This window comes from Micromonospora sp. NPDC049529 (assembly GCF_055586685.1).
This window is the reverse complement of the sequence record NZ_JBVJHT010000004.1, coordinates 433,545-474,187: the sequence shown is the minus strand read 5'-3', so window position 1 is coordinate 474,187 and position 40,643 is coordinate 433,545. Positions and strand designations below refer to the sequence as shown.

The following is a 40,643-nucleotide window of genomic DNA, read 5'->3' as shown; positions in this document are numbered from 1 at the left end:
CCATTTGCTGCTGCCCTCCCCCCTCCCCCCCCCCCCCCCCCCCCCCCCCCCCCCCCCCCCCCCCCCCCCCCCCCCCCCCCCCCCCCCCCCGGTGGCGGCGGGGGGTCCCGCACCCGCCGGGTTCTAGGTGGTGGTGACGGCCTGTTCCAGGAGGTCCAGGGCTCGGGTGAGGGTGGGCTGGTCGATGACCAGTGGGGGGAGGAAGCGCAGGACGTTGCCGTAGGTGCCGCAGGTGAGGGTGAGCAGGCCTTGGCGGTGGCAGGCGGCGGAGATGGCGGCGGTGGTGGCGGGGTCGGGGGTGAGGGTGTGCGGGTGGACCAGTTCCACGGCGAGCATGGCGCCTCGGCCGCGTACCTCGGCTATGCGGGGGTCCTGGGCGGCCAGTGCCTGGAGGCGGGGGCGCATGGTGGCTTCGATGTGGCGGGCGGCGGCGGGAAGGTCCAGTTCGTGCATGGTTTCGATGGCGGCAAGGGCGGCGGCGCAGGCGATCGGGTTGCCGCCGTAGGTGCCGCCGAGACCGCCGACGTGGACCGCGTCCATCAGTTCGGCGCGGCCGGTGACGGCGGCGAGCGGGAGCCCACCGGCGATGCCCTTGGCGAGGGTGATCAGGTCCGGCTCGACCTGTTCGTGGTCGAGGGCGAACCAGTCGCCGGTACGGCAGAAGCCGGTCTGGATCTCGTCGGCGACGAAGACCACCCCGGCGGCCGTCGCCCACTCGCGCAGCGCGGGCAGGAAACCCGGAGCGGGTACGACGAAGCCGCCCTCGCCCTGGATCGGCTCGATCAGCAGGGCGGCGACGTTCTCCGCGCCGACCTGTTTCTCGATCAGGTCGATGGCGTTCGCGGCGGCCGCCGGACCGGTCAGGCCCCCGTCGCGCAGCGGGTACGACATCGGCACCCGGTAGATCTCCCCGGCGAACGGCCCGAACCGGTGCTTGTACGGCATGTTCTTCGCGGTCAACGCCATGGTCAGGTTGGTCCGCCCGTGGTACGCGTGGTCGAAGACCACCACCGCCGGTCGACCGGTGGCGTGGCGGGCGATCTTGACGGCGTTCTCCACCGCCTCGGCACCGGAGTTGAACAGCGCCGACCGCTTGTCGTACGCGCCGGGGGTGAGGGTGTTGAGCTGCTCGCAGACGGCCACGTACGACTCGTACGGCGCGACCATGAAGCAGGTGTGGGTGAAGCGTTCGGCCTGCTCCCGGATGGCGGCGACGACGCGTGGGGCGGAGTTGCCGACGTTGGTGACCGCGATGCCGGCGGCGAAGTCGATCCACTCCCGGCCGTCGACGTCGACGACGATGCCGCCGCCGGCCCGGTCGACGTAGGACCCGATGACGCTGCCGACGCCACGGGCGACCGCGCCGGTACGCCGTTTGTGCAGGTCCTCGGAGTTCGACCGGGGGCGCGCTGCGCTGGTCATCGCCGGTCAGCTCTCGATGTTGTGCATGACGTGCTTGATCCGGGTGTAGTCCTCCAGGCCGTAGATGGAGAGGTCCTTGCCGTGGCCGGAGTGCTTGAACCCGCCGTGCGGCATCTCCGAGACGAACGGGATGTGGGTGTTCACCCAGACGCAGCCGAAGTCGAGCCGGCGGGTCATCCGCATCGCCCGGCCGTGGTCGCGGGTCCAGACCGAGGCGGAGAGGCCGTACTCGACGCCGTTGGCCCAGCGGACCGCCTCGTCCTCGTCGGTGAAGCGCTGCACGGTGATCACCGGGCCGAACACCTCGTCCTGGATGATCTCGTCGGACTGGCGCAGCCCGGAGACGACGGTGGGGGCGTAGAAGAAACCGCGTTCGCCGACCCGGTTGCCGCCGGAGTGCAGCTCCGCGTGGTCGGGTAGCCGGTCCACGAAGCCGCTGACCCTGGTCAGCTGGTTGGCGTTGTTGAGTGGGCCGTAGAGCACGTCGGGGTCGTCCGGCGCCCCGGTCCTGGTGTTGCGCGCCTGCTCGGTCAGGGCGGCGACGAAGTCCTCGTACACGCCGGGGCCGGCGAGGACGCGGGTCGCGGCGGTGCAGTCCTGGCCGGCGTTGAAGTAGCCGCCGACCGCGATCGCCTCGGCCGCCGCCGCGATGTCGGCGTCGTCGAAGACCACCACCGGTGCCTTGCCGCCCAGTTCCAGGTGGGTCCGCTTCAGGTCGGTGGCGGCGGTGGCGGCGACCTCGATGCCGGCGCGGGTCGAGCCGGTGATCGACACCATCCGCGGGGTGGGGTGGGAGACCAGGGCCCGGCCGGTGTCCCGGTCGCCGCAGAGGACGTTGAACACCCCCGGCGGGAAGAACTCGGCGGCGATCTCGGCCAGCAGCAGGGTGGAGACCGGGGTGGTGTCCGACGGTTTGAGCACCACCGTGTTGCCGGCGGCCAGCGCCGGGGCGATCTTCCAGACGGCCATCATCAGCGGGTAGTTCCAGGGTGTGACCTGGGCGCAGACGCCGATCGGCTCGCGGCGTACGTAGGAGGTGTGGCCGGCCATGTACTCACCGGCGGAGCGTCCCTCCAGCAGCCGGGCGGCCCCGGCGAAGAACCGGAACTCGTCCACCGAGGGCGGCAACTCCTCGTCGGCGGTGAGCTGCCGGGGCTTGCCGGTGTTGCGTACCTCGGCGTCGACCAGGTCGCCCGCCCGTGCCTCCACCGCGTCGGCCAGCTTCAGCAGCGCCCGCTGCCGTTCGGCCGGAGTGGTGTCCCGCCAGCTCTCGAAGGCGGTCGCGGCGGCGGTCATCGCCGCGTCGACGTCACCGGGCCCGGAGACCGGCGACTGGGCGAACACCTCGCCGGTGCAGGGGTCGACCAGGTCGACGGTGTGGCCGTCGATCGGGTCGACGTACTCGCCGTTGACGAAGTTGCGCAGCACGTGCTTGTCGGTCATTCGGGGTCTCCCTGCGGTGGCCTGCGCGCTGTCGTGGAGCGGGCGGTGTCGCGGCGGTAATCGCAACCCATCTGCCATCCTGGCTACTGAATTCGCGGCAGACAAGGCCTTGAGCGACTGTTTTAGTGCAGGGGTGTGGTCGTTTACGCTGCACTGCATGAAGGCAGCCCCGTTCTACGTCGCCGGTGCGCCGGCCAGTGGCGACGACACCGTCGTCGTCTCGCACCCGTACGACGGGCGGGAGGTCGGCCGTACCAGTCATGCCACCGCCGACCAGGTCGAGCGGGCGGTGGCCGCCGCCCACGACGTGGCCGCGACCGCGGCGGCACTGCCGGCGCACGTCCGGGCCGCCGCGCTGGACCACGTCTCCCGGCGCCTCGGCGAACGGGCCGAGGAGTTCGCCCGGCTGATCACGGCGGAGAGCGGCAAGCCGGTGAAGTGGGCCCGGATCGAGGTGACCCGGGCGATCTCCACCTTCCGCTGGGCCGCCGAGGAGGCCCGGCGGTTCTCCGGCGAGTTGCAACGGCTGGACACCGACCCGGCCGCGACCGGCCGGATGGCCCTGGTCCGCCGGGTGCCGCGCGGCCCGGTGCTGGGCATCACGCCGTTCAACTTCCCGCTGAACCTGGTCGCCCACAAGGTCGCCCCGGCGCTCGCCGTCGGCGCCCCGATCGTGCTGAAGCCGGCCCCGGCGACCCCGTTGACCGCGCTGCTGCTGGGCGAGTTGCTGGCCGAGGTGACCGAGCCGCACGGTGGGCTGCCGGTGGGTCTGTTCTCGGTGCTGCCGCTGCCGAACGAGCGGGCCGCCGAGCTGACCGGGGACCCGCGCCTGCCGGTGGTGTCGTTCACCGGCTCCGGGCCGGTCGGCGACGCGATCCGGCGGGCCGTACCGGACAAGCACGTCACCCTGGAACTGGGTGGCAACGCCGCCGCGGTGATCTGCGCCGACTGGGCGAGCGACGACGACCTCGACTGGGCGGCGCAGCGGATCGCCACCTTCGGCAACTACCAGGCCGGGCAGAGCTGCATCGCGGTGCAGCGGGTGTTCGTGCACGAGGCGCTGCACGACCGTTTCCTGCCCCGGTTGGTCGGCGCGGTCGAGGGGCTGCGGGTCGGTGATCCGGCCGACGACGGGACCGACGTCGGGCCGCTGATCAGCGAGAGCGCGGCGGTGCGGGTCGAGCAGTGGGTCGGCGAGGCGGTCGCCGCCGGTGGGGTGGCGGTGCTGGGTGGGCCGCGCTCGGGCAGTTCCCTCCCGCCGACGGTGCTGACCGGGGTGCCGGGCGGGGCCAGGGTGTGGACCGAGGAGGTGTTCGGGCCGGTGCTGGTGGTCGCCCCGGTCGCCGACGACCGGGCCGCGTTCGACGCGGTCAACGATTCGGCGTACGGCTTGCAGGCGGGCGTGTTCACGCACAGTCTCCAGACCGCGTTCGCCGCTCACCGTACGCTGCGGGTCGGTGGTGTGATCGTGGGCGACGTGCCGTCGTACCGGGCCGACCAGATGCCGTACGGCGGGGTGAAGGGCAGCGGCGTCGGCCGGGAGGGCGTACGCAGCGCGATGGACGACTACACCGAACCCCGGGTCCTGGTGCTCACCGGCATCGACCTGTAGGGATCGGGCCGGCAGCGGTCCGAAGTGGAGCAGTGCCGGTAGGGTCGCCACGGCGGATATGGGTGACCCAACGCGGGGTCGATCGTTGTGGGTGTTATGCCGAGCCTGGACCAGTCGCACGCCGAGTGCTGCCCCGACCGGTCCGACCCACCGTCGAGCCCCCGCGCCCGGCCGGGGTCGTGAGCCTCTTCCGTACGACGGGCCGGCTCGGCGACCACACGAGTACGCCCCGGGTCACCGTCCTGGAACTCCTCTTCGACGTGGTGTTCGTGTTCGCCATCACCCGGGTCGCCCAGCGGGTCACCGACGACCTCACCATCGCCCGCTCGAAGCTGTACTCCGAAGCCGGCCAGACCCTGTTGCTGCTGCTCGCGCTCTGGATGGTCTGGTACCTCAACGCCTGGATGACCAGCCGGTTCGACCCGCAGCGGGCCGACATCCAGCTCGTCGTGGTGGTGACCATGTTCGGCAGTCTGCTGATCGCGGTCTGCCTGCCGCAGGCGTTCGGGGACCGTGGTCTGATCTTCGCCTGCACGTACGTCGCGATCCAGGTGGGTCGCCCGTTGTACCTGGTCTGGGCGTTGCGCGGACACCACCGACAGCCGGCCTCGGTACGGATACTGGTCTGGTCGCTGGCCGCCGGCGTGCTCTGGATCTCCGGCGGGATCAGCGGCGGTGCGGGCCGGGCCACCTTCTGGGTGGTGGCGGTGGTGCTGGAACTGCTGGGTCCGGCGCTGCGGTGGCCGACGCCGCGACTCGGCCGCCCCGAGGATGCCGAGTGGACACTGGTCGAGGACCATCTCGCCGAACGTTACGTACAGTTCCTGCTCATCGCGCTCGGTGAGTCGGTCATCGCCACCGGAATCGCCATCAGCGTACGCCCGTTCGAGACCGATCGGATGATCGTCTTCGTCTCCTCGTTCGCCACCACGCTCCTGTTCTGGCGGATCTTCTTCTACCATGCCGGATTCGCCCTGGCACCGGCGCTGCACCGGGCCCGCAGCGCGATCAGGCTCAGCCAGTCGGTCAGCTACACCCTGCTCATCATGGTGGCCGGAATCATCCTCGCCGGGGTCGGGTTCCGGCTCGTCATCGACAATCCCGAGCCGCCGATCGACCCGGCCTGGGTGGCCACCATCTTCGGCGGGCCGGCCCTCTTCCTGGCCGGTCGGATCCGTCTCGAACGACAGCTGTTCGGCCGGATCCGCCGGTCGCTGTGGGGCGGACTCGTCGTGATGGTCGCCGCCGCGCCGGGAATGGTCTTCCTGACGCCGCTGGCGGCACCGCTCGGTGCCACCCTCGTACTGGCCGCGATGGTGGTGTACGAGACTCTCTCCGGGCGGCAGGAGATGGTCTCGAACCCGCCGCTGTAGATCGTCGTGACCGGGGCGGCCGGCGGGGGAGAGGTGCGCTCGGATGACCTGCGAGGACTGGCCACGAACGGTTGCCGAGGCGGAGGCGGTGCAGGACCGGTTGCGGCCGTTGGTCGACCTGGTCGGGCCGGGGCCGGCGCAGCCGCGTACGGTCGCCGGCCTCGACGTCGCGTACGCGCAGGACGGTGACCGGCTCGCGGCGGCGGTGACCGTGTTGGACGCGCGGACACTGACCGTGGTGGAGACGGCGGTGACCGTGGGTAGGGCCGCCTTCCCCTATGTTCCCGGACTGTTCGCCTTCCGTGAGCTGCCCGCGTTGCTGGACGCGCTCGGGCGCCTCGCCACCACCCCCGACCTGTTGGTCTGTGACGGGCACGGGCTGGCCCACCCGAGACGGTTCGGGCTCGCCTGCCACCTGGGCGTGCTCACCGGGCTGCCGGCGATCGGGGTGGGCAAGACCCCGCTGGTCGGCGACTGGGACCCGCCCGCCGCGCACCGGGGCGCCTGGTCGGACCTGCGCGACGGCGGCGAGGTCGTCGGCCGGGTGCTGCGGACCCGCGACGGGATCAAGCCGGTCTTCGTGTCGGTGGGACACCGGATGGACCTGGCCAACACCGGTGCCCGGGTGCTGGCCCTGACTCCGCGTTACCGGCTGCCGGAGACCACCCGCCAGGCGGATCGGTTGTGTCGGGTGGCGTTGGGTCGGGCACGGGCGGCGGACCTGGACTGATCCGGGTCGGGGCGGGAGATCCGGGACGGTCCGACCGATCGCCACACACGGTGACGTCAGTCGATACTTTCCGGAAAGACAACGATCTGTTGCTGACAAAGCACGTGCTGTGCGGGAGACTGCCTCGGGGAATCGGACAGGGAGGCACCGAATGGTCGTCGGATCACCACCCACCGTGCGACGCCGGCAACTCGGCCGTGAGCTGCGCAAGCTGCGCGAGGCCGCAGGCTTCAAGGCGGAGCAGGTCGCCCTGGAGGTGCGTTGCTCACCCTCGCGGGTGAGCCGGATCGAGACGGCCCGGGTACGGATCACGCCCGGCACGGTGCACGAGCTGCTCGACGTCTACCGGGTCGAGGGGGCCGAGCGGCAGCGCCTGGTCGCGCTCGCCCGCCAGGCCCAGGAGGCGGGCTGGTGGCAGGCCCACAGTGATGCCCTGACCTGGGAATACTCGACGCTCATCGCGTTGGAGCACGACGCCACCGAGCTGCGTACGTTCGAGTCGTCGGTGCTGCCGGGCCTGCTCCAGACCGAGGAGTACGCCCGTACCGTGCTGCGTAAGACGTTGCTGGAACAGGCCGGGGACGCCGCCGAGGAGAAGCTGGTGGTCCGGTTGGCCCGGCAGCGGATCCTCACCCGCGCCCAGGATCCGGTCCGGCTCTGGGCGATCCTGGACGAGGCGGTGTTGCGCCGGCAGGTCGGTGGGCCGGACGTGATGGGGCCGCAGCTTCGTCACCTGGTGGAGATGTCCGGGCGGCCCAACGTGCAGCTCCAGGTGCTCCCGTTCGACCGGGGCGCGTACGCCTGCAACACGGGACCGTTCCTGCTGCTCGGCTTCTCGCTGCCGGACGGCGGGGACGACGGGGGCGAGCCGGCCGACGGTGACGTGGTCTACGTGGAGAACGAGGCGGGTGACATCTACGTGGAGAAGGAGCCCGGCCTGGCCCGTTACCGGATGGTCTTCGACAACCTCCGCGCCGATGCCCTGACCTGCGACGAGTCGAGGGAATGGCTGGTTCGGATGGCCGCCGAACTGCCGTGACCCGCACGCGCGGTGACGGCGCCGTGGCAGCCGGGGCCGGGGTGGACGTGGCGGGACACGGTAGCCTGTCCGCCGTACCCCAACCGGAAGCGGCGAGGTGATCATCGTGGTACGGCGCGGCGCGGTTCGGTTCGCGACTGTCTGCACGCTGCTGGTCGGCCTGGTCACGATCGGCGCGGCACCGGCGTTCGCCGACGACGAGGACTCGGTCCGGCTCGGCTCGCCCGGCAGTTTCACCGCCGGTGGTTCGCCGGGCTCGGTCACCGTGTCGGTGACCAAGCGGTCCCGGGGCTGCGTATCGGCCCGGACCACGTTGCTGATCCAGGCGCCGGGGCTCTCCGCCGACGACGTGGTCGTGCTGGCCGCACGCGATGGCCGCTGGGCGGCGGTGCCGGTCTCCGGTGACGGCGACGGGCTCCGTACCGGCCGGGTGGCACCGGAGAAGCCCGAGCTGTGCGAGCGCAAGAGCGTCTCGGTCCGTTACCGGGTGGGCTTCGCCGCGGGTGTGCCGGCGGGCCGGGTGAACATCGTGGCCGAGGCGTACACGGCCGGCGGCGACCTGATCGCCCGCGACGCCGAGCAGCGGAGGCTGAACGGGGCCAGGGGCACGCCCACCCCGACCGGCCGGTCGTCGAAGTCGGCCAGTCCGAGCCCGACGCCGGAGGAGACGACGTACGCCCCCGAGCCGGACCCGACCGAGGTCGTGGCCGTCGTGCCGACCGGGCAGCCCGGTCTGGGGGCCGGTGCCGGCGCGGGTGACGGTGGCGGGATCGGTTCCACCGTGATGGTGGTCGGGATCGGCATGGTGGCGATCGGGATCGCCCTGCTGGTGCTGTTGCTGCGCCGGGCCAGGGGTGGTCGGGACGAGCCGGGTTCCGGCGGTACGCCGTACGCCGGTCCGCGTCCGCCGTTCCCGCCGCCGGCCGGTGCGGGAGGCGACGCCACCGTGGTGATGCCCCGGATCCGCCCCTGAGCCCGATTCCGGCTCGGCTACTCCGTCCCCGCCGTCCGAAATCCGAGCTTCACCCCGCCGCCCGACCACGCTGAGCATTGCCCGGCAACCGGCCTTGCGCCCGGCTCGGGGCGTTGGCTCCGATACGCTCAGGCCGTTGGTGGCGCATGACTGAGGAGCGAGACCGTTGTCTGATCTGTCCCAAATCGTCAAGGCGTACGACGTCCGCGGTACCGTCCCCGACCAGTGGGACGAGCGGGTCGCCGAGGCGTTGGGCGCGGCCTTCGCACAGGTGGTGCGCGAGGACCCGGGCGACGGCCCGACCGGCGACCGGGACACGGTGGTGATCGCCCACGACATGCGGGCCAGCGGCCCCGGTCTCGCCGCCGCGTTCGCCGCCGGGGTCCGATCCGAGGGGATGTCGGTCATCGACACCGGCCTCGGCTCCACCGACCTGCTCTACTACGCCTCCGGCAGCCTCGACCTGCCCGGTGCCATGTTCACCGCCAGCCACAACCCGGCGCAGTACAACGGGATCAAGATGTGCCGGGCCGGTGCCCGGCCGATCGGCCAGGACAGCGGCCTGGCCGAGATCCGCGAACGGGCCCAGGCCCTGCTCGACAAGGACGAGTCGCACCCCGCCGGCGAGCCGAGCGAGCCGCTGGAGCGTCGAGACCTGCTCCCCGAGTACGCCGCCCACCTGCGCAACCTGGTCGACCTGAGCGCCATCCGCCCGCTGAGGGTGGTGGTCGACGCCGGCAACGGGATGGGCGGCTACACCGTGCCGGTGGTGCTCGGCGACGCCGTGCTGCCGGCCCTGCCACTGACCATCGTGCCGCTCTACTTCGAGTTGGACGGCACCTTCCCCAACCACGACGCCAACCCGCTCGACCCGGCGAACCTGGTCGACCTCCAGGCGGCGGTCCTGGAACACGGCGCCGACCTCGGGCTCGCCTTCGACGGCGACGCCGACCGCTGCTTCGTCATCGACGAGCGCGGAGAGCCGGTCTCGCCGTCCGCGATCACCGCCCTGGTGGCCGTACGCGAGCTGGTCAAGCACCCCGGTTCCACGGTCATCCACAACCTGATCACCTCCAGTGCGGTGCCGGAGATCATCCGGGAGCACGGCGGGAAGCCGCTGTGCAGCCGGGTCGGGCACTCGTTCATCAAGGCCGACATGGCCCGTACGAACGCGGTCTTCGGCGGGGAGCACTCGGCGCACTACTACTTCCGCGACTTCTGGTTCGCCGACACCGGCATGCTCGCCGCGATGCACCTGCTCGCCGCGCTCGGCGAGCAGGACCGTCCGCTGTCGGAGTTCGCCGCCGAGTACGAGCGGTACGTCTGCTCCGGCGAGATCAACTCCACGGTCACCGACCAGGCGGCGAAGCTGGCCGAGGTCAAGCGGGTCTACCAGGGCGCCGAGACCGAGGAGTTGGACGGGTTGACCGTTCGCTTCCCGGACGGGGCCTGGATCAACCTGCGCCCCTCCAACACCGAACCGCTGCTGCGGCTGAACGTGGAGGGACCGAACCGGGAGCGGATGACCGCGCTCCGTGACGAGGTGCTCGACCTGGTACGCCGATAAGATCCCGTGCGCCGGCCGGAACGCCGATCCGGCCGCCCGGATGACGTGGAAGGAGCCGCATCGTGGCCCTTGATCCGCAGTTACTCGAGATTCTCGCCTGCCCGGACACGCACCACGCCCCGCTCGACTATGACCCGGTGGGCCAGACCCTGACCTGCACCGAATGCCAGCGGATCTTCGAGGTCCGCGACGACGTACCGGTGCTCCTGCTCGACGAGGCCCGCGGCGGTACCGCCCAGGAGGAGAAGTGATGGACGCCCACGCCGGCGTGAGCGGGCGACGGGTCCCCGACGAGGGGCTGCTCGACGACGTGGCGGCGCTGGCCGAGGCCGATCCGGGCGGCATGCTGCGGTTCACCGCGTCGGCCGGCGCCCAGGTACGCGAGTCGGCGGCGCTGGCCGCCGAGGCGAACCTGGGTGTGCTGGCCGACGAGGGTCGTCCGCGCGCCGTCGTGATCGCCGGCATCGGCACCGCCGGACGTACCGGTGACATCCTGGCCACGGTCGCCGGTCCGCGTTGCCCGGTGCCGGTGATCGCGCACCGCAGCGCCGGGGTTCCGGGCTGGGTGGGTGCCGCCGACGTGGTGATCGCGGTGAGTGCGTCGGGGCGCAGCCCGGAGGCGCTCGGCGCGGCCGAGGCGGCGGCCCGGCGCGGGGCCAGGCTGGTCGCCGTCGGTGCCCCGGACTCGCAGCTCCAGTCGGTGGCCGAGGGGGTCCGGGCGCCGTTCATCCCGGTGCCCCGGCGGGCGCCCGCGCGGGCCAGCCTCTGGGGTCTGACGGTGCCGGTGCTGCTCGCCGCCCGTGCGCTCGGGCTGGTGAAGGTCAACGAGGCGGACCTGGCCGAGACTGCCGCCCGGCTGGACGCGGACGCCGACCGCAGCCGGCCCACCGCCGAGTCGTTCGTCAACCCGGCCAAGTCGCTGGCGCTCGGGCTGGCCGGCTCGGTGCCGGTGGTCTGGGGTTCGTCCCCGCTGGCCACGGTGGCCGCCCGACGGTTCGGCGACACGCTGTCGGCGAACGCGCGCTACCCGGTGGTCGCCGGTGCGCTGGGCGAGGCCGGTCGGGGTCGGGTGGGGCTGCTCGACGGGGTGTTCGGAGGGCTCGCCGAGTCGACCCGGGACATCTTCGCCGACCCGGAGGAGGAGTCCGACGGTACCCGGTTGCGGGTCGTGCTGCTGCGCGATGGCGGTTTGAACGCCGAGGATGACAGTGACGAGCCGCTGGCCGTCGAGGAGCGGCGGGCGGACGCGTTGCAGACCCTGGCCGAGCGGCGCGGGGTGCGCTGCGACGTGGTCACCGCCGAGGGTGGTTCGGCGTTGGAGCGGTTGGCGTCGCTGATCGCCGTACCCGATTTCGCGTCCGTGTACCTGGCACTGGCCCATGGGCTCGATCCGATGGCCGTTCCGGCGGTCAGCGAGATGAAGGAGCTGTCGAACCCGTGAACGCGCAGATTGGCCGGCAGGGGGTGCCCGCATGAGCGCCGGTGGAGGAACGCGGGCGATCATCGCTGCCCTGCTGGCCAATCTGGGCATCGCGATCACCAAGTTCGTGGCCTGGCTGTTGACCGGGTCGTCGTCGATGCTGGCCGAGGCGATCCACTCGGTCGCGGACTCCGGCAACCAGGCGTTGCTGCTGGTCGGCGGCCGTCGGGCGCAGCGCGGCGCGACCCCGCAACACCCCTTCGGGTACGGGCGTGAGCGTTACATCTACGCCTTCATCGTCTCGATCGTGCTGTTCAGCGTCGGTGGCCTGTTCGCGCTCTACGAGGGCTACCACAAGTGGCAGCACCCGGAGGGGATCGACAACCACCAGTGGGTGCCGATAACCGTGCTGATCGTCGCGATCGGCCTGGAGTCGTTCTCGTTCCGGACCGCGATCGTCGAGTCGAACCACGTACGCGGCAAGGCGAGCTGGGTGCAGTTCGTTCGCCGGGCCAAGGCGCCGGAGCTGCCGGTGGTGCTGCTGGAGGACCTCGGCGCGCTGCTCGGCCTGATCTTCGCCATGGTCGGCGTCTCGATGACGTTGGTCACCGGCAACGGCAGGTGGGACGCGGCCGGCACGTTCGCGATCGGCATCCTGCTGGTGACCATCGCGGTGATCCTGGCGGTGGAGACGAAGAGTCTGCTGCTCGGTGAGGGGGCCACCCCGGAGGACGTGAGCGCGATCGAGCGGGCGGTCAACGAGGGGTCCGAGGTCGAGCGGATCATCCACATGCGCACCCTCCACCTGGGGCCGGAGGAGCTGCTGGTCGCCGCGAAGATCGCGGTCTCGCCGGCCGCCTCGGCGGAGGAACTGGCCCGCGACATCGACACGGTCGAGGCGCGGATCCGTACGGCGGTGCCGATCGCTCGGGTGATCTACCTGGAGCCGGACATCTACAGCGCACGGGCGGCGAACCCGCGCAGCGCCCCGGGGCCGGCCGCCGGTGAAACGGGTGGGAAAGGCTAAGGCGTGGAACCGTTGCACGGCCCGATCCGTGACTATGCCTGGGGATCGCGTTCGGTGATCGCCGGTTTGCAGGGGCGGCCCGTGCCGAGCGCCGGGCCGGAGGCCGAACTCTGGCTCGGCGCTCATCCCGGTGCACCGGCGATGGTGTGCCAGCAGGACGCCCGGGTCAGCCTGATCGAGCTGCTGGCCGCCGAGCCGGGGCGCTGGTTGGGCGAGGAGGTGCTGGTCCGGTTCGAGGGGCGGCTGCCGTTCCTGATGAAGCTCCTGGCGCCGGAGGCTCCGCTGTCGTTGCAGGCCCATCCGGATGCCGAGCAGGCCCGGCTCGGGTACGCGGCCGACCAGGCCCTGCCACCGACCGCGCACCGCAACTATGTCGACCCGTACCACAAGCCGGAGATGTTGGTGGCGATCGCGCCGTTCGAGGCGCTCTGCGGGTTCCGGGATCCCCGGCGGTCGGCGGCGGTGCTGGAGGCGTTCGACATTCCGGCGCTGAAGCCGCTGGTGGCGTGCCTGCGTACCGGGGTCGCGGGGCTGCGGGATGCCGTACAGCGGTTGTTGACCTGGCCGGCGGTGGATCGGGCCGGGCTGGTCGAGACGGTCCGGACCGCCGATCTCGGGCCGGGGTACGCCAACGAGCAGGAGCTGGTCCGGCGGTTGGCGGGCTGGTATCCGGGTGATCCCGGCGTGCTGGTGGCGCTGCTGCTCAACCACGTGTGGCTGGAGCCGGGCGAGGCGATCTGGATGCCGGCCGGCAACCTGCACGCGTACCTGCGCGGAGCGGGTGTGGAGATCATGGCGGCCAGCGACAACGTGCTGCGCGGTGGGCTGACGCCGAAGCACGTGGACATCGCCGAGTTGCTCCGGGTGCTGCGGTTCGAGGTGCTGGAGGATCCGTTGCTCGTGCCGGAGCCGGTGGTGCCGGGGGTGGTCACCTGGCGGGTTCCGGTCGACGATTTCGCGCTCTACCGGGTGCGGTTGGACGAGGGGTTGGCGCAGGCCCGGCTCGGGGTGACCGGGCCGCGGGTGGTGCTCGGCGGTTCCGGCGCGGTCGTGGTCCGGGACGCGGCCGGTGCGGTGACGGTCGAGCCCGGCCGGGCGGCGATCGGTGCCGCCGACGGCGGTCTGCTGGTCTTTTCCGGCCGGGGCGAGGTTTTTGTCGGTACGGCCGGGATCGTCCCGGCGAGCTGAGCGGTTCGGCTCGCTGCGCGTCCGTCGGGTACTTCTCCCGTGCCACTTTCCGGCCAGTGGATTGGATATTTCCGGATCGGCTTGACAGGCCATGTGCGGAGTGTGAATCTATAACCACGCAGCGTCATCATGATGGGGGTCGTGAGACGCGCGGGGTACCAAACCGGGGGGATGCGCGGGGCGGAGGGACGCTGGGCGGGAAGCCGTCCACGACCCGCCGCCCCGCGTGCTGTGCGCCCGTCGACTGCCCCGCCGGCCGCGCGCTGTGCGACCATCGCTGGCGTCAAGGCCGGCCACCATGACTTCCGCCGTGCCGTCGTCGTCGCCAAATGTCGTGCTTGTCCGGGAGCGGACGGCACCGCCTGTGCCGGCGCGGGTGCGGTCGGGCGTAATGTGGAGGGTCGCCCGCCAGACCCGTACGACAGGAGCTTTCATGACCAGCACTCTCCCGGCGCCCTCCGGTGGCGCGTCGACCGAGGCCCGACCCACGACCCTCGCCGGTGGCGACTTCAAGGTGGCGGATCTGTCGCTCGCCGAGTTCGGACGCAAGGAGATCCAGCTGGCTGAGCACGAGATGCCCGGCCTGATGTCGCTGCGTCGGGAGTTCGCCGCCGCGCAACCGCTGCGCGGCGCCCGGATCACCGGCTCGCTGCACATGACCATCCAGACCGCGGTGCTGATCGAGACCCTGACGTCCCTCGGGGCGCAGGTCCGGTGGGCGTCGTGCAACATCTTCTCCACCCAGGACCACGCCGCCGCCGCGATCGTGGTCGGACCGGAGGGCACCGTCGACGCCCCCGCCGGTGTCCCGGTGTACGCCTGGAAGGGCGAGTCGCTGGAGGAGTACTGGTGGTGCACCGAGCAGGTGCTGCTCTGGCCGGACGGGCAGGGCCCGAACATGATCCTCGACGACGGCGGTGACGCCACCCTGCTGGTGCACCGGGGCGCCCAGTTCGAGGCGGCCGGCGCGGTGCCGCCGGTCGAGTCCGCCGACTCCGAGGAGTACGCGGTCATCCTCGGCCTGCTGCACCGCTCGCTGGCCGAGGACAACACCCGCTGGACCCGGGTCGCCGCTGACATCAAGGGCGTCACCGAGGAGACCACCACCGGCGTACACCGGCTCTACGAAATGCAGCAGGCCGGAACGCTGCTGTTCCCGGCGATCAACGTCAACGACTCGGTGACGAAGAGCAAGTTCGACAACAAGTACGGCTGCCGGCACTCGCTGATCGACGGCATCAACCGGGCCACCGACGTGCTCATCGGCGGCAAGGTCGCGGTCGTGCTCGGCTACGGCGACGTCGGCAAGGGCTGCGCGGAGTCGCTGCGCGGCCAGGGCGCGCGGGTCATCGTCACCGAGATCGACCCGATCTGCGCGCTCCAGGCCGCGATGGACGGTTACCAGGTCGCGACGCTGGACGACGTGGTCGAGACCGCCGACATCTTCGTCACCGCCACCGGTTGCTTCGACGTCATCACCAACCAGCACATGGCCCGGATGAAGCACCAGGCGATCGTCGGCAACATCGGCCACTTCGACAACGAGATCGACATGGCCGGCCTACAGAAGCGTTCGGACGTCCAGCGGACGAACATCAAGCCGCAGGTCGACGTCTGGAAGTTCGACGACGGGCACTCGATCATCGTGCTCTCCGAGGGCCGGCTGCTGAACCTGGGCAACGCCACCGGGCACCCGAGCTTCGTGATGTCGAACTCGTTCGCCAACCAGACGATCGCGCAGATCGAGCTGTTCACCAAGACTGAGGAGTACCCGGTCGGCGTCTACGTGCTGCCGAAGCACCTGGACGAGAAGGTCGCCCGGCTGCACCTGGACGCGCTCGGCGTACGGCTCACCGAACTGACCAAGGAGCAGGCTGCCTACCTGGGCATTCCGGTCGAGGGACCGTACAAGTCCGACCACTACCGGTACTGAGTCCCGCCGTACGTGACGGCCGGGTCGGCTGGCGCTCCGCGCGTCGGTCGATCCGGCCGTTGCCGTCAGCGGGTACGGGCGGCGCGTACCCAGGTCCAGACGCAGTAGCCGAGCCAACCGAGTGCCACCGCGGTGGCGAGCGGGCGCAGCTTCAGCGCGCTCAGCGCGAAGATGACCGCGAGCACGACGAACCACGGTACGAAGGCCTTCATCCGGTCATTGGATCAGAGATCCGGTGTGCGGCGCCACGTTGACAAGCAGTAGAAGAAGGGCGCAAGGTAGGCTGTCCTAACTTAGGGACGCCTAATCGAGTGACCCGGAGTCCTGATGTTCGCCACCTACCTGATCGGCCTGCGCGAGGGCCTGGAAGCCACGCTGGTGGTCAGCATTCTGGTCGCGTTCCTGGTCAAGTCCGAGCGCCGGGACCGGTTGCCGCAGGTGTGGGGCGGCGTGGCGCTCGCGGTGGTGCTCTCCGTGATCTTCGGCTGGCTGCTCGAATACACCAGCACCACCCTGCTGGCCCGGTCGTCGGACCGGGAGCTGTTCGAGGCGATCACCTCGGTGGCCGCGGTCGCCTTCGTCACCGCGATGATCTTCTGGATGCGTCGGGCGGCCCGCTCGCTCAGCGGCGAACTGCGCGGCAAGCTCACCGACGCGCTCGCCGTCGGCTCCCTCGCCGTCGCCCTGATGGCCTTCCTCGCGGTGGTCCGCGAGGGCCTGGAGACCGCCCTCATCTTCTACTCGGCCGTGCAGGGTGCCGACGTCAACGGCGGCCCGCTGTACGCCCTGATCGGCGGGATCGCCACCGCGATCGCGATCGGCTACCTGCTCTACGCCACCGCCGTCCGGATCAACCTGACCCGCTTCTTCACCTGGACCGGCGCGCTGCTCATCCTGGTCGCCGCCGGCATCTTCAAGTACGGCACCCACGACTTCCAGGAGGCCGGCGTCCTGCCCGGCATCAGGAACCTGGCGTACTCCGGCCTGTTCGACCCGTCGACCTGGTACGGCACCCTGCTCAGCGGCATGTTCAACGTCACCGCCGAGTCGACCGTACTGGAGGTCGTCGCCTGGGTGGCGTACGCGATTCCGGTCCTGCTCCTCTTCCTGCTCCCCGGACGCCGCGCGTCCGGGACCACCGCGCCCGCCGCACCGGCGACCGTGGCCCCGTCGGCCTGACCCGATCGGCCACCCCGACCGATCGACCCTGCCCGTAGCCGCGCCCGCCGACCCGGCACCCGGCTGACCGCGCCGGAACACCCGAACCGCAAGGAGAACCCGAATGCGTACCACCCGCTTCCTGGCGCTGGCGGCCGCCGGCGCGCTCGCCGGTGCCGGCCTGGCCGGCTGTGGCGCCACGGACGACAGCGCCGGGGACGCCGCCGCCGGCGGTCCGATCGCGGTCAAGGCCACCGACACCGCGTGCGAGGTCGGCTCGACCGAGGTCGGCGCCGGTACGGTCGTGTTCGAGGTGACGAACTCCGGTGCCAAGGTCACCGAGTTCTACGTCTACGCCGCCGGTGACCGGGTGATGGGCGAGGTCGAGAACGTCGTCCCCGGCCTCAGCCGCGAACTGCACGTCGAACTGCCCGCCGGCACGTACGAGACGGCCTGCAAGCCGGGCATGATCGGCAAGGGCATCCGGGGCGCGCTGACCGTCAGCGGCTCCGCCGCGCCGCTCACCGAGGACGCCGCCCTGGCCGGCGCGACCGAGAGCTACCAGCGGTACGTGCAGAGCCAGACCGGTGCGCTGCTGGACAAGACCACGGAGTTCGTCAACGCGGTCAAGGCCGGCGACGTGGCGGGCGCCAAGGCGCTCTTCCCGGTGGCCCGCACCTACTGGGAGCGGATCGAACCGGTCGCGGAGATCTTCGGTGACCTCGACCCGAAGATCGACGGCCGGGAGGAGGTGCTGGAGGAGGGCATGGAGTTCACCGGCTTCCACCGCCTGGAGAAGGACCTCTGGACCACCGGTGACATCAGCCGGGACGGCCCGATCGCGGATCGGCTGCTGGCCGACGTCAAGGAGATCGTGGCCAAGGCGAACGCCGAGAAGCTCTCCCCGCTGAACCTGGCCAACGGTGCCAAGGAACTGCTCGACGAGGTCGCCACCGGCAAGATCACCGGTGAGGAGGACCGCTACTCGCACACCGACCTGTGGGACTTCAACGCCAACGTCGAGGGTTCGAAGGCGGCCATCGCCGCGCTCCGCCCGGTGCTCACCGAGCGCGCCCCCGACCTGGTCACGTCGCTGGACGCCGGGTTCGCCACTGTCGACAGCACGCTGGCGAAGCACCGCTCCGGCGACGGCTGGAAACTGCACACCGAGCTGGGCAAGGCCGACCTGAAGGAGCTCTCGGACGCCATCAACGCGCTCGCCGAGCCGATCAGCAAGGTCGCGGCGGTCGTCGCGAAGTAACGGCCGAACCGCCGGGTTGGCCGGTCCGGGGCCCTCGTCGGGTGGTCCGGTCGTAGACGGGTTGGGGGATGGGGCGTGACGGAGAATCGGGTGTCGCGGCGGCGGGCGATCGGGCTCGCCGGTGTGGCCGGTGCGGCGGGTGTCGGGGTCGCCGCCGGGGCGGGTGCGCTGTTTCGGGGCGTACTCGACCCGCAGCCGACGGCCGCCGCCACCGCCGCCGGGGCGGTGCCGTTCCGGGGCGAGCACCAGGCGGGCATCACCACCGAGGTGCCGGACCGGCTGCACTTCGTCGCCTTCGACGTGATCACCAAGGACCGGGCCCGGCTGGTCGAACTACTCAAGGACTGGACCGTGGCCGCCGCCCGGATGACCGCCGGCCAGGACGCCGGGGTGGTCGGCGCGGTGAACGGGGCACCGCAGGCCCCGCCGGACGACACCGGCGAGGCGCTCGGCCTGCCGCCGTCCGGGCTGACCCTGACCGTCGGGTTCGGTCCGACGCTGTTCCGCGACGCCGACGGCCGGGACCGGTTCGGCATCGCCGACCGCCGCCCGGCCGCCCTGGCCGAGCTGCCCCGCTTTCCCGGTGACGCCCTGCAACCGGAGATCTCAGGCGGTGACCTCTGCGTGCAGGCGTGCGCCAACGATCCGCAGGTGGCGGTGCACGCGATCCGGAACCTGGCCCGGATCGGCATGGGGGCGGTGAGCGTGCGCTGGTCGCAGCTCGGCTTCGGGCGTACGTCGTCGACGTCGCGGGAGCAGGCCACCCCCCGGAACCTGTTCGGGTTCAAGGACGGTACGGCCAACCTGAAGGCCGAGGAGACCGACCTGCTCCGGGAGCACCTCTGGGTCCAGCCGGGCGACGGACCGGACTGGATGACCGGTGGCTCGTACCTGGTCACCCGCAAGATCCGCATGATCATCGAGACCTGGGACCGGACCTCCCTGGCCGAGCAGGAGGAACTGGTCGGCCGTACCAAGGGCAGCGGGGCGCCGATCGGGCAGCGCGACGAGTTCGACGAGATCGACTTCCGGGCGACGGGTCCGGACGGCAAGCCGGCGATCGCCGAGACGGCCCACGTCCGGCTGGCCCACCCCGACCTGAACAACGGGGCTCGGCTGCTGCGGCGCGGCTACAACTTCGTCGACGGCTCCGACGGGCTCGGCCGGCTCGACGCCGGACTGTTCTTCATCGCGTACCAGCGGGACCCGCGCAAGCAGTTCGTGCCGATCCAGACCCAGCTTGCCCGTCGCGATGCGTTGAACGAGTATCTACGCCACGTATCCAGTGGGCTCTTTGCCTGCCCGCCCGGCGTACGCGACGAGGGCGATTTCTGGGGGCGCGCACTCTTTGACTGATCGTCGGGGTGGTGCCGGTCCCATGAATATGAACGGGGATGGAATATTGGTGCCATGAGAGCCCGGGTACTGGTGGTCGACGACGACCCCGCGCTGGCCGAGATGCTCGGCATCGTCCTGCGCAGCGAGGGATTCCTGCCCTCCTTTGTCGCCGACGGGGAGCGGGCGCTGGCCGCGTTCCGCGACAGCCGGCCCGACATCGTCCTGCTCGACCTGATGCTGCCGGGTATGAGCGGCATCGACGTGGCCCGGTCGATCCGGGCCGAGTCGGGCGTGCCGATCGTCATGCTGACCGCGAAGAGCGACACCGTCGACGTCGTGCTCGGCCTGGAGTCGGGGGCCGACGACTACGTGGTCAAGCCGTTCAAGCCGAAGGAGCTGGTGGCCCGGATGCGGGCCCGGCTGCGTCGGGGCGAGGACGCCGCGCCGGAGATGCTGACCATCGGACCGCCCGGCAACCAGATCACCATCGACGTGCCGGCGCACACGGTCAGCCGGGACGACGAAGAGGTCAAGCTGACCCCGCTGGAGTTCGACCTGCTGGTCGCGCTGGCCCGCAAGCCCCGCCAGGTGTTCACCCGGGAGGTCCTGCTCGAACAGGTCTGGGGCTACCGGCACGCGGCCGACACCCGGCTGGTCAACGTGCACGTACAGCGACTGCGAGCCAAGATCGAACCGGATCCGGAGCGACCCGAAATCATCCTGACCGTGCGCGGCGTGGGTTACAAGGCGGGCACCGGATAGCCTGGGGCACACTGTGGCTGACCCGGTGTTTCCCCCCGCTCTGACCCGTGCCCGTACCCTGGCCCGGGTGTTCCGGCGTGCGACGTTCGCCCGGTCCCGGGCGATCGCCGCCGGCCTGCACCAGACCTGGCGCCGGTCGTTGCAGCTGCGCGTCGTCAGCATCACCCTGGTCGCGTCGAGCCTGCTGGTCGGTGGCTTCGCCGTGCTCGTCGCCGAGCGGATCACCAACATCCTGCTCGACAACGCCACCGCCGACGTCAAGCAGCGGCTGGAGAACGGCCGGGACTACGCCGAGGGCCAGATCAACGTCTACACCGTGTCGTACGCGCCGAAGCTCAGCGCCACCTTCGAGACCACCGTCCGCTACCTCGCCGGCAACGATCCGGAGCAGGTCGCCGGGGTGGTGGTGGCGCTCCAGGCGGACGGCTACCGGACGATCGAGCCGGCCACCTCACCCGTCGGGGTGAACGTGAGCCCGATGATCAGCGACGAGTTGCGCGAGCGGGTGGCCGGCGGCGAGGTCGCACACCAGTTCCGGACCGGCAACCTCGACGGCGGTACGGCGAAGTACCTGGTCTACGGCTCCCCGGTGCCGACCGAGTTCGGCCAGGTGGAGCTCTACTACTTCGTACCGCTGACCCGGTGGGACAAGATCGCCGACGAGGCGCGGTCGACCGTGGTGGCCACCGGCATCACCCTGGTGCTGCTGCTCGGGCTCCTCTCCGCCCTGGTGACCCGACTCGTGGTCAACCCGGTACGGGTCGCCGCCCGGACCGCCCAGCGGCTCTCCGCCGGCCTGCTCGACCAGCGCATGGTGGTCAACGGCGAGGACGACCTGGCCCTGCTCGCCGCCTCGTTCAACCAGATGGCGACCAACCTCCAGCGCCAGATCGTCCGGCTGGAGGAGATGTCCCGGTTGCAGCGGCGGTTCACCTCCGACGTCTCGCACGAACTGCGTACACCGCTCACCACCGTACGGATGGCCGCCGACCTGATCTTCGCCGAGCGCGACGAGTTCGACCCGGCGGTGGCCCGCAGCGCCGAGCTGCTCCAGGCCGAGCTCGACCGATTCGAGGGGCTGCTCACCGACCTGCTGGAGATCAGCCGGTTCGACGCCGGCTTCGCCATGCTCGACGCCGAGCCGACCGACCTGGTGCCGGTCGTGCACCGGGTGGTGGACCGGCTCGACGGGCTGGCCGCCCGGTTGGGGGTGGAGCTGCGACTGACCGCGCCCGAGCTGCCGGTGATCGCCGAGGTGGACCCGCGCCGGGTGGAGCGGATCCTGCGCAACCTGGTCGGCAACGCCGTCGAGCACGGCGAGGGGCGTCCGGTCGAGGTGGTGCTCGGCGTGGACGAGCAGGCGGTGGCGATCACCGTGCGGGACCACGGGGTGGGGCTCAAGCCCGGCGAGGAGAAGCTCGTCTTCAACCGGTTCTGGCGGGCCGACCCGTCCCGGGCCCGGCAGACCGGCGGCACCGGCCTGGGCCTGTCGATCAGCCTGGAGGACGCCCGGCTGCACGGCGGCTGGCTGGAGGCGTGGGGGGCACCCGGCCAGGGCGCCCAGTTCCGGCTCACCCTGCCGGTACGGGCCGGTGACCGGCTCACCTCCGCGCCGCTGCGGCTGGTGCCGGGCGACGCCGAGGTCGGGGGGCTGGTGCCGGTGCCGGCCGGGGCGCGGTTGGCGATCGGCCCGGGGGCGGGGCCGGTGGTGCAGGTGACTGCCGGGGACCGGTCGGCGGACCCGGCCGGGACGCAGCGTACGGAGGCGACCACGTGAGTCGGAGGATCCTGCCCACCGCGACGGTGGCCCTGCTGCTCTGTGCCGGGCTGTTCGGCTGCGGCATTCCCGGCGAGAGCGAGGTACGGGTCGACGGCAAGGGACCCCAGTCCGGGCAGGACTCGGGTGCCGGCCTCACCCAGCGGCTGCCGCAGCGGCAGGACAGCGACCTCCCCGAGCAGGTCGCCGCGAACTACCTGACGGCCGCCGCCGGGGGCGAGACGAACGAGATCTACGACCGGGTCAACAGTTACATCCCGGAGGGTGGCGGCAGGCTCAAGCTGAAGGTCGGCAGCGAACCGGCGATCAACCTGGTCCGGCTGGTCGGACAGACGCAGGCGAATGGCCTGGAGGACCGTCCCGGCAGCTTCCTGGTCACGATCCAGGTGCAGCAGGTCGGCGTACTGCGGATGGACGGCTCGGTCGCCGAGCCGGAGCTGACCGACCGCAGCTACACCTTCGAGGTCGGTCCCGCGCCCGCCACCGCCGCCAGCCAGTCACCGGCGACCGGCGGGATGTGGGTGATCAACCCGCCGCCGGTGCTGCTGATGAGCACCACCGCCCTGTTCAACTACTACAGCCAGCGGACGATCTACTTCTGGAACGCCGGCCGGACCACGCTGGTGCCGGATCTGCGCTACCTGCCCCGGTCGGTGCCGAGGGAGTCGCAGGCCACCGAGTTGCTCGGCTGGTTGATCGGCGGCCCGGCGCCGTGGCTGTCGCCGGCCGCCGTGCCGCTGCCGGAGGGGACCAGCCGGATCGGCAACGCGCCGATGTCCGGCGGCCGGCTGGAGGTCAACCTCTCCATGCCGGCCAGCGAGGTGAACAACGACGTCGACCTGGACCGCCTCTTCACCCAGCTCGCCTGGTCCCTGCTCCCGCCGAACCCGGAGGGCGTCGGCGGTGACGACGGGGAACTGGAGCTGAAGATCCAGAGTCAGCGGCGGAAGGTGGCCGACGTCGACGAGCACCGACGCCTCAATCCGCCGTACCTGGTGACCGGCAGCCCGACCCGGTTCTGTGTCTTCGAGGGGGCGGTGCACGAGCTTCGCGACGGTGAGGAGGCGGCCGAGTCGGTCCCGATCGAGTCGGAGGAGAACCGCAACGTCCGGTCGGCCGCGTTGTCGCGCAACGGGAACCAGGTCGGTGCGGCGCTGGTCAGCCCGGACGGGGACCGGTGGCGACTGCGGGTGGCCAGCGGCGCCGACCCGCTGCGGGTCTTCGCCGCCAGTGAGTCGTACGCGAGCATGGAGCGGCCCGTCTGGCTGAAGGGCACCGACCCGAGGGCGCCGATCGGGCTGGTGGTCGCGGACGGGAACCTGTACCGGTTCGACTCCAACGCCCAACTGGTCAGGATCGGCCTGTCGGGTGTGTCGGGCCGGGTGACCGGGGTCGGCGCCGCACCGGACGGGCACCGGATCGCGGTCATCGCCGACGGCGCGCTCTACGTCGCCGCGCTCGGGACCGACGGCGGTACGGTCACCGTCGGCCGGGCCCGCCGGCTGGTCACCTCGCTGGCCACGGTGACCGCGGTGGACTGGAGCGGCGAGACCGGGCTCGCACTGGCCGGGGCGCAACCGGACCGGCGCTCGGTGATCGAGAACATCGGGGTGGACGGGGCGCTGGAGAGCCTGCTGGTGGACAACACCCGGGGCGACGTCCTGCACCTGGCCGCGTACCCGGACAACCCGATGAGCCGCACCCAGCTCGGGGTGATGTACGAGACCAACGGCGCCGTCTCGTCGACGGACCGGCTGATCGGCCGCGACCAGGTCGTGTTGAATCCGGGGCCGTCGCCGTCGCCGTCGGTGAACGCGTCGAGCAAGCCCAGCGCGCCGTTCTTCCGCTACTGAGCAGGGGCGGCGCGGGTGACCGGGGTCTGGGCGGAGCTGGCCGACCTGGTGCTGCCGGCCGGGTGTGCCGGTTGCCGGCTCACCGGGACCGCGCTGCGGCACGGTGTCTGCGCCCGCTGCGCCGACGCGCTCCAGGCGTTGCGTCCCGCCCCGGTACGGCCCACCCCGGCACCGCCGGGCCTGCCCGCCTGCGTGGCGCTGGGGGCGTACCAGGGGGAGCTGCGGGAGGTGCTGCTGGCGTACAAGGAACGGGGCCGGCACTCGTTGGCCCGGCCGCTGGGCCGGTTGCTCGCCGAGGTGGTCGCGGAGGCGGCCGGCGCACCGAGGCCGGTGCTGCTGATTCCGGTGCCGACCACCGCGCGGGCGGTCCGCGAGCGCCACGGTGACCACCTGCGCCGGCTGGCCCGGCAGGCCGCGCACCGGTTGCGGGCGGCGGGTTGGCCGGTGGCGCTGGGGGCGCCGTTGCGCGCCCTGCCCCGGCCCGATTCCGCCACTCTGGACAGCGCCGGCCGGGCCGAGGCGGCCGAACACGCCTTCGCCGTACGGGCGGGGCGGTTGCCGGCGGTGCGTCGTGCCGGTGCCGGCCGGTTCGTGGTGGTGCTCGACGACATCGTCACGACCGGGGTGACCCTGGCCTCGGTGACCACCTCGCTACGCGCCGTCGGTGTACGGGTGGACGCGGCGGCGATTCTCGCGGCAACGACCCGACGCGGTCGACGGTAACGGTCCGTGCAGGCGATTTCACACGATCGTGCCACAAGTGACTGTTTCCAAAGGTTCTTGGTTGCCGGGGGTGACTATGGACGAGACAGGAGTTAGCGTTTTGTTCACCAGGGGTATGAGGGACACCACCCGCTCCGGGTAAGGGAAGGAGGCGGCGTCATTCTCGACCGGTCGGTGCCGAAGGACGATTCCTGGGGGCAGGCTGACCGGGTTTTTTGGTTTCCGGACCGTCCGATCACAGGAGGTCACGCATGGATGTCGTGGTCAAGGGTCGTAACGTCGAAGTCCCGGAGCACTACCGGGTACATGTAGCCGACAAGCTCGCGAAGATCGAGCGCTACGACCACAAACTCATTCGAGTCGACGTCGAGTTGTCCCACGAACGCAATCCGCGACAGGCTGACAACTGTCAGCGAGTAGAGATCACTTGCGTCTCTCGTGGGCCAGTCGTGCGCGCCGAGGCGTGCGCCAAAGACTTCTACAGCGCCCTGGATGTGGCGATAGCCAAGCTCGACACCCGGCTGCGCCGGGCCGCCGACCGCCGCCGGGTGCACCGGGGCCGGCACGCGCCGATATCGGTCGCCGCCGCGACGGCGGGCCTGCCGGTGGCCCCCTTCGGCGATTCCGCCGTGGCCACCCTGACCGCCGAGCCCGACACGCGGGACGAGCCGGAGTCCGCCGAGGACCCGTACGACTACGAGGTGCACGAGCCGGGCCACATCGCCCGGGCGAAGCTGCACCCGGCCGAGCCGATGACCGTTGACGACGCACTGTTCCAGATGGAACTCGTCGGGCACGACTTCTACCTGTTCCTGGACAAGGAAACCGGGCGCTCCAGCGTCGTCTACCGGCGCAAGGGCTACGACTACGGGATCATCGCGCTCACCGAGTAGGCGCGCCGGTCGGTCGCGCGGGGCGCAGCGTCAGCTCGCCCCGCCGGCCGGGCCGGATCCGTTCGTGCGCCGGGCCCGGGAACGCAGACGGGGACGGGTCAGCGGAACAGATCCTGCGGCAGCAGTCCGTAGAGCACGTCGTCGAGGCGCCGCCCGTCCGGACCGGGCAGTCGGCCGCGCACCTCGCCCTCCCGCCGGAAACCGGCCTTCTCCAGCACCCGCTGCGAGCCCCGGTTGTCCGGCAGCGCACCGGCGGTCAGCCGCTCGATGCCGGCGTCGGCGAACGCCCAGCGGGCCAGCAGTCGGGCGGCCCGGCCCGGGTAGCCGCGACCCCGCCAGGCCGGGTCCATCGCGTACCCGATCATCGCTTGGCCGGTCTGCGGCTCCTGGTAGTAGAGCCCGATCTCACCGGCCGGCGTACCGCTCGCGGTGTCCAGGATGACCAGGTCGGCGCGTTCGCCGGCCAGCCAGCGGCCCGGTGCCAGCGCGCATCGCGCCGCCACCCGCGCCCGGTCCGGGGCGACCGGCGGGACGCTGGCGGCGACCACGTCCGGCAGGCTCTGCAACCGGTGCATGAACCCGGTGTCGGCGGCGGTCAGCGGGCGCAGCGTCACCACCCCGTCGGTCAGTGTGCCGCCGGGCAGGTCCGGCAGCAGCCGGGCCGCCGGACCCGGCGGGTCGGTCGCCAACCGGGCCCAGGCGACCAGGTCGTGCCGGCTGCCGTCCGGGGCGTTCCCGGCGCCGCGTCGGATCCCCTCCCGGCTGAACCCGCTGCCCAGGGCCACCCGTTGGCTGGCCTCGTTCTCCGGCTCGGTGAGCAGTTCCAGCCGGGCGAAGCCGTGGGTCAGCGCCCGTCCGGCGAGCAGGGTGGTGGCGGCGGTCGCCACCCCGCGACCACGGGCCCACGGCGCGACCCAGTAGCCGATCTCGCCCTGGTGACGCGGGGCCGAGACGTGGTCGAGGCCGATTCCGCCGAGCAGGCGGTCGGTGGTCGGGGCGGCGATCGCGTACGCCGCACCGCCTCGGGCCCAGACCGCCGCCGTACCCTCGCTGATCCACCAGTGGGCGTCGGCGGCGGTGTACGGAACGGGCAGGTGCGGCAGGAAGCGCCTGGTCAGCGGGTCTGCACAGCCCGCTACCAGGTCGTCGAGGTCGCCGTCGCGGAACAGTCGCAGCCGTACGGCCGTGTTCTCGATGCTCTCCCGGTTCACGCCGGACCCGTGCCGGTCGGGGCGGTCGGGCCGTCCTGTGCCAGTAGCGCGCCGACCCAGACGTCCACCCGGCCGGTCCGGTGGACGATGCCCTGCCGGTTGATGCCCTCGACCACGAAGCCGGCCTTCTCGGCGGCCCGTCGGGAGGCGTCGTTGCCGACGTGCGCCCGCCACTCGATCCGGGCCAGGCCGAGGCTGCTGTACCCCCAGGCGCAGACGGCGGCGAGCGCGGCCGGGCAGTAGCCCCGACCACGGGCGTGCGGTGCGACCAGGTACCCGACGTCGGCGACCGCCGGATCGTCGCGGTGGATCCGGAGTTCGATGGTGCCGGCGAAGGTGTCCTGCGGGTCGGCGATGACGAAGACCGCCCCGTCGCCGCGCCCCCATCGCCCCGGCGTGTGCCGGTGGACGAAGAACTCCGCGTCCGATCGCCGGTACGGATCCGGCAGCCCGAGCCAGCGCTGCGCCTCCGGGTCGCGGCAGGCGGTCACGATCGCCTCCAGGTCGTGCTCCTCCGGCCGGCGCAGCCGGATCTCCCCGTCGGCGGCGGTGGCGAAGAGCACCGGCTGCGGGCGGCCGAAGACCGCGGCCCGACGGGCGACGAGCGATCCCGGTCCGGCGGGCCCGCCGGCCCCGGTCGGGTCGGTGTCGGTGTCGGGCAGGTCGTCCGGCAGCAGCGAGCCGATCCAGCCGTCGGGACCGCCTTGGTGGTGCGGCTGGGCCAGCCGGAGCTGGCCCTCGACCCGGAATCCGGCCCGGAGCGCGACCAGCCGGGAGGCGTGGTTGCCCACCTCGGCCTGCCAGATGATCCGGCGCAGGCCGAGGTCCCGGAACGCCCAGCGGGCGACGGCGCGGGTGGCCCGGACGGCGACGGCGCGACCGCGCGCCCAGGGCGCGGTCCAGTAGCCGACCTCGCCCGAGCGCAGGCTCTGCTCGATCGTCACCAGGCCGCACGAGCCGAGCAGTTCGCCGGTGGCGGCGTCGCAGACCGCGAAAGGGGCTCCGGTGCCGGCGGCCCAGGCGGCCGGTGCGCTGCCGGTGACGAACCCTTCCGCGTGTTCTGGCAGGTAGGGGGCGGGAACGGTGGTCCATCGCCGGATGTCCGGATCCTGGCAGGCCCGGAGTACGGCGCTCGCGTCCGCCGCGTTCCAGGGGCGGAGCAGCAGGCCGCCCTCGACGATCTCCACGGGCTTCACGTCGGCCATCTTGCCGGAGAGTTCGCCCTGGGCGTAACTGGATTCGGCGCGTCTGCTCGGACCTATAGGGTGAATTGTCTGGTTCGGTGGGACGGGTCGCCAGCGCGGCTGCCGATTGCCCCGACGGAGCGCCTACGATGGTTCGGCAGACCGTCTAGGGGAGCGTTGATCCGTGTCGATTCTCGAAAAGTTCCTCCGCGCCGGCGAAGGCCGCATGGTGCGGCGGCTGAAGGCCGTCGCGAATGCCATCAACTCGATCGAGGACGACTATGTCGATCTCTCCGACGAGGAGCTGCGAGGCCTGACCGACCAGTACCGGCAGCGCATCGCCGATGGCGAGTCCCTCGACGACCTGCTGCCGGAGGCCTTCGCCACCGCCCGCGAGGCCGCCGCCCGGGTGCTCGGCCAGCGTCACTACGACGTCCAGGTGATGGGCGGCGCCGCGCTTCACTTCGGCAACATCGCCGAGATGAAGACCGGTGAGGGCAAAACCCTCACCTCGGTGCTGCCGGCGTACCTGAACGCGCTGTCCGGCAAGGGCGTGCACATCGTCACGGTGAACGACTACCTTGCCGAACGTGACGCCGCCTGGATGGGCCGGGTGCACGAGTTCCTCGGCCTGACCGTGGGCGTGATCCTGCCGAACCGGCCGGCCAGCGAGCACCGGGCGGCGTACGCGGCCGACATCACGTACGGCACCAACAACGAGTTCGGCTTCGACTACCTGCGGGACAACATGTCCTGGTCGCACGAGGAGCTGGTCCAGCGCGGGCACAACTTCGCGATCGTCGACGAGGTCGACTCGATCCTGATCGACGAGGCCCGTACGCCGTTGATCATCTCCGGCCCGGCCGAGCACTCCGCCCGCTGGTACGGCGAGTTCGCCGGCGTGGTGGCCCGGCTCCAGCCCGGCAAGGACGGCGAGGGCGACTACGAGGTCGACTACGCCAAGCGGACCATCGCGGTCACCGAGAAGGGTGTCGGCAAGGTCGAGGACCGGCTGGGCATCGACAACCTGTACGAGTCGGTCAACACCCCGCTGGTCGGTTACCTGAACAACGCGATCAAGGCCAAGGAACTCTTCAAGAAGGACAAGGACTACATCGTCAGCGACGGTGAGGTCCTGATCGTCGACGAGTTCACCGGCCGCATCCTGCACGGTCGCCGGTACAACGAGGGCATGCACCAGGCCATCGAGGCGAAGGAAGGCGTGGAGATCAAGCAGGAGAACCAGACTCTTGCCACGGTCACCCTGCAGAACTACTTCCGCCTCTACACCAAGTTGTCCGGTATGACCGGTACGGCCCAGACCGAGGCCGGCGAGTTCCAGAAGGTCTACAACGTCGGCGTCGTGTCCATCCCGACCCACCGCGCGATGGTCCGGATGGACAAGCCGGACGTCATCTACAAGACCGAGAAGGCCAAGTTCAACGCCGTCGTCGAGGACATCGCCGAGCGGCACGCGGGTGGCCAGCCGGTGCTGGTCGGCACCGTCTCGGTGGAGAACTCCGAGATCCTGTCGCAGCTGCTGCGCCGCCGGGGCATCCCGCACGCGGTCCTGAACGCCAAGTTCCACGCCCGGGAAGCCGAGATCATCGCGCAGGCCGGTCGCAAGGGCGGGGTCACCGTCGCGACCAACATGGCCGGCCGTGGTACGGACATCCTGCTCGGCGGCAACCCGGAGTACCTCGCCGCGAACGAGCTGCGCCAGCGTGGTCTCGACCCGGTGGAGCACGAGGAGGAGTACAACAAGGCGCTGGAGGAGATCCTCCCCCGCTGGAAGCAGGCCTGCGACGAGGAGGCCGAGGAGGTCACCGACGCCGGTGGGCTCTACGTGCTCGGCACCGAGCGGCACGAGTCGCGCCGGATCGACAACCAGCTGCGTGGTCGGGCCGGCCGGCAGGGTGACCCCGGTGAGTCGCGGTTCTACCTCTCGCTCCAGGACGAGTTGATGCGGCGGTTCCGGGCCGGGGCGGTCGAGGCGGTGATGGAGCGCTTCAACATCCCCGAGGACGTGCCGATCGAGTCGAAGATGGTGACCCGGCAGATCAAGAGCGCGCAGGCCCAGATCGAGGGCCAGAACGCCGAGGTCCGCAAGGACGTCCTGAAGTACGACGACGTGATGAACAAGCAGCGCCAGGTGGTCTACGCCGAGCGGCTGCGGGTGCTCAACGGCGAGGACCTGAGCGACCAGGTCCAGAACATGATCCAGGACACCGTCACCGCGTACGTGACCGGCGCGACCGCCGACGGCTACGCCGAGGACTGGGACCTCGACCAGCTCTGGTCCAGCCTCAAGCAGCTCTACCCGGTCGGTGTGACCGTCGACGACCTGATCGACGAGGCCGGTGGCGAGCGCAACAACCTCGACGCCGACTTCCTGCTCGCCAAGATCCGGGACGACGCGCAGGCCGCGTACGCCCGACGCGAGGAGGAACTGGGCGGCGAGGCGATGCGCCAGCTGGAGCGGATGGTGCTGCTCCAGGTCATCGACCGCAAGTGGCGCGAGCACCTCTACGAGATGGACTACCTGCGGGAGGGCATCAACCTGCGGGCCTACGCCCAGCGCGACCCGGTGGTCGAGTACCAGCGCGAGGGCTTCGACATGTTCGCCACCATGATGGACGGCATCAAGGAGGAGACGGTCGGCTTCCTGTTCAACCTGGAGGTCCAGGTCGAGCAGGAGACCCCGCCGGCCGCCGCGGCCGAGGTCGTCCTCGACCAGGCCCCGGTGGAGATCCGGGCCAAGGGTCTGGCCCGGCCGCCGCGCCGGCAGGGGCTCCAGTACTCCGCGCCGACCATCGACGGCGAGGCGGGTGCCGGCGGTGTGGTCCTGGAACGTCAGGAGCCGCAGCCGCAGGCGCCGGCCCTCGGGGTCGGCCGTCAGGGACCGCCGCCGCCCTCGACCGCCCGGCGCACGCCGGCACCCGGTCAGGCGGTCGGCGGCGAGGGACCGTCCCGTAATGCGCCCTGCCCGTGCGGCTCCGGCCGCAAGTACAAGCGCTGCCACGGCTCGCCGACCGGTTCCTGATCCACCACCGGCCGCGACCTTCGGCGGCCGATGAGCACCACGCGTTCCGGGCCCGCTCCCGACCACTGACCGGTGGCCGGGAGCGGGCCCGTTCCCGGCCCGGACTTCCTTCCGTACCGGCACCGGGGCGTGCGCGCAGGGGTGTCAGAGCACTCGGGCGTCGACGGCGAGCCAGTTGCCCCGCCGTCGTTCCAGCCGGAACGCCAGCGCCCAACTCCGCTGGTCCGACCCGAGTACGGCAGCCGCCTCGGCAACCCCCTCCTGCGGCTCGCAGACCCGCAGCAGCCGCAGGCGTACCCCGTGCACCCCGCCGCCGCCCGCCCGGCCGACCGGAACCCCGCCACGGGGACGCGGGCCCGGTCGCTGGACGCGTTGCTCGGTCAGTCGGCGGGTGGCGGCGACGAGCTGTTGGGTGATCGCGCCCGCGTCGGCGCCCACCGACAGCGGTCGGGCGTGTGCCGCCGGCCGGTAACCGTTCAGGATCTCCAGGCAGGTCCCCAGGAACCGGCGGGCCGCCTGCCGTGCCTCGGCCGAGGCGGTGGCCCGTGCCTCCGGCGGCAGGGCGGCCGGAGGGCGGGCCGCCGGTGCCGCCCGGTCCCGTCCGGTGGCTCGGGTGCCCGGCCGCGGCGCCGACGGGACGCTCAGCGGCAGGGAGAGTTGCCCGTCGAGTCCCGGCGTCCAGGCCGGACCCACCAACTCGTCGTCGAACGGAGGATCGAGCGGTGGTACCGGGCGCAGCCGTACGGCGGGGCGGGCGAGTGGCCTGGTCCGTACGGCGGGCATCGGGATCCCTTCTATTGATCTTGCGTTTGCTTTCGTTTGCCTCCGACGGATTACATTAGTAGCGAACGATGAATGCCCCGTCAAGGTCTGTCGGGCAGCCCGTGACGGTCTGCCGGGCAGCATGGAGCGGGGTGCCACCGGACGGGTGGCACCCCGATGTCGACATACCCGGACCACTCCGGGGCGCGCTCCTACTCCGGGTCGCGCTCGATCAGCGGGTTGGTCCGTACCCAGTCGGCCGTTTCGGCGTATTTCTGCTGGATGTACTGTTCGAGCTGGGCCCGCTCGACCCGCCACTGGCCCCGGCCACCGATCTTGATCGCCGGCAGTTCGCCGCTGCGCACCATGTGGTAGACCTGCGAGTCCGAGACGTTCAGCTCGGCGGCGACGTCGGACAGCAGCAGGAACCTGGGTTCCACGGGCGACTCCCGGTGTTGGATCGTGTTTGCTTCAGTTTGCCACCGACTGCCGGTTCCGCTCGACTGCGGTTTCGAGTCGGTCCGCGTCGTGCGCCCGGTGGGCCGGGTTGCTGATCGGACACAGCCGGGAGGGGCACGTTTCCGGTCGGCGGCGGCGGGGTGTATGACAGGGACGGCGCCGGACGAGCCGGTGTCGTGGGGGTGAGCGACGCCGGTGGCGTCGTCGAGTGGGGGAGACGAGAACCGTGCGCGCAGAACTGGTCCGGGTGTACCTCCCGGCTACCGTGCCGATGCTGGCCGTCCTGCGCAAGCAGGGTGAGCTGCCGGCCGGCGAGGCGCACGCGGTGACCCCGATGCTGCGCGAGTGGTACGCCGAGGGCGACGAGGAGGAGTTGGAGTACGTCGCCTTCACCCGCGCCGCCCAGGACTCCTTGCAGCTGCTCCGGGAGGACCCCGCCGCCCCGCGCCGCCGGGTGGTGGTCTCCGCCGACCTGCCGGCCGCGATGGTGGGGCGGGCCGAGGTCGAGCTGGGCTCCAGCACCGTACGCCTGGACGGGCCGGTCCCGGTGGCCTCGGTGGCCGCGATCCATCTCGACGACGACGAGGCGGTCGAGGACGTCGGCGCGGCGGTCGCGGTGGTGTCCGAGGCGCTTGCCGGCGACCCGGACGCCCAGTTCACCGTCGACGGGGTCGAGGACCACGAACTGGCCTGGTACGACATCTCCGAGCTGGACGACCTCGGCTGACGAGGACCTCGGCTGACGAGGACCTCGGCTGACGGCGGTCAGGAGCGGGCTGCGCGGTCAGGAGCGGGCGGCGTCCGGCTCCGCCCGACGGTCGGCGGAGCGGTTGTCGGTTCCGCCCTCGTCGTCCCATGCGATCTCGTCGTCGTCCGCCGGCTCCGGTCGCCGGCCCCGGGCGGGGTCCCGCGCCTCGACGGAATCATGTGCCTCGTCGGTGAACTCGGTCTCGTCCGCGAACCCGGTCTCGTCGGTGAACCCGGTCTCGTCGACGCTCTCGTCGTCGGCCGGCTCGGCGGTCGGCGCCCGCAGGGTCCGCCCAAAGGCGATGAGCGCGGTGAGGGCACCGACGAACAGCACCCACAGGGCCTGGTTCGAGCGGTACTCGCTGAGCTGGTCCTGGAGCCCGCGGTCGACATCGCTCAGCGATCCGGCGGCGGCCAGCAGCCGGGCGCCGGCGGTCTGGGTGAGCAGTTCCGCCGCGAGCAGGAGCAGGCCGGGGCCGGCGCCCGCGACCAGGTAGGCGGGCCAGCGGGGCAGGCTGGCCCCGGGGTCGAGCGCGGTGGCCCGGCGGCGGGCCAGGCCCAGGTAGAAGAAGACCAGCAGGCCGGCGACGAGCCCACCACCGATCGAACCGGTCCGGGAGAACCACTCCAGGGCGCCGGTCTGCGACTGGTCGGTGTCGCCGTAGCCGTAGAGGGAGAGCAGCGGGTCCTTGAAGATGTTCAGGACCGTGTTGATCACGAAAACGGTCAGTCCGGCGGCGACCACGGCACCGACCACCGGCACCGCCCGTACGCCACCGGCGATCCCGCCGACGGTCGCCGCGGCGGCGACGGTGCCGGCCAGCACCGTGATCGAGTCGCCGTTGCCGTAGCTGAGGGTCACGGTGAGCGCGGCCAACAGCCCGACGAGCAGCCCGGCGCCGACCGAGGCGGCGAACCTCGGGGTGCTCCGGTGCACGCCGCGCCGGGTCAGCAGGTTGGCCACCACGACCGCCGCCGCCGCGCCGCCGACCATGCTGGCCGAGATCAGTCCGGGCAGGGCGAGCGCGGCCATCGCGATCACGATCGAGTTGATGTCCGAGGAGGTGATCTCGGCCTGGCCGATCCAGAGCATCGCGGCGAGCCAGCCGAGCGCCAGCACACCGAGGCCGAGCGCCGCGGGCGCGTACGTGGGCGGGGCGGTGCCGCTGTCCGAATCCGGTGCGGCCGGGGTGGTGGCCGACCGGTCCGGGGGCGATACGGCGGTGCTGCCGGACTGTGTGCTCATCGTCTCCCCTTCAACGGGTACCCGCCCGCCGCGCCGCTGGGACGGCGGGAGGGGGCGCGGCGTGGTTGGGTCGCCGGGCCTCTCAGCGTACGTGGCACGCGGGCGCGGGCCGCGCGCCACCTGCACGGCCCGGTCCGGCCGGCGCCCGGTCGGGTCGTGCCGTGATCGGTTCCGGTCGGGGTGCGTGGGAGGATTGGTCCAGGTCCCACCCCCGGACAACCGGCACCACCGGCGAACGGGCCACGGCGACCGGCCGACCGGCCGGAACAGGTGGGTCTGATTTCGCCGACGTTGTCGAGATCGTTCAGGAGCATGCGATGGACGCCGTACTTTCCGTACCCGAGCCGCGTAACGAGCCGGTCCGTGACTACGCGCCGGGGAGCGCCGAGCGGGACAGCCTCCAGCGGCGGCTCGGCGAGCTGGCCGCGGAGCGGCTGGACCTGCCGATGACCATCGGCGGTCGGCAACGGATGGCTGCGGGTGCCGCGATCGACGTCGTACAGCCGCACCGGCACCAGCACGTGCTGGGGGTCACCCACAACGCAACCAACGCGGATGCTCAGGCGGCGGTGACGGCCGCCAAGGAAGCTGCCCCGATGTGGCGGGGTTTGTCCTTTGCCGACCGGGCTGCGGTGTTTCTCCGGGCAGCCGACCTGCTCGCCGGGCCCTGGCGGGACACTCTCAACGCCGCGACCATGCTGGGCCAGTCGAAGACCGCGATCCAGGCCGAGATCGACGCCGCCTGTGAGCTGATCGACTTTCTCCGGTTCAACGTGCACTTCGCCCGCAAGCTCCTGGCCGAGCAGCCGAACTCGTCCGCCGGGGTCTGGAACCAGTTCGACCACCGGCCGCTGGAGGGCTTCGTCTACGCGGTCACCCCGTTCAACTTCACCGCGATCGCGGCGAACCTGCCGGCCGCCCCGGCGCTGCTGGGCAACACGGTGGTCTGGAAGCCGGCGCCGACCCAGCAGTTCGCGGCGCACTTCACCATGCAGCTGTTCGAGGCCGCCGGCCTGCCGCCGGGCGTGATCAACCTGGTCACCGGGCACGGCGTCGAGGTCTCCGAGGTGGTCCTCGCCGACCCGGACCTCGCCGGCATCCACTTCACCGGCTCGACCAAGGTCTTCCAGCAGCTCTGGAAGACGGTGGGGGAGAACCTCGCCGGCTACCGGGGCTACCCGCGACTGGTCGGGGAGACCGGCGGCAAGGACTTCGTCATCGCGCACAGCAGCGCCGACGTTGACGCGCTGCACACCGCGCTGGTCCGGGGCGCGTACGAGTACCAGGGGCAGAAGTGCTCGGCGGCGTCCCGGGCGTACGTGCCCCGGTCGCTCTGGGACGGCGGCCTGCGCGACCGGCTCGCGGCCACGGTCGAGTCCCTGGAGTACGGCGACGTCACCGACTTCACCAACTTCGGCGGGGCGGTGATCGACGCCAAGGCGTTCGCCCGGCACACCGCCGCCCTGGACATGATCTCCAATGCGGCCAGTTGCCGGGTGCTGGCCGGCGGCACGGCCGACGACTCGGTCGGCTACTTCGTCCGCCCGACCCTGCTGGAGTGCGACGACCCGGGCCACGAGGTCTTCACCACCGAGTACTTCGGCCCGATCCTCGGCGTGCACGTCTTCGACGACGCCCGGTTCGAGGACGTGGTGGCCCAGGCCGAGTCGGTCGCCCCGTACGCGCTGACCGGTTCGATCTTCGCCACCGACCGCCGGGTGCTGGACTGGGCGAGTCAGGCGCTGCGGTACGCCGCCGGCAACTTCTACCTCAACGACAAGCCGACCGGTGCCGTCGTCGGCCAGCAGCCCTTCGGTGGCGCCCGCGCCAGCGGCACCAACGACAAGGCCGGTTCCTGGCACAACCTGGCCCGCTGGATCTCCCCCCGCACGATCAAGGAGACCTTCGTCCCCGCCACCAACCACCGCTACCCCCACATGAACTGACCTCCCCCGCCCCCGCCTCCCCCGCCCCACCCCCTCTCGTTGTCCGCGATCTAGGGCGAATACGTGCTTGTTGATCTCCGGGCGCACGTATTTGCCCTAGATCGACGAGGCGAGAGGGCGGGGGAGGGAGGCAGGGGAGGCAAGGGGAGGTAGGGGGAGGGGGTGGGGATCTTTTGGGGAGTTCTTGAAAGATTGTGCGGAATGCCGGAATTGTGGCGTACTCTACCCGGCAGCGCAGGTGCTCGGGTGGGCGTGGGGGAGGTCGGTGCCCGGAGGGGGGTGTGTCGTGCCCCCGAATGGGTGACGATATCGAGCATCCTCACTGGACAGTCTGCCACGGACAGTGCACAGTGGAGCACAACCTGCCGCAGATCATGCCAAATCCTAGACGCGAAGGCGCCAAAGTGGCAGCGTAAAGGGCATGGCGGATTCAGGAATCAACCCAACGGCGGCAGCCCTACTCGGGCTGCTCCACGAAGGACCAATGACCGGCGGCCAGTTGATGGCTGCAGCCGAGCGGCGGCTGATGCCGTACTGGTCGATGACCCGGAGCCAGGTCTACCGGGAACTCCCGGTCCTGGCGGACCAGGGACTGGTCCGGCTCGGCAAACCCGGCCCGCGCTCCAGCCAGCCGTACGCGATCACGGCGGCTGGAAAGCGGACGTTCTCCCGCTGGCTGACCGACGTGCCGGGGCGCGACACGGTGCGCAACCCGACCGCGCTGCGGGTCGCCTTCGGTGAGCAGCACTCGGCGAACCAGCTGCGCAACCTCTACAGCGGGGCGAACGAGTACCACACCGAGGCCCTGGCGATGGCCCGCGAGCAGGCCAAGGACGCCAAGAAGGCCGGTGACTCGTACGGTGCCGCGGCGCTGGAGTTCGCCGTCCAGTACCACAAGGCGGCGCTCTCCTGGCTGAAGACGGCACCGGCCAGTTGATCTCGTACGGGGACCCGTCGCTGTGGGAGTGGGCCGCTTGCGCTGACGGTCGCTATTGTTGACAGTTGTGACCGCTGCCGATTATGCCGACCAGCTCAAAGACCTCGATGCCACGCTACGCAGCATCGAGGCAGTCCTCGATGTCGACCGGCTGCGCCAGGACAAGGTCAAGCTCGAAGAGGCGGCCTCCGCGCCCGACCTGTGGGACGACCAGGTCAAGGCCCAGGAGGTCACCTCCCAGCTCTCCTACGTCAACAGCGAGATCGAGCGGCTGGGCAGCCTGCGCAGCCGCCTCGACGACGCCTACGTCCTGCTGGAGTTGGCCGAGGCGGAGGACGACCCCGGCGTGCTCGGTGAGGTGGAGACCGAGATCGGTGGGCTCGGCAAGGCCATCCAGGAGATGGAGGTCCGGACCCTGCTCTCCGGTGAGTACGACTCGCGTCAGGCGCTGGTCGCGATCCGGGCCGGTGCCGGTGGGGTGGACGCGGCCGACTTCGCCGAGATGCTGCTGCGCATGTACCTGCGCTGGGCGGAACGGCACGGGTACCCGACCGAGGTGTACGAGACCTCGTACGCCGAGGAGGCGGGGCTGAAGTCGGCCACCTTCGCGGTCAAGTTCCCGTACGCGTACGGCACGCTCAGTGTTGAGTCGGGCACCCACCGGCTGGTCCGGATCAGCCCGTTCGACAACCAGGGGCGGCGGCAGACGAGCTTCGCCGGCGTCGAGGTGCTACCGGTCACCGAACAGACCGACCACATCGACATCGCGGAGAACGAGATCCGGGTCGACGTGTACCGGTCGTCCGGGCCAGGTGGACAGAGCGTGAACACGACCGACTCTGCGGTACGAATCACACACATCCCCACCGGCATCGTGGTGACGTGTCAGAACGAGAAGTCCCAACTGCAGAACAAGGCCTCGGCGATGCGGGTCCTGCAGTCGCGACTGTTGGAGCGCAAGCGCCAGGAGGAGCAGGCCCGACTGGCCGGTCTGAAGACCGACGCGGCCGGCTCCTGGGGCGACCAGATGCGCTCCTACGTGCTGCACCCTTATCAGATGGTGAAGGATCTGCGAACCGAGCAGGAGACCGGCAATCCGACCGCCGTCTTCGACGGCGAGCTGGATGGCTTCATCGAAGCCGGGATCCGTTGGCGTAAGCAGCGTCAGCTCGCCGGCGAGGTGGCCTGAGCGATGGCCCGCCGGGGCGCGTCGAGCGTCGACGGCGGGCCACTCCTTTCCGACATTGCGGGCCGATTGGGGGCCCGTGGGGCTTGGACTTTTCGTTACACCGCGTAGACTCACCACCCGTGATTCAGCTTGAGCAAGTGACGAAGACGTACCCGAAGGCGTCCCGGCCATCGCTCGACGACGTGTCGGTCTCGATCGAGAAGGGTGAGTTCGTCTTCTTCATCGGTCCTTCCGGATCCGGCAAGTCGACGATCATCAAGCTGCTGCTGCATGAGGTGACTCCCAGTAAGGGGAAGGTCGTGGTCAACAGCCGCGACGTCACCGGGATGCGCTCCTGGAAGATCCCGAACTTCCGCCGCTCGATCGGCTGTGTCTTCCAGGATTTCCGGCTGCTGCCCAACCGCACCGCGTACGAGAACGTGGCGTTCGCCCTTGAGGTCATCGGCAAGACCAAGGCGGTCGCCCGCCGGGTCGTGCCCGAGGTGCTGGAACTGGTCGGCCTCGGCGGCAAGGAGCACCGCTACCCGCACGAACTGTCCGGTGGCGAGCAGCAGCGGGTGGCGGTGGCGCGGGCGTTCGTGAACCGGCCGCTGATCCTGCTGGCCGACGAGCCCACCGGAAACCTCGACCCGGACACGTCCATCGAGATCATGCGTCTGCTGGACCGGATCAACCGCACCGGTACCACGGTCGTGATGGTTACCCACGACTCCAACATCGTCAACCAGATGCGCCGCCGCGTCATCGAGATCGAGAGTGGTCGCATCGTGCGCGACCAGGCCCGTGGCGTCTACGGCTGAGCCCCGGTGCTCGGACGGCCGGCCCGGCCCTGACCTGACGAACGACCCTCTGCGGAGATCCGGAAGGAACCCCCGATGCGCGTGAAATACGTCCTGTCCGAGGTGTTGGTCGGACTGTGGCGCAACGTGACGATGACCATCGCGATGATCATCACGATGGCCGTGTCGTTGACGATGCTGGGCGCCAGCGGCCTGATGTACCTCCAGGTCGACACCATGAAGGACTTCTACTACGACAAGATCGAAGTCGCGATCTTCCTGAAGGTCGACATCCCGGACGACCAGCGGCTGGGCCTCGAAGGGGAGTTGAAGAGCGACCCGCTCGTGGAGGAGGTTCTCTTCGAGTCCGGTGAGGACGCCTACAACAAGTTCCGGACCATGTTCCAGGACGCACCGGACCTGGTGAACGCGGTCAAGCCGGAGCAGCTTCCCGAGTCGTTCCGGGTGAAGCTGAAGAACCCCGAGGAATACCAGGCCGTCTACGAGAAGTACAAGGACACCGAGGGCGTCGACGAGATCGTCGACCAGCGACGGCTGCTCGACAAGATCTTCAACATCCTCAGCGCGGTCCAGAAGATGGGCCTGGTGGCCGCCTCGATCATGGCGATCGCCGCGCTGCTCCTGGTCGGTAACACGATCCAGGTCGCCGCGTACAGCAAGCGACGCGAGGTCGCGGTCATGAAACTCGTCGGTGCGTCCAACTGGTTCATCCAGGCACCGTTCGTGCTCGAGGCGGTGGTGGCCGGTCTCATCGGCTCCCTCATCGGCTTCGGCGCGCTCGTCCTGGGCAAGGTCTTCCTGCTGGACGGCTCGCTACGGGACCTGACCGACCTGCTCACCCCGATCGAGTGGAGCCGGGTGTTGCTGATGCTGCCGCTGATGGCCGGCGCCGGCTCGCTGATCAGCGCGGTCACCGCCTGGGTCACCCTCCGCTTCTACCTGCGGGTCTAACCTCCGGTACGGCGATCGGCGGCACATCCGCCGGTCCCGGGTACGAAACGGGACACAGGGGCCCCCGGCGGCGCGAAAAGCGCTAACCGGGGGCCCCTGTGCACGAGGTAGCATTCTGCCCGGCCGCCAACTCCAGCACGGCGGCCGTCGAACCAGCGGAGAGGGGTGGCGCGGATGCCACGGGAGAAGGGGCGCAAGGTCGTCGCCTCCAACCGGAAGGCGCGCCACGACTATGCCATCCTCGACACGTACGAGGCGGGCATGGCGTTGACCGGCACCGAGGTCAAGTCCCTGCGGGCGGGACGCGCGTCGCTGGTCGACGCCTTCGCCCAGGAACGCAGCGGTGAGCTGTACCTGCACGGGATGCACATCCCGGAGTACACCCAGGGCACCTGGACCAACCACGAGCCCCGCCGGACCCGCAAGCTCCTGCTCAACCGGATCGAGATCAACCGGCTGCTCGGCAAGCTGAAGGAGAGCGGCCTGACCCTGGTCCCGCTCTCGGTCTACTTCAACGACGGCTGGGCGAAGGTGGAAATCGGCCTCGCCCGGGGTAAGAAGTCGTACGACAAGCGCCAGGACCTGGCCAAGCGGGACGCCGACCGGGAGATCGCGAAGGCGGCCGGCCGGCGTGGCAAGGGCATGGACTGACCTGACCTGGGGCGACGCGCCGGGA

Annotated in this window: 35 protein-coding genes; 27 read left to right on the top strand and 8 right to left on the bottom strand. The window is 71.0% G+C overall.

Features of this window, described 5'->3' with window-relative positions; all coding sequences use genetic code 11:
- Positions 1-123: 123 nt before the first annotated feature.
- Together gabT and ACZ6QQ_RS09700 are read right to left on the bottom strand one after the other, a co-directional pair.
- On the bottom strand, positions 124-1,422 hold the full coding sequence (gene gabT / locus ACZ6QQ_RS09705) for a 4-aminobutyrate--2-oxoglutarate transaminase (RefSeq protein WP_465875512.1): 1,299 nt from the start codon (positions 1,420-1,422) through the stop codon (positions 124-126).
- Between the two features lie 6 nt (positions 1,423-1,428).
- Complete coding sequence (locus ACZ6QQ_RS09700) at positions 1,429-2,865, bottom strand: gamma-aminobutyraldehyde dehydrogenase (RefSeq protein ID WP_465875511.1); 1,437 nt, start codon at positions 2,863-2,865, stop codon at positions 1,429-1,431.
- Positions 2,866-3,022: 157 nt separating this feature from the next.
- Here ACZ6QQ_RS09700 and ACZ6QQ_RS09695 point away from each other — a divergent pair, with 157 nt between their 5' ends.
- From ACZ6QQ_RS09695 to ahcY, 11 genes are all read left to right on the top strand, one after another.
- Entirely contained in the window at positions 3,023-4,477 is a 1,455-nt protein-coding gene (locus tag ACZ6QQ_RS09695; RefSeq protein ID WP_465875510.1) for an aldehyde dehydrogenase family protein, read from the top strand.
- Between the two features lie 179 nt (positions 4,478-4,656).
- Entirely contained in the window at positions 4,657-5,850 is a 1,194-nt protein-coding gene (locus ACZ6QQ_RS09690) for a low temperature requirement protein A (protein ID WP_465875509.1), read from the top strand.
- Between the two features lie 43 nt (positions 5,851-5,893).
- Positions 5,894-6,580, top strand: coding sequence for a deoxyribonuclease V (gene nfi, locus ACZ6QQ_RS09685; RefSeq protein WP_465875508.1), 687 nt, complete (start codon positions 5,894-5,896; stop codon positions 6,578-6,580).
- 151 nt (positions 6,581-6,731) lie between these two features.
- The gene (locus tag ACZ6QQ_RS09680) at positions 6,732-7,619 is read left to right on the top strand and encodes a helix-turn-helix domain-containing protein (protein ID WP_465875507.1); all 888 of its coding nucleotides are present in this window, start codon (positions 6,732-6,734) and stop codon (positions 7,617-7,619) included.
- A gap of 97 nt (positions 7,620-7,716) precedes the next feature.
- Positions 7,717-8,592, top strand: coding sequence for a hypothetical protein (locus tag ACZ6QQ_RS09675; protein ID WP_465875506.1), 876 nt, complete (start codon positions 7,717-7,719; stop codon positions 8,590-8,592).
- A 166-nt stretch (positions 8,593-8,758) separates the two neighbouring features.
- Positions 8,759-10,159: a phosphomannomutase/phosphoglucomutase gene (locus ACZ6QQ_RS09670; protein ID WP_465875505.1), complete on the top strand. Its 1,401-nt coding sequence runs from the start codon at positions 8,759-8,761 to the stop codon at positions 10,157-10,159.
- Between the two features lie 62 nt (positions 10,160-10,221).
- A complete protein-coding gene (locus tag ACZ6QQ_RS09665; RefSeq protein ID WP_465875504.1) occupies positions 10,222-10,410 on the top strand; it encodes a Trm112 family protein in 189 nt (62 codons plus the stop codon).
- Complete coding sequence (locus ACZ6QQ_RS09660) at positions 10,407-11,600, top strand: SIS domain-containing protein (RefSeq protein WP_465875503.1); 1,194 nt, start codon at positions 10,407-10,409, stop codon at positions 11,598-11,600. The genes ACZ6QQ_RS09665 and ACZ6QQ_RS09660 overlap by 4 nt, the downstream gene beginning before the upstream one ends.
- 31 nt (positions 11,601-11,631) lie before the next feature.
- Positions 11,632-12,606 carry a cation diffusion facilitator family transporter gene (locus tag ACZ6QQ_RS09655; RefSeq protein ID WP_465875502.1) on the top strand — a complete coding sequence of 325 codons (975 nt, stop codon included), beginning with the start codon at positions 11,632-11,634 and terminating at the stop codon, positions 12,604-12,606.
- 3 nt (positions 12,607-12,609) lie between these two features.
- Positions 12,610-13,794 carry a mannose-6-phosphate isomerase, class I gene (gene manA, locus ACZ6QQ_RS09650; RefSeq protein ID WP_465875501.1) on the top strand — a complete coding sequence of 395 codons (1,185 nt, stop codon included), beginning with the start codon at positions 12,610-12,612 and terminating at the stop codon, positions 13,792-13,794.
- Between the two features lie 433 nt (positions 13,795-14,227).
- Positions 14,228-15,727: an adenosylhomocysteinase gene (gene ahcY, locus ACZ6QQ_RS09645; RefSeq protein ID WP_465875500.1), complete on the top strand. Its 1,500-nt coding sequence runs from the start codon at positions 14,228-14,230 to the stop codon at positions 15,725-15,727.
- A gap of 65 nt (positions 15,728-15,792) precedes the next feature.
- On the opposite strand, the gene ACZ6QQ_RS09640 is transcribed toward ahcY, so the two are convergent.
- On the bottom strand, positions 15,793-15,939 hold the full coding sequence (locus tag ACZ6QQ_RS09640) for a hypothetical protein (protein WP_465875499.1): 147 nt from the start codon (positions 15,937-15,939) through the stop codon (positions 15,793-15,795).
- A 115-nt stretch (positions 15,940-16,054) separates the two neighbouring features.
- Here ACZ6QQ_RS09640 and efeU point away from each other — a divergent pair, with 115 nt between their 5' ends.
- The 8 genes from efeU (at position 16,055) to hpf (ending at position 25,492) form a co-directional block, all read left to right on the top strand.
- The gene (efeU, locus tag ACZ6QQ_RS09635) at positions 16,055-16,906 is read left to right on the top strand and encodes an iron uptake transporter permease EfeU (RefSeq protein ID WP_465875498.1); all 852 of its coding nucleotides are present in this window, start codon (positions 16,055-16,057) and stop codon (positions 16,904-16,906) included.
- Positions 16,907-17,009: 103 nt separating this feature from the next.
- Positions 17,010-18,146, top strand: coding sequence for an iron uptake system protein EfeO (gene efeO, locus ACZ6QQ_RS09630; protein ID WP_465875497.1), 1,137 nt, complete (start codon positions 17,010-17,012; stop codon positions 18,144-18,146).
- A 75-nt stretch (positions 18,147-18,221) separates the two neighbouring features.
- Positions 18,222-19,502, top strand: coding sequence for an iron uptake transporter deferrochelatase/peroxidase subunit (gene efeB, locus ACZ6QQ_RS09625; protein ID WP_465875496.1), 1,281 nt, complete (start codon positions 18,222-18,224; stop codon positions 19,500-19,502).
- A gap of 54 nt (positions 19,503-19,556) precedes the next feature.
- Positions 19,557-20,246, top strand: a complete 690-nt coding sequence (mtrA, locus tag ACZ6QQ_RS09620) for an MtrAB system response regulator MtrA (protein WP_465875495.1) — start codon at positions 19,557-19,559, stop codon at positions 20,244-20,246.
- A 67-nt stretch (positions 20,247-20,313) separates the two neighbouring features.
- The gene (mtrB, locus tag ACZ6QQ_RS09615; RefSeq protein WP_465875494.1) at positions 20,314-22,023 is read left to right on the top strand and encodes an MtrAB system histidine kinase MtrB; all 1,710 of its coding nucleotides are present in this window, start codon (positions 20,314-20,316) and stop codon (positions 22,021-22,023) included.
- Positions 22,020-23,876, top strand: coding sequence for an LpqB family beta-propeller domain-containing protein (locus tag ACZ6QQ_RS09610; protein WP_465875493.1), 1,857 nt, complete (start codon positions 22,020-22,022; stop codon positions 23,874-23,876). The genes mtrB and ACZ6QQ_RS09610 overlap by 4 nt, the downstream gene beginning before the upstream one ends.
- A 15-nt stretch (positions 23,877-23,891) precedes the next feature.
- A complete protein-coding gene (locus ACZ6QQ_RS09605; protein ID WP_465875492.1) occupies positions 23,892-24,599 on the top strand; it encodes a ComF family protein in 708 nt (235 codons plus the stop codon).
- Between the two features lie 251 nt (positions 24,600-24,850).
- Positions 24,851-25,492, top strand: coding sequence for a ribosome hibernation-promoting factor, HPF/YfiA family (hpf, locus tag ACZ6QQ_RS09600; RefSeq protein WP_465875491.1), 642 nt, complete (start codon positions 24,851-24,853; stop codon positions 25,490-25,492).
- A 98-nt stretch (positions 25,493-25,590) separates the two neighbouring features.
- Here hpf and ACZ6QQ_RS09595 read toward each other — a convergent pair whose 3' ends face one another.
- Both ACZ6QQ_RS09595 and ACZ6QQ_RS09590 read right to left on the bottom strand, forming a co-directional pair.
- The gene (locus tag ACZ6QQ_RS09595) at positions 25,591-26,703 is read right to left on the bottom strand and encodes a GNAT family N-acetyltransferase (protein ID WP_465875490.1); all 1,113 of its coding nucleotides are present in this window, start codon (positions 26,701-26,703) and stop codon (positions 25,591-25,593) included.
- Positions 26,700-27,908, bottom strand: a complete 1,209-nt coding sequence (locus tag ACZ6QQ_RS09590) for a GNAT family N-acetyltransferase (protein ID WP_465875489.1) — start codon at positions 27,906-27,908, stop codon at positions 26,700-26,702. The genes ACZ6QQ_RS09595 and ACZ6QQ_RS09590 overlap by 4 nt, the downstream gene beginning before the upstream one ends.
- Positions 27,909-28,071: 163 nt before the next feature.
- Here ACZ6QQ_RS09590 and secA point away from each other — a divergent pair, with 163 nt between their 5' ends.
- Positions 28,072-30,930, top strand: a complete 2,859-nt coding sequence (gene secA, locus ACZ6QQ_RS09585) for a preprotein translocase subunit SecA (RefSeq protein WP_465875488.1) — start codon at positions 28,072-28,074, stop codon at positions 30,928-30,930.
- A 144-nt stretch (positions 30,931-31,074) separates the two neighbouring features.
- Here the strand turns inward: secA and ACZ6QQ_RS09580 are convergent, their stop codons facing one another.
- Together ACZ6QQ_RS09580 and ACZ6QQ_RS09575 are read right to left on the bottom strand one after the other, a co-directional pair.
- Positions 31,075-31,713, bottom strand: coding sequence for an Rv3235 family protein (locus ACZ6QQ_RS09580; protein WP_465875487.1), 639 nt, complete (start codon positions 31,711-31,713; stop codon positions 31,075-31,077).
- A gap of 191 nt (positions 31,714-31,904) precedes the next feature.
- The gene (locus tag ACZ6QQ_RS09575) at positions 31,905-32,132 is read right to left on the bottom strand and encodes a helix-turn-helix transcriptional regulator (RefSeq protein WP_465875486.1); all 228 of its coding nucleotides are present in this window, start codon (positions 32,130-32,132) and stop codon (positions 31,905-31,907) included.
- 245 nt (positions 32,133-32,377) lie between these two features.
- On the opposite strand from ACZ6QQ_RS09575, the gene ACZ6QQ_RS09570 reads away from it, so the two are divergent.
- The gene (locus tag ACZ6QQ_RS09570; protein ID WP_465875485.1) at positions 32,378-32,878 is read left to right on the top strand and encodes a DUF6912 family protein; all 501 of its coding nucleotides are present in this window, start codon (positions 32,378-32,380) and stop codon (positions 32,876-32,878) included.
- 57 nt (positions 32,879-32,935) lie between these two features.
- Here the strand turns inward: ACZ6QQ_RS09570 and ACZ6QQ_RS09565 are convergent, their stop codons facing one another.
- Positions 32,936-34,144 carry a hypothetical protein gene (locus tag ACZ6QQ_RS09565; protein ID WP_465875484.1) on the bottom strand — a complete coding sequence of 403 codons (1,209 nt, stop codon included), beginning with the start codon at positions 34,142-34,144 and terminating at the stop codon, positions 32,936-32,938.
- A 317-nt stretch (positions 34,145-34,461) separates the two neighbouring features.
- Between ACZ6QQ_RS09565 and pruA the strand changes: the two genes are divergently transcribed.
- The 6 genes from pruA to smpB all read left to right on the top strand — a co-directional run bounded on the left by pruA (position 34,462) and on the right by smpB (position 40,618).
- Positions 34,462-36,090, top strand: coding sequence for an L-glutamate gamma-semialdehyde dehydrogenase (gene pruA, locus ACZ6QQ_RS09560; RefSeq protein ID WP_465875483.1), 1,629 nt, complete (start codon positions 34,462-34,464; stop codon positions 36,088-36,090).
- A gap of 421 nt (positions 36,091-36,511) precedes the next feature.
- Positions 36,512-37,027: a PadR family transcriptional regulator gene (locus tag ACZ6QQ_RS09555; RefSeq protein WP_329107603.1), complete on the top strand. Its 516-nt coding sequence runs from the start codon at positions 36,512-36,514 to the stop codon at positions 37,025-37,027.
- A gap of 67 nt (positions 37,028-37,094) precedes the next feature.
- On the top strand, positions 37,095-38,216 hold the full coding sequence (prfB, locus tag ACZ6QQ_RS09550; protein ID WP_326560838.1) for a peptide chain release factor 2: 1,122 nt from the start codon (positions 37,095-37,097) through the stop codon (positions 38,214-38,216).
- 119 nt (positions 38,217-38,335) lie between these two features.
- The gene (ftsE, locus tag ACZ6QQ_RS09545) at positions 38,336-39,016 is read left to right on the top strand and encodes a cell division ATP-binding protein FtsE (RefSeq protein WP_326560837.1); all 681 of its coding nucleotides are present in this window, start codon (positions 38,336-38,338) and stop codon (positions 39,014-39,016) included.
- Between the two features lie 75 nt (positions 39,017-39,091).
- Positions 39,092-39,967, top strand: a complete 876-nt coding sequence (gene ftsX, locus ACZ6QQ_RS09540; protein ID WP_465875482.1) for a permease-like cell division protein FtsX — start codon at positions 39,092-39,094, stop codon at positions 39,965-39,967.
- 174 nt (positions 39,968-40,141) lie between these two features.
- Positions 40,142-40,618 (top strand): SsrA-binding protein SmpB, encoded by a 477-nt coding sequence (smpB, locus tag ACZ6QQ_RS09535; RefSeq protein WP_465875481.1) that lies wholly within the window; start codon positions 40,142-40,144, stop codon positions 40,616-40,618.
- The last annotated feature ends 25 nt before the right edge of the window (positions 40,619-40,643 follow it).

Excerpts from the sequence above, each read along its gene's own strand:
- ACZ6QQ_RS09565 (WP_465875484.1), bottom strand. The coding sequence starts at position 34,144 with ATGAGCACACAGTCCGGCAGCACCGCCGTATCGCCCCCGGACCGGTCG.
- smpB (WP_465875481.1), top strand. The coding sequence starts at position 40,142 with ATGCCACGGGAGAAGGGGCGCAAGGTCGTCGCCTCCAACCGGAAGGCG.
- ACZ6QQ_RS09655 (WP_465875502.1), top strand. The coding sequence starts at position 11,632 with ATGAGCGCCGGTGGAGGAACGCGGGCGATCATCGCTGCCCTGCTGGCC.
- ACZ6QQ_RS09580 (WP_465875487.1), bottom strand. The coding sequence starts at position 31,713 with ATGCCCGCCGTACGGACCAGGCCACTCGCCCGCCCCGCCGTACGGCTG.
- ahcY (WP_465875500.1), top strand. The coding sequence starts at position 14,228 with ATGACCAGCACTCTCCCGGCGCCCTCCGGTGGCGCGTCGACCGAGGCC.
- ACZ6QQ_RS09695 (WP_465875510.1), top strand. The coding sequence starts at position 3,023 with ATGAAGGCAGCCCCGTTCTACGTCGCCGGTGCGCCGGCCAGTGGCGAC.
- ACZ6QQ_RS09590 (WP_465875489.1), bottom strand. The coding sequence starts at position 27,908 with ATGGCCGACGTGAAGCCCGTGGAGATCGTCGAGGGCGGCCTGCTGCTC.
- ACZ6QQ_RS09640 (WP_465875499.1), bottom strand. The coding sequence starts at position 15,939 with ATGAAGGCCTTCGTACCGTGGTTCGTCGTGCTCGCGGTCATCTTCGCG.
- efeO (WP_465875497.1), top strand. The coding sequence starts at position 17,010 with ATGCGTACCACCCGCTTCCTGGCGCTGGCGGCCGCCGGCGCGCTCGCC.
- gabT (WP_465875512.1), bottom strand. The coding sequence starts at position 1,422 with ATGACCAGCGCAGCGCGCCCCCGGTCGAACTCCGAGGACCTGCACAAA.
- hpf (WP_465875491.1), top strand. The coding sequence starts at position 24,851 with ATGGATGTCGTGGTCAAGGGTCGTAACGTCGAAGTCCCGGAGCACTAC.
- ACZ6QQ_RS09555 (WP_329107603.1), top strand. The coding sequence starts at position 36,512 with ATGGCGGATTCAGGAATCAACCCAACGGCGGCAGCCCTACTCGGGCTG.
- efeU (WP_465875498.1), top strand. The coding sequence starts at position 16,055 with ATGTTCGCCACCTACCTGATCGGCCTGCGCGAGGGCCTGGAAGCCACG.
- mtrA (WP_465875495.1), top strand. The coding sequence starts at position 19,557 with ATGAGAGCCCGGGTACTGGTGGTCGACGACGACCCCGCGCTGGCCGAG.
- pruA (WP_465875483.1), top strand. The coding sequence starts at position 34,462 with ATGGACGCCGTACTTTCCGTACCCGAGCCGCGTAACGAGCCGGTCCGT.
- ACZ6QQ_RS09700 (WP_465875511.1), bottom strand. The coding sequence starts at position 2,865 with ATGACCGACAAGCACGTGCTGCGCAACTTCGTCAACGGCGAGTACGTC.
- nfi (WP_465875508.1), top strand. The coding sequence starts at position 5,894 with ATGACCTGCGAGGACTGGCCACGAACGGTTGCCGAGGCGGAGGCGGTG.
- ftsX (WP_465875482.1), top strand. The coding sequence starts at position 39,092 with ATGCGCGTGAAATACGTCCTGTCCGAGGTGTTGGTCGGACTGTGGCGC.
- ACZ6QQ_RS09680 (WP_465875507.1), top strand. The coding sequence starts at position 6,732 with ATGGTCGTCGGATCACCACCCACCGTGCGACGCCGGCAACTCGGCCGT.